Source organism: Rhizobium sp. BK049 (genome assembly GCF_014193135.1).
GTDB lineage: Bacteria > Pseudomonadota > Alphaproteobacteria > Rhizobiales > Rhizobiaceae > Rhizobium.
Genome location: NZ_JACHYV010000015.1, coordinates 55,238 through 111,589 on the forward strand (window position 1 = coordinate 55,238; position 56,352 = coordinate 111,589).

Annotated in this window: 52 protein-coding genes and 1 pseudogene (2 of these 53 only partly in view); 39 read left to right on the plus strand and 14 right to left on the minus strand. The window is 61.5% G+C overall.

What is annotated here, in order from left to right:
* The 3 genes in view from FHT70_RS16875 to ugpC (FHT70_RS16885) are tightly spaced (at most 23 nt apart) and all read left to right on the plus strand, a layout consistent with a single transcriptional unit that may run on beyond the window.
* Positions 1-500, plus strand: partial view of a sugar ABC transporter permease gene (locus FHT70_RS16875; protein WP_183703201.1) — the 3' portion only. The gene continues 439 nt to the left of window position 1, outside the view; the window shows 500 of its 939 coding nt (coding positions 440-939); its start codon lies beyond the left edge, outside the window; its stop codon occupies positions 498-500.
* Positions 493-1,341, plus strand: coding sequence for a carbohydrate ABC transporter permease (locus tag FHT70_RS16880; protein WP_183703203.1), 849 nt, complete (start codon positions 493-495; stop codon positions 1,339-1,341). The genes FHT70_RS16875 and FHT70_RS16880 overlap by 8 nt, the downstream gene beginning before the upstream one ends.
* A 23-nt stretch (positions 1,342-1,364) precedes the next feature.
* Entirely contained in the window at positions 1,365-2,438 is a 1,074-nt protein-coding gene (gene ugpC, locus FHT70_RS16885) for a sn-glycerol-3-phosphate ABC transporter ATP-binding protein UgpC (protein ID WP_183703205.1), read from the plus strand.
* 225 nt (positions 2,439-2,663) lie between these two features.
* Here the strand turns inward: ugpC (FHT70_RS16885) and kdgD are convergent, their stop codons facing one another.
* From kdgD to FHT70_RS16900, 3 genes are all read right to left on the minus strand, one after another.
* Positions 2,664-3,590 carry a 5-dehydro-4-deoxyglucarate dehydratase gene (gene kdgD, locus FHT70_RS16890; RefSeq protein WP_183703207.1) on the minus strand — a complete coding sequence of 309 codons (927 nt, stop codon included), beginning with the start codon at positions 3,588-3,590 and terminating at the stop codon, positions 2,664-2,666.
* Between the two features lie 36 nt (positions 3,591-3,626).
* Positions 3,627-4,601, minus strand: coding sequence for a mannonate dehydratase (locus tag FHT70_RS16895; protein WP_085778121.1), 975 nt, complete (start codon positions 4,599-4,601; stop codon positions 3,627-3,629).
* Between the two features lie 64 nt (positions 4,602-4,665).
* Positions 4,666-5,376 carry a FadR/GntR family transcriptional regulator gene (locus FHT70_RS16900; protein ID WP_183703209.1) on the minus strand — a complete coding sequence of 237 codons (711 nt, stop codon included), beginning with the start codon at positions 5,374-5,376 and terminating at the stop codon, positions 4,666-4,668.
* A gap of 131 nt (positions 5,377-5,507) precedes the next feature.
* Here FHT70_RS16900 and FHT70_RS16905 point away from each other — a divergent pair, with 131 nt between their 5' ends.
* Genes FHT70_RS16905 through FHT70_RS16925 form a run of 5 tightly spaced genes read left to right on the plus strand, consistent with a single transcriptional unit; the run spans position 5,508 to position 10,638 of the window.
* Entirely contained in the window at positions 5,508-7,103 is a 1,596-nt protein-coding gene (locus FHT70_RS16905; protein WP_183703211.1) for an ABC transporter substrate-binding protein, read from the plus strand.
* A 20-nt stretch (positions 7,104-7,123) separates the two neighbouring features.
* Positions 7,124-8,152, plus strand: a complete 1,029-nt coding sequence (locus tag FHT70_RS16910) for an ABC transporter permease (protein ID WP_183703213.1) — start codon at positions 7,124-7,126, stop codon at positions 8,150-8,152.
* An 11-nt stretch (positions 8,153-8,163) separates the two neighbouring features.
* Positions 8,164-9,066: an ABC transporter permease gene (locus FHT70_RS16915; RefSeq protein WP_183703380.1), complete on the plus strand. Its 903-nt coding sequence runs from the start codon at positions 8,164-8,166 to the stop codon at positions 9,064-9,066.
* Positions 9,053-9,898 carry an ABC transporter ATP-binding protein gene (locus FHT70_RS16920; RefSeq protein WP_183703215.1) on the plus strand — a complete coding sequence of 282 codons (846 nt, stop codon included), beginning with the start codon at positions 9,053-9,055 and terminating at the stop codon, positions 9,896-9,898. The genes FHT70_RS16915 and FHT70_RS16920 overlap by 14 nt, the downstream gene beginning before the upstream one ends.
* Positions 9,895-10,638, plus strand: coding sequence for an ABC transporter ATP-binding protein (locus tag FHT70_RS16925; RefSeq protein WP_183703218.1), 744 nt, complete (start codon positions 9,895-9,897; stop codon positions 10,636-10,638). The genes FHT70_RS16920 and FHT70_RS16925 overlap by 4 nt, the downstream gene beginning before the upstream one ends.
* Before the next feature lie 22 nt (positions 10,639-10,660).
* Here the strand turns inward: FHT70_RS16925 and FHT70_RS16930 are convergent.
* Positions 10,661-11,178, minus strand: a pseudogene (locus FHT70_RS16930) (NADPH-dependent FMN reductase).
* Positions 11,179-11,191: 13 nt separating this feature from the next.
* Positions 11,192-12,256 (minus strand): LacI family DNA-binding transcriptional regulator, encoded by a 1,065-nt coding sequence (locus tag FHT70_RS16935; protein ID WP_183703221.1) that lies wholly within the window; start codon positions 12,254-12,256, stop codon positions 11,192-11,194.
* A gap of 183 nt (positions 12,257-12,439) precedes the next feature.
* On the opposite strand from FHT70_RS16935, the gene FHT70_RS16940 reads away from it, so the two are divergent.
* The 5 genes from FHT70_RS16940 to ugpC (FHT70_RS16960) all read left to right on the plus strand — a co-directional run bounded on the left by FHT70_RS16940 (position 12,440) and on the right by ugpC (FHT70_RS16960) (position 19,479).
* Complete coding sequence (locus FHT70_RS16940; RefSeq protein ID WP_183703224.1) at positions 12,440-14,959, plus strand: hypothetical protein; 2,520 nt, start codon at positions 12,440-12,442, stop codon at positions 14,957-14,959.
* A 67-nt stretch (positions 14,960-15,026) separates the two neighbouring features.
* Entirely contained in the window at positions 15,027-16,286 is a 1,260-nt protein-coding gene (locus tag FHT70_RS16945; RefSeq protein ID WP_183703227.1) for an ABC transporter substrate-binding protein, read from the plus strand.
* A gap of 11 nt (positions 16,287-16,297) precedes the next feature.
* On the plus strand, positions 16,298-17,335 hold the full coding sequence (locus FHT70_RS16950) for a sugar ABC transporter permease (protein ID WP_183703230.1): 1,038 nt from the start codon (positions 16,298-16,300) through the stop codon (positions 17,333-17,335).
* Positions 17,332-18,381, plus strand: coding sequence for a carbohydrate ABC transporter permease (locus FHT70_RS16955; protein WP_183703232.1), 1,050 nt, complete (start codon positions 17,332-17,334; stop codon positions 18,379-18,381). The genes FHT70_RS16950 and FHT70_RS16955 overlap by 4 nt, the downstream gene beginning before the upstream one ends.
* An 18-nt stretch (positions 18,382-18,399) precedes the next feature.
* The gene (ugpC, locus tag FHT70_RS16960; protein ID WP_183703235.1) at positions 18,400-19,479 is read left to right on the plus strand and encodes a sn-glycerol-3-phosphate ABC transporter ATP-binding protein UgpC; all 1,080 of its coding nucleotides are present in this window, start codon (positions 18,400-18,402) and stop codon (positions 19,477-19,479) included.
* Positions 19,480-19,536: 57 nt separating this feature from the next.
* Here the strand turns inward: ugpC (FHT70_RS16960) and FHT70_RS16965 are convergent, their stop codons facing one another.
* Positions 19,537-19,719, minus strand: coding sequence for a hypothetical protein (locus FHT70_RS16965; protein WP_004673791.1), 183 nt, complete (start codon positions 19,717-19,719; stop codon positions 19,537-19,539).
* 355 nt (positions 19,720-20,074) lie between these two features.
* Here FHT70_RS16965 and FHT70_RS16970 point away from each other — a divergent pair, with 355 nt between their 5' ends.
* The 6 genes from FHT70_RS16970 to FHT70_RS16995 all read left to right on the plus strand — a co-directional run bounded on the left by FHT70_RS16970 (position 20,075) and on the right by FHT70_RS16995 (position 24,837).
* Positions 20,075-20,284 carry a hypothetical protein gene (locus FHT70_RS16970; RefSeq protein ID WP_085778133.1) on the plus strand — a complete coding sequence of 70 codons (210 nt, stop codon included), beginning with the start codon at positions 20,075-20,077 and terminating at the stop codon, positions 20,282-20,284.
* 9 nt (positions 20,285-20,293) lie between these two features.
* Positions 20,294-20,668 carry a GFA family protein gene (locus tag FHT70_RS16975; protein WP_183703239.1) on the plus strand — a complete coding sequence of 125 codons (375 nt, stop codon included), beginning with the start codon at positions 20,294-20,296 and terminating at the stop codon, positions 20,666-20,668.
* Positions 20,669-20,879: 211 nt separating this feature from the next.
* Positions 20,880-22,172: an efflux RND transporter periplasmic adaptor subunit gene (locus FHT70_RS16980; protein ID WP_183703241.1), complete on the plus strand. Its 1,293-nt coding sequence runs from the start codon at positions 20,880-20,882 to the stop codon at positions 22,170-22,172.
* Positions 22,173-22,184: 12 nt separating this feature from the next.
* Positions 22,185-22,901 (plus strand): ABC transporter ATP-binding protein, encoded by a 717-nt coding sequence (locus FHT70_RS16985; RefSeq protein WP_183703244.1) that lies wholly within the window; start codon positions 22,185-22,187, stop codon positions 22,899-22,901.
* Positions 22,891-24,093: an ABC transporter permease gene (locus FHT70_RS16990; protein ID WP_183703247.1), complete on the plus strand. Its 1,203-nt coding sequence runs from the start codon at positions 22,891-22,893 to the stop codon at positions 24,091-24,093. Before FHT70_RS16985 ends, FHT70_RS16990 begins: the two co-directional genes overlap by 11 nt.
* A gap of 129 nt (positions 24,094-24,222) precedes the next feature.
* Positions 24,223-24,837, plus strand: coding sequence for a GntR family transcriptional regulator (locus tag FHT70_RS16995; protein WP_097601135.1), 615 nt, complete (start codon positions 24,223-24,225; stop codon positions 24,835-24,837).
* Between the two features lie 49 nt (positions 24,838-24,886).
* On the opposite strand, the gene FHT70_RS17000 is transcribed toward FHT70_RS16995, so the two are convergent.
* Complete coding sequence (locus FHT70_RS17000; protein ID WP_064806129.1) at positions 24,887-25,699, minus strand: ferredoxin--NADP reductase; 813 nt, start codon at positions 25,697-25,699, stop codon at positions 24,887-24,889.
* Positions 25,700-26,043: 344 nt separating this feature from the next.
* Here FHT70_RS17000 and pcsA point away from each other — a divergent pair, with 344 nt between their 5' ends.
* The 14 genes from pcsA (at position 26,044) to FHT70_RS17070 (ending at position 42,227) form a co-directional block, all read left to right on the plus strand.
* Positions 26,044-26,772, plus strand: coding sequence for a phosphatidylcholine synthase (gene pcsA, locus FHT70_RS17005; protein ID WP_085778139.1), 729 nt, complete (start codon positions 26,044-26,046; stop codon positions 26,770-26,772).
* A gap of 12 nt (positions 26,773-26,784) precedes the next feature.
* Positions 26,785-27,765, plus strand: coding sequence for a quinone oxidoreductase (locus FHT70_RS17010; RefSeq protein ID WP_183703251.1), 981 nt, complete (start codon positions 26,785-26,787; stop codon positions 27,763-27,765).
* Positions 27,766-27,804: 39 nt separating this feature from the next.
* Entirely contained in the window at positions 27,805-29,373 is a 1,569-nt protein-coding gene (locus tag FHT70_RS17015; protein ID WP_183703255.1) for an ABC transporter ATP-binding protein, read from the plus strand.
* Positions 29,363-30,448 (plus strand): ABC transporter permease, encoded by a 1,086-nt coding sequence (locus FHT70_RS17020; protein ID WP_183703258.1) that lies wholly within the window; start codon positions 29,363-29,365, stop codon positions 30,446-30,448. Before FHT70_RS17015 ends, FHT70_RS17020 begins: the two co-directional genes overlap by 11 nt.
* The gene (locus FHT70_RS17025; RefSeq protein ID WP_183703261.1) at positions 30,445-31,365 is read left to right on the plus strand and encodes an ABC transporter permease; all 921 of its coding nucleotides are present in this window, start codon (positions 30,445-30,447) and stop codon (positions 31,363-31,365) included. Before FHT70_RS17020 ends, FHT70_RS17025 begins: the two co-directional genes overlap by 4 nt.
* A 47-nt stretch (positions 31,366-31,412) precedes the next feature.
* Entirely contained in the window at positions 31,413-32,489 is a 1,077-nt protein-coding gene (locus FHT70_RS17030) for a BMP family ABC transporter substrate-binding protein (RefSeq protein ID WP_183703263.1), read from the plus strand.
* A gap of 143 nt (positions 32,490-32,632) precedes the next feature.
* Positions 32,633-33,595: a galactofuranose ABC transporter, galactofuranose-binding protein YtfQ gene (gene ytfQ, locus FHT70_RS17035; RefSeq protein ID WP_085778145.1), complete on the plus strand. Its 963-nt coding sequence runs from the start codon at positions 32,633-32,635 to the stop codon at positions 33,593-33,595.
* Between the two features lie 119 nt (positions 33,596-33,714).
* A complete protein-coding gene (ytfR, locus tag FHT70_RS17040) occupies positions 33,715-35,238 on the plus strand; it encodes a galactofuranose ABC transporter, ATP-binding protein YtfR (protein WP_085778146.1) in 1,524 nt (507 codons plus the stop codon).
* Complete coding sequence (locus FHT70_RS17045; protein ID WP_085778147.1) at positions 35,235-36,239, plus strand: ABC transporter permease; 1,005 nt, start codon at positions 35,235-35,237, stop codon at positions 36,237-36,239. Before ytfR ends, FHT70_RS17045 begins: the two co-directional genes overlap by 4 nt.
* A gap of 5 nt (positions 36,240-36,244) precedes the next feature.
* On the plus strand, positions 36,245-37,213 hold the full coding sequence (gene yjfF, locus FHT70_RS17050) for a galactofuranose ABC transporter, permease protein YjfF (protein ID WP_085778148.1): 969 nt from the start codon (positions 36,245-36,247) through the stop codon (positions 37,211-37,213).
* Between the two features lie 14 nt (positions 37,214-37,227).
* The gene (locus tag FHT70_RS17055) at positions 37,228-38,004 is read left to right on the plus strand and encodes a FadR/GntR family transcriptional regulator (RefSeq protein WP_097601127.1); all 777 of its coding nucleotides are present in this window, start codon (positions 37,228-37,230) and stop codon (positions 38,002-38,004) included.
* A gap of 83 nt (positions 38,005-38,087) precedes the next feature.
* Positions 38,088-39,449 (plus strand): bifunctional UDP-N-acetylglucosamine diphosphorylase/glucosamine-1-phosphate N-acetyltransferase GlmU, encoded by a 1,362-nt coding sequence (gene glmU / locus FHT70_RS17060; protein WP_183703265.1) that lies wholly within the window; start codon positions 38,088-38,090, stop codon positions 39,447-39,449.
* Positions 39,450-39,558: 109 nt separating this feature from the next.
* The gene (gene glmS, locus FHT70_RS17065) at positions 39,559-41,385 is read left to right on the plus strand and encodes a glutamine--fructose-6-phosphate transaminase (isomerizing) (RefSeq protein ID WP_183703267.1); all 1,827 of its coding nucleotides are present in this window, start codon (positions 39,559-39,561) and stop codon (positions 41,383-41,385) included.
* A gap of 134 nt (positions 41,386-41,519) precedes the next feature.
* Positions 41,520-42,227 carry a DUF502 domain-containing protein gene (locus FHT70_RS17070; RefSeq protein WP_085778152.1) on the plus strand — a complete coding sequence of 236 codons (708 nt, stop codon included), beginning with the start codon at positions 41,520-41,522 and terminating at the stop codon, positions 42,225-42,227.
* A 66-nt stretch (positions 42,228-42,293) separates the two neighbouring features.
* Here the strand turns inward: FHT70_RS17070 and recG are convergent, their stop codons facing one another.
* Positions 42,294-44,399, minus strand: a complete 2,106-nt coding sequence (recG, locus tag FHT70_RS17075; RefSeq protein WP_183703269.1) for an ATP-dependent DNA helicase RecG — start codon at positions 44,397-44,399, stop codon at positions 42,294-42,296.
* 92 nt (positions 44,400-44,491) lie between these two features.
* Between recG and FHT70_RS17080 the strand changes: the two genes are divergently transcribed.
* The 4 genes from FHT70_RS17080 (at position 44,492) to FHT70_RS17095 (ending at position 49,178) form a co-directional block, all read left to right on the plus strand.
* Entirely contained in the window at positions 44,492-44,797 is a 306-nt protein-coding gene (locus FHT70_RS17080) for a succinate dehydrogenase assembly factor 2 (RefSeq protein ID WP_097601123.1), read from the plus strand.
* On the plus strand, positions 44,794-48,300 hold the full coding sequence (gene mfd, locus FHT70_RS17085) for a transcription-repair coupling factor (protein ID WP_183703271.1): 3,507 nt from the start codon (positions 44,794-44,796) through the stop codon (positions 48,298-48,300). The genes FHT70_RS17080 and mfd overlap by 4 nt, the downstream gene beginning before the upstream one ends.
* Positions 48,301-48,312: 12 nt before the next feature.
* Positions 48,313-48,780: an OsmC family protein gene (locus tag FHT70_RS17090; protein WP_183703273.1), complete on the plus strand. Its 468-nt coding sequence runs from the start codon at positions 48,313-48,315 to the stop codon at positions 48,778-48,780.
* A gap of 65 nt (positions 48,781-48,845) precedes the next feature.
* Complete coding sequence (locus FHT70_RS17095; RefSeq protein WP_183703276.1) at positions 48,846-49,178, plus strand: DUF6572 domain-containing protein; 333 nt, start codon at positions 48,846-48,848, stop codon at positions 49,176-49,178.
* 28 nt (positions 49,179-49,206) lie between these two features.
* Here FHT70_RS17095 and FHT70_RS17100 read toward each other — a convergent pair whose 3' ends face one another.
* The 3 genes from FHT70_RS17100 to FHT70_RS17110 are packed head-to-tail and all read right to left on the minus strand — an operon-like array spanning position 49,207 to position 52,304.
* On the minus strand, positions 49,207-49,761 hold the full coding sequence (locus tag FHT70_RS17100; RefSeq protein WP_183703279.1) for a GrpB family protein: 555 nt from the start codon (positions 49,759-49,761) through the stop codon (positions 49,207-49,209).
* 8 nt (positions 49,762-49,769) lie between these two features.
* Positions 49,770-50,441, minus strand: a complete 672-nt coding sequence (locus tag FHT70_RS17105; protein WP_183703282.1) for a DsbA family oxidoreductase — start codon at positions 50,439-50,441, stop codon at positions 49,770-49,772.
* Between the two features lie 60 nt (positions 50,442-50,501).
* Complete coding sequence (locus FHT70_RS17110) at positions 50,502-52,304, minus strand: extracellular solute-binding protein (protein WP_183703286.1); 1,803 nt, start codon at positions 52,302-52,304, stop codon at positions 50,502-50,504.
* Positions 52,305-52,591: 287 nt separating this feature from the next.
* Between FHT70_RS17110 and FHT70_RS17115 the strand changes: the two genes are divergently transcribed.
* On the plus strand, positions 52,592-53,257 hold the full coding sequence (locus FHT70_RS17115) for an invasion associated locus B family protein (protein ID WP_183703289.1): 666 nt from the start codon (positions 52,592-52,594) through the stop codon (positions 53,255-53,257).
* Between the two features lie 320 nt (positions 53,258-53,577).
* Here FHT70_RS17115 and hspQ read toward each other — a convergent pair whose 3' ends face one another.
* From hspQ to FHT70_RS17130, 3 genes are all read right to left on the minus strand, one after another.
* On the minus strand, positions 53,578-53,907 hold the full coding sequence (gene hspQ, locus FHT70_RS17120; protein ID WP_097601118.1) for a heat shock protein HspQ: 330 nt from the start codon (positions 53,905-53,907) through the stop codon (positions 53,578-53,580).
* A 157-nt stretch (positions 53,908-54,064) separates the two neighbouring features.
* Positions 54,065-55,474 carry a type I glutamate--ammonia ligase gene (gene glnA, locus FHT70_RS17125; RefSeq protein ID WP_085778160.1) on the minus strand — a complete coding sequence of 470 codons (1,410 nt, stop codon included), beginning with the start codon at positions 55,472-55,474 and terminating at the stop codon, positions 54,065-54,067.
* A gap of 78 nt (positions 55,475-55,552) precedes the next feature.
* The gene (locus tag FHT70_RS17130) at positions 55,553-55,891 is read right to left on the minus strand and encodes a P-II family nitrogen regulator (protein ID WP_015339877.1); all 339 of its coding nucleotides are present in this window, start codon (positions 55,889-55,891) and stop codon (positions 55,553-55,555) included.
* A gap of 343 nt (positions 55,892-56,234) precedes the next feature.
* On the opposite strand from FHT70_RS17130, the gene FHT70_RS17135 reads away from it, so the two are divergent.
* On the plus strand, positions 56,235-56,352 hold the start of the coding sequence (locus FHT70_RS17135) for an NAD(P)H-hydrate dehydratase (protein ID WP_183703292.1). Its footprint extends 1,355 nt past the window's final position; 118 of the gene's 1,473 nt are visible here — the first part of the coding sequence; the start codon lies at positions 56,235-56,237; its stop codon lies beyond the right edge, outside the window.

Here is a 56,352-nt window from a genome sequence, read left to right on the forward strand (position 1 = left end):
GCTTTGTCTATGATGGCGACTACGGCCTGTTTGCCGCCATTTCCAACTTCTTCGGTTTCGCCAATCCTTACGTGCTCGCCGACAAGGAACTGGCGATCTATGCCATCCTCGGGGTCATCGTCTGGAAATATTTCGGCTTCCACATGATGCTGTTCATCGCCGGCCTGCAATCGGTCGACAAGAGCGTGCTGGAGGCGGCCGAGATCGACGGCGCCACCGGCTGGCAGAAATTCCGCTACGTCACGCTGCCGCTCCTCGGCTCCACCCTGCGCCTTTCAATCTTCTTCGCCGTCGTCGGCTCCCTGCAGCTCTTCGACATGATCATGCCGCTGACTGGCGGCGGGCCGTCGAACTCGACGCAGACGATGGTCACCTTCCTCTATACCTACGGTGTCATGCGCATGCAGGTGGGTCTGGGCAGCGCCGTCGGCGTGGTGCTCTTCATCATCTGCGTGACACTCGCCTTCGGTTACAAAAGGATCTTCATGCGCCATGACTGATATGAGCTCTTCCATCCGCATGAGGACATCCACCCGCATCTATCTCTACGTATCGCTGAGTCTGATCGCGGTGATCGTGCTGGTGCCGCTGCTGACGACGGCGCTCGGCGGCTTCAAGACCCTGGGGGATCTCCGCACCAATCCCTTCGGCCTGCCGACGGAATGGCAATGGGCGAACTACACCGACATCCTCTTCGGCGAGCGCTATTGGCTGCAGATCGGTAATTCGCTCGTCATTGCGGCGCTGACCGTGCTTTTGACGCTGATCGTCTCGTCGATGGCGGCTTTCGCCTTTGCCCATGTCCGCTTCTTCGGCTCGTCCTTCCTCCTCAATTATTTCCTGCTCGGGCTGATGTTTCCGGCCGCCACCGCGATCCTGCCGCTCTTCATCCGCATTCGCGACCTCGGCCTGCTCAATACCTATTGGGGTGTGGTGCTGCCGCAGGTCGCCTTCGGCCTCGGCATGAGCATCCTTCTGTTCAGGAACTATTTCCGCAATCTTCCGGAAGAATTGTTTCAGGCGGCCTTCGTCGACGGCTGCGGTTACCTCAAGTTCTTTTGGCATATCTCGCTGCCGCTTTCCCGGCCGATCGTCGCCACCGTCAGCATCATTTCCTTCGTCGGCAGCTGGAACAGCTACATCCTGCCGCTGATCATGCTGAACTCGGAATCCAAATATCCCTGGCCGCTCGGCATCATGGTCTATCGCGGTGAATTCGGCACGGAATGGCAGCTGGTGCTGGCCTTCATCACCCTCACGATCCTTCCCACGATCATCGTTTTCTTTGTCGCCCAGAGACATATCATCGCCGGATTGACTGCCGGCGCCGTGAAGTCCTGAGCCGAACCGTTGGAGTTGCATCAATGGCATCCGTTGAACTGACAGATGTAAACAAGGCCTACGGCGCCGTCGACGTCATCCACGGCATTTCGCTTCATATCGAGGATGGCGAATTCGTCGCGCTCGTCGGCCCGTCCGGCTGTGGGAAGTCGACGCTGCTGCGAATGATCGCCGGTCTCGAGGAAATCACCGACGGCGAGATTGCCATCGGCGGCAATGTCGTCAACGCCATGACGCCGCGCGAGCGCAACATCGCCATGGTCTTCCAGTCCTATGCGCTTTATCCGCATATGACGGTCGCCGAAAACATGGGTTTCAATCTGAGGCTCGCCGGCGTTGCCAAGCCGGAGATCGAGGCCCGCGTCGCTGAAGCGGCCCGCATGCTCGACCTCGCCAAACTGCTCGACCGCAAGCCGGCGCAGCTTTCCGGCGGCCAGCGCCAGCGCGTCGCTATGGGCCGCGCCATCGTGCGCGATCCGGCCGTCTTCCTGTTCGACGAGCCCTTGTCCAACCTCGATGCGAAACTGCGCGTGCAGATGCGCTCGGAGATCAAGACGCTGCACCAGAAGGTCCGGACGACCTCGATCTATGTCACCCACGACCAGATCGAGGCGATGACGCTCGCCGATCGAATCGTCGTGCTCAATCATGGCAGGGTGGAGCAGGCGGGTACACCGCTCGAACTTTACAAGAAGCCGGCCAATCTTTTCGTCGCCGCCTTCATCGGTTCGCCGGCGATGAATATGCTCGACGGCACGGTGGATGGCGAAGACGGTGAACCGGCTGCTCGTCTCGACGACGGCACTGCGATCCGGATCGCGCCCGACCGCAAGGTCAGGCGCGGCCAGGCCGTCACTATCGGCCTTCGGCCCGAGCATCTCGTTCCCGGCCTGTCGGCCGGCACACCGCTCGCCGGCCGCACGATGCTGGTGGAACCCACGGGCGCCCAGACCCATGTGGTCTTCGATCTTGCTGGACAACAGGTGACGGCGATCGTCGACGGCGAATACCCCGCCCGCTACGGCGCCGTGTTCGAGGCGAGCATCGCCAGCGACCAGGTGCATATTTTCGACCGCGGCACTGGTGTGGCGCTGTAGCGAATCCTCAGCCCAGGAGATCGCCGAAACCGGCCCCTCATCCGGCTGCCGCCACCTTCTCCCCGCACGCGGGGAGAAGGGACAAGCCGTGACCTCTCCGTTCCACGCCACGTCTCGTGTGGCACGTCCCTCGCCCCGCGAGCGGGGAGAGGGTTAGGGTGAGGGGCAGCTATTCCCACGAACCGACAGCCGCCGAGCCACCCCGGCGGCCTATTTCGCGATGTATTATTCCGCCGCGATCCGTTCGACGCCGTTGGCCTCGACGATCTTCTCCAGCATCGCTAGTTCTTCCGGGGTGAGATCCGTCAGCGGCGGGCGAACCGGGCCGGGGTTTTGGCCGAGAACGCGGAGCCCGGCCTTGATGATCGAGACGGCATAGCCCTTCTTGCGGTTGCGCAGGGCGACGAAGGGGAAGAAGAAGCTCTTCAGGATCTCGTTGACGGTCGCCTGATCGCCGATGCGCAGGGCGCCGTAGAAGCGCTGGGCGAGCGCAGGCACGAAGTTGAAGACGGCGGAGGAATAGGTCGTCACGCCGGCGGCGAAATAGGCCTGAGCATAGACCTCGTGGGTCGGCATGCCGCCGACATAGACCAGACGATCGCCAAGCCGTATGGTGATCTCGATCACCTTGTCGACGTCGCCGACGCCGTCCTTGAAGCCGATCAGGTTCGGGCATTCCTCCGTCAGGCGGGCGATGCTATCGGCGGTCAGGATGGCATTGTCGCGGTTATAGACGATGACGCCGATGCCGACCGATTGGCAGACCGCCTTGACATGGGCGATCAGACCGGCCTGCTCGGCAAACATCAGATAGGGCGGCAGAAGCAGCAATCCGTCCGCGCCGGCCTTCTCGGCCGCCTGTGCGATCTCGATGGCGAGCGACGTACCGTACCCGGTTCCCGAGATGATCGGCGTATTGCCGGCCGAGGCCTTGGCGGCTTTGACGACATGCGGGATCTCGCTCGGGTTAAGGGAGAAGAATTCGCCGGTGCCGCCGGCGGCGAAGAGGGCTGCGGCGTCGTAACCGGCGAGCCATTCGACATGACGGCGGTATTTCGCTTCGTCGAACTTGAGTTCATCGTTGAAATGCGTCACCGGAAACGAGAGCAGACCGCTGCCGACGGCCTTCTTCAATTCAATCGGGTTCATCATGACGTCCTATTCCTTAGGTGTTGAAAATCGATGGTGTCAGGCGCTCTCGAGCACTTGCAGAAGTGCCGCGATGTAGCCGTAACAAAAGGCAAACGCGGTGGCGGACGGGTCCTTGCCGCTGACGGTCGGCACATGGTCTGGCATCAGCATGTATTTGTAGCCGACTTCCTTGTAGATCCTCGCCGAGCGGACCATGTCCATATCGCCCTCGTCGGGGAAGGTCTCCATGAACGACAGCTTGCCGCCGCGAATATTGCGGAAATGGACGTTGAAGATCTTGTTGCGCTCTCCGAACCAGCGAATGATGTCGTCGATCTCCTCGCGCGGATTTTCGAGCATCTCGCCGACCGAGCCCTGGCAGAAATTGAGGCCGTGATAGGGGTTTTCGCGCATCTGCACAAATTTCTTCAGCCCTTCCACCGTGCCGAGCACGCGTGTGACGCCGCGATAGCCGGGCGGTGTATAGGGATCGTGCGGATGGCAGGCGAGCCGGACGCGATTGCTCTCGGCGACCGGCACGACGCGTTCGAGGAAATAATCGATCCGTTCCCAGTTTTCGTCTTCGGAGAGCACGCCGGCAAGGCCGGGCGCAGCCTGCTGATCGGTCTTCTCCCAGCGAAAGCTCGCATTCATCGACCCGCCGCGTCCCGGTTCATCCGGCGTGCGGGGAATGCCGATCAGGTTGAGATTGTATTTGACCGCCGGAATGCCGGCCGCGGCGACATCTTCGATCATCTGGCAAACGGCATCGATCTGCCGGTCACGCTCAGGCCCGGCAAGCAGGATGTCGGGATAGGAGGCCTTCTCGATCGGCTGCGAGGGCAGGGGCAGCTGGATCATGTCGAGGATCAGGCCGAAGCTCTCGACCTTGTCGCGATGGCGTTCGATATCGGCAAGCGTCCAGCTGCTCGGCTGTCCCGGCGGGTCGGCACTGATATGCTTCACCCCCAATTGCGCGAAGATCCGATAATCGTCATCGTCGCGCGCTGCCACCTGTGTTCCAAGATACATCAGAGACCTCTCTAAATCCAACAATGTCATATGACATAATATGAATTTTTGAGGGTGTCGAGCCCTATTGCTGTTCGGCCAGCATCCGATAACGCCGTTGGCTCGCCAGCAGATGCGCGCGCATCGCCTGGCGGGCACGGTCGGGGTCCTGATCGGCGATCGCCGACAGGATTTCCACATGCTCGGCATAGACCTTTTGCAGATATTCGCGGTCGTTGGCCTCCGGAAGCGTCGGAAACTGGCCACGGGGGATGGCGCGCGGGCCGAAATGGCGTAGCACGTCGACATAAAAGCGGTTGTTGGTGGCGGCCGCGATCGCCATGTGAAAGGCATAATCGGCCTCGACCGTCTGCTGTCCGCTTTCGATCATTTGCGCCATCCGGCGGTTGGCTTCGCGGATCGCCGCTTCCTGCTCGGCGGTGCGGCGATAGGCGGCAATCGCTGCCGCTTCACCCTCGGTAGCCATGCGGAACTCCAGCAATTCCAGGGTTTCCGGAATGCTTTTGATTTCCACCGGCGTCAGCGACATGACCGAATGAACCTTCGGATCCGCGACGAACACGCCTTTGCCCTGGATCGGCCGGACGAAACCAGCGGCCCTTAAATCCGCAATGGCCTCGCGCACGACGGTGCGGCTGACGCCGAAGGTCGATTCGAGCTGCGGCTCGGTCGGCAGCTGGTCGCCGACGCGCAATTTCCCCGTCTCGATTTGCGCGCGCAATTGATCGATGACCTGCTGCGCCAGTCTTTGCCGGCCCCGGCCAAGTGTCGTCATTCTCGTTTCCCCAGTTCCTTTGCCTCACGTCTTCCGCACGGTCTTGCAAATCAAATCGGACTTCGATAAATCATAATACGACATACGGACGACATAATATGTCCTCTATAGTAATCCAGGGAGGAGTTACAATGAAGCATTTTTCGAAAGGCCTGTTCGTCGGCGCCGTCATCGGCGCGCTGACTATCGCCGCACCACTCTCGCATGCCGCAACGCCGAAGGACCAGCTGGTGATCGGGACATCACTGGCGCAGGTCCTGTCGCTCGATCCGCATCAGGCGACCGAGGGCAAGGCGGTCGAGATCATGTCGAACCTCTACGACCGTCTGGTCAACAGCACACCGGATGGCAAGATCGTGCCGCAGCTGGCTGAAAGCTGGAAGGTGGACGACAAGGGCATCACCTTCACGCTGCGCCAGGCCAATTTCGCCTCCGGCAATCCGGTGACGGGGAAGGACGTCGTCTATTCAATTGGGCGGCTTCTGAAGCTCGACCAGGCTGCCGCCGCGAACCTCAAACGCGTCGGCTACGACAAGACCAATGTCGACAAGCTCGTCACCGCAGTCGACGACAAGACGGTGCGCGTTGATTTTTCCGGCCAGGTGACCGCCGAGATGCTGCTCTACCGACTGACGACCTCGACCACCAGCGTCGTCGACAGCCTCGAAGTCGAGAAGCACGTCGTCGACAACGATTACGGCAATGCTTGGATGCGCACGCATTCGGCTGGTTCCGGCCCATTCACCCTGAACCGCTGGTCTCCGAACGAACTCGTGATCCTCGACGCCAACAAGGATTATGTCACCGGCGCTCCGAAGATGAAGCGCGTCATCGTCCGGCATGTTCCGGAAAGCCAGGTCGAGCGGCTGATGCTCGAACGCGGTGACATCGATATCGCCAGCGCCATGACCGCCGCCGACCTCGCGACCTTCAAGGACAAGCAGGGCTTTACTATCCAGCGCATTCCGACAGGCGGCTTTTACGTGCTGTCGATGAATGCCGGCGACCAGTACCTGTCCAACCCGAAGGTGCGCGAGGCCATTGCCTATGGCATCGACTATAAGGGCATCGAGAAGACGATCATGGGTCCCTACGGGCGGGCGAGAAACGTTCCGGTCCCGGAGAATTTCGAATCTGCGATCCCGAACCCCGACTGGCATCTCGACGTCGAAAAGTCCAAGCAGTTGTTGGCCGAAGCAGGGTTCAAGGACGGCTTCTCGCTGACGCTGAAGACGATAGCGCAGACGCCGCGCATCGACCTTGCCACCGCCATCCAGGCATCGCTTGCCCAGGTCGGCATCAAGATCGACATCCAGCAGGGCAACGGCTCGGAAATCATCGCCGCCCACCGCGCCAGGGATTTCGATCTGCTGATCCCGCAGACCAGCGCCTATATGCCGAATGTGCTCGGCTCGATGGAGCAGTTCTCCTCCAATCCCGACAACTCTAAGGAAGCCAACAATGCCGGCAACTTCGTCTGGCGCTCGGCCTGGGACATCCCGGAGTTGACGGCTCTGACGGCCAAGGCATCGATGGAGCCGGACGCCAAGAAGCGTGGCGAGCTCTATGTCGAGATGCAGAAGATGTTCGTCGAACAGAAGCCAGCGGTGCTGCCGATGTTCGAACGCTTCGAGCCGATTGTCCTGTTGAGCAAGGTGAAAGGATATGTAGGGCATCCGACGCAGCTGACGCGTCTCGAGAACGTGACGAAGTCTGAAGCCCAGTAATACTCCCGAGGCAGCCGATCATGAAGGAACTCTCTGTAGCCGAATTTGGCCGACGCCTGGCGCATCTGCTCGTCAGCCTGTTCATCCTCCTCTGTGTGACCTTCGTGATCGGCCGCGTCCTGCCCACGGATCCCGTCGGCGCGATCGTCGGCGAACTCGCCGATCCCGCCGCCTATGCCGCGATGCGGACGCGTCTGGGTCTCGATCTGCCGATCTATCAGCAGTTCTTCCTTTATCTGAACGGGCTCGCCCATGGTGATTTCGGTACAGCCGTTCTCACCGGCAATCCTGTCTCCTCGGACCTCGCCCAGGCCTTTCCGGCGACGTTCGAACTGGCCACGCTGGCGGTGATCATCTCGACCTTCGTCGGTGTCCCGCTCGGCCTGGTCGCGGCACTGTTTCGCGACAGCGTGATCGACAAGGTCGCCCGCGTGGTCGCCCTCGTCGGTCATTCGATCCCGGTGTTCTGGTTCGGCATCGTCGGCCTCGTCATCTTCTATGCCGGCCTGAACTGGGTCGGCGGGCCAGGCAGGATCGATGTGTTTTACGAAGGTCTCGTCACGCCGCAGACCGGGCTGCTGTTGGTCGACAGCCTCCTGCAGGGCGAGACGGAAATCTTCTGGAATGCCCTCGGCCATATCATCCTTCCGGCCATCATTCTCGCCTATGCCGCGATGGCCTACATCACGCGCATGACCCGCAGCTTCACGCTCGAGCAGTTGAGCCAGGATTACGTCATTGCGGCCCGCGCCAAGGGTGTGAGCCCCTTCGGCACGATCTGGCGCCATGTCCTGCCGAACATCGCCGTGCAGCTGATCACCATCCTGGCCATTTCCTACGGCGGATTGCTCGAGGGCGCCGTCGTGACGGAGATCGTCTTTTCCTGGCCGGGCATCGGCCAATACATGACGAATGCGCTGATGATCGGCGACATGAACGCCATCGTGGCCGGCACCATCATTGTGGGATTCATTTTCATGCTGTTGAACTTCCTCGCCGACGTCGCCTACGCCATATTTGATCCGCGCATGCGGGAGGCGGCGCGATGAGCCCCAGCCCGATGAGCAATGTTATCGGCAGCGAGATCCGGATTCGTCCTCCAAGCGTGCCGAGCCGCATGGCGGCGTCGTTTGCGCGGGCCGGCCGCAAACTGGCTGCCGAGCCGCTTGGCCTTGCCGGTTTCGTCATCCTCGGCCTGCTTTGCCTGATAGCGATCTTCGCGCCGCTATTGGCGCCTTACGACCCGGTCATCCAATCGCTCGGTGACGCCCTGCAGCCCCCGAGCCTGGCGCACCCGGCCGGCACCGACGAGTTCGGCCGCGACATTCTGAGCCGCCTCATTTTCGGCACGCGCATCACCATCCAGACCGTGCTTTCGATCTCTCTCATCGTCGGGCCGATCGGTCTTTTGATCGGGGTGGTCGCCGGCTTCTTCGGCGGACGCGTCGATGCGCTGCTTATGCGCGCCACCGATATCGTTCTCTCCTTCCCGTCGCTGATCCTGGCGCTTGCCTTTGCTGCGGCGCTCGGCGCCGGCCTGACCACCGCGATCATCGCGATCTCGCTCACCGCCTGGCCACCGATCGCCCGGCTGGCGCGCGCCGAGGCCCTGGTCGTCAGAAACGCCGACTATGTCGTTGCCGCCCGTCTCTATGGCGCCTCGCCGATCCGCATTCTTCTCCTTTATATCGCCCCCATGTGCGTTCCCTCGGTCATCGTCCGACTGACCCTCAACATGGCCGGCATCATCCTGACAGCGGCCTCGCTCGGCTTTCTCGGCCTTGGCGCCCAGCCGCCTGCGCCGGAATGGGGAGCGATGATTTCCAACGGCCGCAAGTTCATGCTCGATTACTGGTGGGTCGCGGTCATGCCTGGCATCGCCATCCTGCTGACGAGCCTTGCCTTCAACATCGCCGGAGACGCTCTGCGCGACATTCTGGATCCCCGCCATGCAAGATCGTGATCTCCAGCCCGTTCTTTCCGTCAAGGCGCTGAATGTCCGGTTCGGCCGAGGCGCCGTGCCCGCCGTCTCCAATGTCAGTTTCGACGTCGGCCGCGAACGAGTCGGGATCGTCGGAGAATCCGGTTCTGGCAAATCGACGACAGGGCGGGCGATCATGCACCTTTTGCCGACTGCGGCGATCGTTTCTGCCGAGCGAATGGATCTCGCCGGCAGCCCGCTGTTGGGAAAAAGCGAGCGCCAGATGGGCGCGCTGCGCGGCAAGGATATCGCGCTGATCATGCAGGATCCGCGCTATTCCTTGAATCCGGTGCTGTCGATCGGCAAGCAGGTCGCCGAGGCCGCGCGCCTTCACCTCGGCCTCAGCGGCAAGCCAGCGCAGGATGCCGCCCGCGCCATGCTCGAGCGGGTGCGCATCACCGATCCCGAACGGGTGATGGCGCTTTATCCTCACCAGATCTCGGGCGGCATGGGCCAGCGCGTGATGATCGCCATGATGCTGCTGGCGCGGCCGAAGCTTGTGATCGCCGACGAGCCGACCTCGGCTCTCGATGTCAGCGTGCGAAAGGATGTGCTGTTGCTGCTCGATGAGCTGGTGCGCGAAAACAATTCCGGCCTGCTTCTGATCAGCCACGACATCCGCATGGTCGCAGCCTTCTGCGAGCGCATCATCGTCATGTATGCCGGCCGGATCGTCGAAACGCTGATCAGCCTTGAAGAGGCCCGCCACCCCTATACGCGCGGGCTTATCGCGGCGTTGCCTGATCCGAAAAATCCGGTTCGTCGGCTTGCGGTTCTCGATAGGGCAAAACTCGATCTGGAGACGGCGCAATGATCAATGTCCGCGACCTCGATGTCGTCTTTGCCTCCGGCAAATCAAGCAACCATGTCGTCCGGGGCATCAGTTTTCAGGTGGGCCAGGGCGAGACGCTCGGCATTGTCGGCGAATCCGGCTGCGGCAAATCGACGGTGCTGCGCTGCCTCGCCGGCATGGAGGCCGGTTGGACCGGTCAGATCGAGCTGCGCGGCAGGCCGATCGGCAAGAAGCGCTCCCGCGAGGAACTGACCTCAGCCCAGATGGTGTTTCAGGATCCTTACGGATCCTTGCATCCGCGCCACCGCATCGGCACCGCGCTCGCCGAGCCGCTGCGCGCCATGCGCCATTCCGACATCTGGTCGAAGGTCGAAAGGGCGTTGGTCCAGGTGGGTCTGCCGGCAAGCTTCGCCAATCGGTTTCCGCACGAACTTTCCGGCGGCCAGCGGCAGCGAGTGGCGATCGCCCGGGCGCTGATCCTGTCGCCGCCTATCCTGCTGCTCGACGAGCCGACATCGGCGCTCGACGTCTCCGTCCAGGCCGAAATCCTCAACCTGCTTGCCGACCAGCGCGAGGAGAAGGGACTGACCTATCTGCTCGTCAGTCACGACCTCGCAGTGATCGCCCATATGTGCGACCGGGTGATGATCATGAAGAACGGCGGTTTCGTCGACGAACTCACAAAGGCGGATTTGCAGGCCGGCACGACGCATGATGCCTATGCGCAGGAGCTATTCGAGGCGAGCTTCATGGAGGCTTGACGGGTCGTTGCGCAGGCGAGCCTCAGGCTGGGCCGCAATAGCGTGCGAAGGCCTCGAGGAAAAGACGCATCTCCTCCTGATGCCAGGGCGCGGAAAGATGCTCGGCAATTTCTTGCGGGGAAAGCTTCATCAGATGGAAGCGAAGGAAGAGCTGCCCGTTGAAGCGCTCGCTCAGCGTAGCGAGAACGGTGCGAAGCTGCTGCAGCATCTCATCGCCGCGATGCGACGCGTGCGCAAGCACGATCGGTTTGCCGATCACTTCGTTGCGGGAGACGAGCCAGTCGATGGCGTTCTTCAGCCCGCCGGGGACTGACCTGATATATTCTGGACTCGCCAGGATCAGTCCATCCGCCTCCGCGATGGCATTTGCAAGAGCCGCCACTTCGGAAGGAGGCTCGGGAAGCTCGAGATCGGGCGAGAAGACCGGGAGTTCGCCAACACGATCATAGACCGAGAGCGTATGCGCCGGCCCGGCAGCCGATCGGAGAGCATATAGGTCGAGGCTCTGCGCGCGCTTCCGGATATCGCCAGGAATTTCATGACCGGCCTATCCTCATGCGCTTGGCTTGATGTGATCCGCGGCAGCCGGGTGGCGGACGGCTGCGACGCTGCCTCTTTCGACGACATGGCAGGCAAGCTCGACACGGCGGCGCGGCAGGGCAAGGCCGAGCATCATGTCGCGCAAGAGGTCGAGCGCGGTGGCGCCGAGTTCACGCATCGGGATGTGCACTGTCGACAGCGGCGGATTGAGAAAGGCCGATTGCGGCAGGTCGTCTATGCCCATGACGGAGACATCCTGCGGCACGGCATAACCCATCGCCTGCAATCCGCGCACGGCGCCGTTGGCGAGACTGTCGCCCGCCGTCAGAACGGCGGTGAAGCAAAGGCCCTTGTCGCCGACGAGACGGGTGATCGCCTCGGCGCCGAGTTCCGGCAACCAGTCGTCAACCTCGAGCACCAGGTCGGCATCGGCTGTCAGCCCATGATGCTGCAGCGCGTCGCGCCAGCCCTCCAGGCGCCGCTCGATCGTCCGCCGTCCCGGCCGCAGCATGAACAGGATGCGTTGATGCCCGGCCTCGATCAACCGCTCGGCGGCAATGAAGGCGGCCGATCGGTTGCAGGGCGTCACACTCGAAAGCCGCATATAGGGATCGTCGCTGTTGACGAGTACGACGGGCTTCCCGAGATCGGCGGCGGCCGCCAGCATATCCTCCTCGTCGACGGTCAGAATCAGCATGCCGCCGAAACTTGCATCATTGCGCATCTCGGCGATGACGCGGGTTTCATCGGCCTTGTCGGCGACCGGACGCATCGCCATTTCGATGCCGAGGGCGGACGCGCGCGCGTTCAATCCCTCCAGCACGTGTAGCGTGAACTGATTGCGGACATAATCGATCATCGCCGCGCCGGAGGCGACGAGCATGACCTTCTTGCCGGCGACACTCGCCGGCAGCGCATAACTGACAGCGCTCGCCGTTTGCAGCACCAGCTTGCGGATCTCGGGCCTGACGCCCTTTTCTCCGGCGAGCGCGCGCGACACCGTGCTGATCGAGACGCCGCAGCGTGCGGCGATGTCGTCTAGGCGTGTGCGCCTGCCTTTTTTCTGCTCCGCAGCCATCACATCTCCTCGGTCTCTCTTGAAGTATGCAAAAATCTTTCAGATTGCGCAAACGGAATGGCTATGCACAATTAACGTGTCAGCGACAGGCGGCAGAGCAGGGAGGCTTTGAAGATGCGGTTTGACGGCAGGTCCATGCGTCGGCGTTTTGCCCGGTGCGTCAAGGTTCAAGCGGGCTGAAGCATGGCCGCCGAAGAATCCTATCTCCGCCGCAAGACCGCGAAAAAAAGCCCGATCGTCTACTGGCAGCTCGGCTCGCTCTCGCAGGCGCGCTACGACGTTGCCGACCGGCCGATGCAAGGCAACATGGATCCGTTTTTCTTCGTCACCAAGACGAAGAATTTCATTCCGCATGAATATCCCTGCCGCACCGAATTCAAGGCATGTTTCGCCGGGCGGCGGCCGCAGCTGGCTGCCGAATTCGAGGCCGTCCGCTGGTGGCTTCCCTTTTCATCGCCGCGCGTCGATCTCTCCGGCTTCTGGTTTCGTCCGACGCGCATCGGCTGCTGGGCGCGCACCTTCCTCGATACGCAGTCGGCGGGACCGGCCACGCTGCGCCTGTCGACCTGCGGCGGCGCCATCCTCTTCGTCAACGGTCGCGAGCAGGGTTTTATGGCGCCTTACCAGCGCAATCTGGAAGCTCAGCAGACATTTGAAGTGGAGTTGACGGCTGGGCTCAACGAGGTCCGCATCTATTTCGACGATCTCGCCGAACGCGACACCCGCTTCTATTTCCAGCTGGATTATCTCGATGGGCCGGAGGTCGAAACATCAGTGCCTGTTCCCATCGCCGCCGGTGACGCGGACGGGCTGGAGGCAATCCTCGAAGGCATGCGCTTCGACCGCACCGCCTATCTCGGCGAGGACGTGACCATCCTGTTTCCCGCGCCGCTGCCGGTGGCGCTGAGCTGTCATGTCGAGATCGAAGGCGACTTCATGTCGGTCGAGCGCTTCGATCATGATTTCGCGCTGCAAGCGGGGGCGATGAAGCTGGAACTTGGCACCTCGGCCGATATGCCCGCCGATTTCCGCCATTTTCGCATCACGTTCAAAACAGGCAAACTTTCGCTCGGCCGCACGCTCGGCGTCGAGATCTGCCATCCCCAGCGCCAGGGGCTGGCGCCCGCCGCGCTCGAGGATCGCGTCGCCGAGGCGCTTGCCGAGGTCGCCGCCCATTCCGAGCCGGATACGGTCTGCGCCTTCGCGCGCCTTGCTTTGGGGCAGGGCGGCGAGGAGACCGAGGCGATGATCTCGGCGATGCTGCCTGTTATCGAGGATTGTCATGACTGCGCCGATTTCGTTCTGGTGCCGCTGCTCTTTGCCTATACGCGCTGGAGCGATCTGCTGTCGCAGGATCTGCGGCAGAGGATCGAGCGTGCCGTTCTCAATTACCGCTACTGGATGGACGAGCCCGGCAACGACGTGCAATGGTATTTTTCGGAGAACCACGCGCTGCTCTTCCACACCGCCGCCTATCTCGGCGGCAAGCTGTTCCCCGATGCCGTCTTCATCCGTTCCGGCCGCACCGGCGCGGAGCAGATGAGGGTCGGCGAAGAGCGCGTCCGCGCCTGGCTCGATCATTTCGAGCGCTGGGAAATGGCTGAGTGGAATTCCGTTCCGTATTTCCCGATCGACCTCAAAGGGCTGACGGCGCTTGCTGCCTGCGCCCCGGATGAAGCGATCCGCGCCCGGGCGAGCGCCAGCATCGTCCGCCTGATGGAAATTGTCGCCCGTTCGGCCCATCATGGCATGCTGACCGGCAGCCAGGGCCGCTCCTACGAACACACGCTGCGCCCGGGCCGCTCGGTCGAGCTGTCGGCCATTGCTCGGCTGCTCTGGGGCCGCGGCTGGTACGGCCGTCGCGTCCACGCGCTGCCGCAGCTGGCCGTCTGCATCCGCGATCACGGCCTGCGTTTTCCCGAAGAGCTCGCGGCGATCGCGGCGCACCAGTCCGACGACGCGCAGGAATGGACCTTTTCCCAGGGCGAGAACCGTTTCGCCGCCCTCTATCACTACAAGACGCGCGACACCGCACTCGGCACCATCGCCCATTATCGCCCCGGCGCCTGGGGCTATCAGGAGACCGTGTTGCATTTGCGTTTGGGCGAGCGGCCGGAAGCGCAGATCTGGATCAACCATCCCGGCGAAACCATCCAGTTCGGCTACGGTCGGCCCAGTTTCTGGGGCGGCTGCGGAACGCTGCCGCGCGTCCATCAATATCGTGATCTCGCCATTCTCGATTTCGAAATCCACGACGGCCAGCCGGACTTCACCCATGCCTGGTTCCCGCTCGAAGCCTTCGACGACACCTTTGTCAGCGGCAGGCTGGCGCTTGCCCGTTCCGGCAACGGTCTGGCGATGCTGATCGGCAACGGCGTGCTCGAACCGGTGAAACACGGCCCGACGACGGATGTCGAGCTGCGCCTGGCCGGCCGCGCCGGCCGCTGGATCGTCCGCCTTTCCGATCTCGGGCGCGAAGACGGCCTCGACGGCATGCGGGCGCGCTTCGCCACGCTTACAGCCCGCCGCGAAAACGAGGGTGCACTGATCATCGTCGATCCGGATTATGGTCAGGTTGCCTTCGAAGAGGACGGCACCGTGCGGGCCGAAGGCCGTATTCTCAAGCCGTCAGACTGGTCAGTGCGAGGAGACGCGGTACATCTGGAGATAGCGGGCAGGCAGCAGCGGCGCGCTGCTTCGTAAATGACATGTCCGGACAGGTGGAGGACCTGGCCGGATGCAGAAGTTCATCGGTCAAGAGGAGGAGACTATGACCAGAATGAAATCGATCGCCGCGGCCTTTGCTGCGGTTCTCTTGAGTTCCGTTGCCGCCCATGCCGGCGATGTGCGCATCATGTGGTATTCCGACGGCGGCGAAGGCGAGGTGATCAAGGATCTGCTGGCGCGCTTCTCCAAGGCCAATCCCGATGTCAACGTCATCCTCGATGAAGTCTCCTATGACGTCGTCAAGGAACAGCTGCCGGTACAGCTGGAAGCCGGGAAGGGGCCTGATATCGCCCGCGTCACCAATCTGAAGGCGCAGTCGCAGCACTGGCTCGATCTCCGCCCGCTCCTCACCGATGCGAAATATTGGGACGAGAATTTCGGCGCCCAGGCTGACTGGATGCGTCCCGACGGCTCGAACGCCATCACTGGCTTCATGACCCAGCTGACGCTCACCGGCGGCTTTGTCAACAAGACGCTGTTCGAGCAGGCCGGCGTCGAAATTCCCGGCCCGAAGGCAACCTGGGACGACTGGGCTGCAGCGGCCAAAAAGGTCGCTGATAGTCAGAAGGTCTTCGCCATGGCGATCGACCGCTCCGGCCACCGCGTCACCGGCCCTAACATCTCCTACGGCGCCAACTATATCGCCGCCGACGGCAAGCCGGCACCCATCGACCAGGGCGCCAAGGAATTCCTCAGCCGCTTCGTCAAGTGGAACGAGGACGGCACCGTCAACAAGGACGTCTGGGTCAGTGCTGCCGGCAGCACCTATCGCGCTGCCGCCGACGACTTCATCAATGGCGGTCTCGCTTATTATTATTCCGGCAGCTGGCAGGTTTCGGGCTTCGCGCAGAAGATCGGCGACAGTTTCGATTGGGTCATGGCCGGAAGCCCGTGCGGTACGGTGGCCTGCAGCGGCATGCAAGGCGGCGCCGGTCTGGTCGCCGTCAAATACACCAAGAACCCGAAGGATGTCGCCAAGGTGATGGACTACCTGGCAAGCGCCGACGTGCAGAAGGAATTCGCCGAGCGCAGCCTGTTCATCCCGGCGCATAAGGGCGTAGCCGCCGGCCAGGTGGACTTCAAGACCGACAATCCGCATGTGAAGGCGGCGCTGAAGGCCTTCGTTGAATCGGCCGGCCAGACGGCCCCGGCTGCGCTGAAGCTGCCGGGTTGGAAGTGGTCGGACGCCTATTACAGCGCCATCGTTGCCCGCATCAGCCAGGTGATCGCCGGCGAAATGAAGCTTGACGATGCCTATGCCCGCATCGACGAGGACATCAAGGCCAAGGTCGGCGGCAACTGACGGAAGAGCGGATGGCGGAGAAGACGATTTCTTCCGAAGCAACGGCGAAAGCCGGTCTGCGGCAGGCGCTCCTTGCGCCTGTCAGGCTCGCCATGGGGATGATCGACATCCCGATGCGCGCCTGGCAGAAGCTGACGGGGCTGAACGGCATGGCGGGCGTCTTCCTGGCGCCTAACATGCTGATCTTTTCCGTGTTCGTGCTCCTGCCGCTGGTCATCAACTTCATCTATTCGACGACGAGCGGCGGCGCCATTTTCCTGCCGAACAGGACCTATGTCGGCGCTGAGCAGTACCGCATCCTCTTCGATTGCCGCTCCTATCTCGACCCCTCGACCTGTGCCGCCGACACCTTCTGGGCCGCCGTGCGCAACACCGCCGTCTTCGTCGTCTTCCAGGTCTCGGCAATGCTGGTCGCGGCACTCGCGACGGCGTTGATCCTCAACCGCGAACTTTCCAATCGCGGCTTCTGGCGCGCCGTCTTCTTCTTCCCCGTGCTGCTGTCGCCCGTCGTCGTCGGCCTGATCTGGAAATGGATCCTTCAGCGCGAGGGCCTGTTGAACTATGCGCTGAGTCCTTTCGGCTTCGAACCCTTCTCCTGGCTCAGCGATCGTTTCTGGGCCTTCTTCTTCGCCGTCTTTGTTTCGGTCTGGGCGCATATGGGCTTTTATGCGCTGATCCTGCTCGCCGGCCTGCAGGCGATCCCGAGGGATCTCTATGAGGCAGCGGCAATGGACAAGGCAAGCCCCACCCGCATCTTCCGGCGCATTACCCTGCCGCTCTTGATGCCGAACCTCATTGTCGTCCTGGTTCTGGCGCTGATCCGCGCGGTGCAGATCTTCGACGAGGTTTTCGTGCTCACCGGCGGCGGGCCCGGCACCAGCACCATGTACATCACCCAGTTCATTTACGAGACCGGCTTTGCCAGTTCGCTGCGCAATCCGGGGCTCGCCTCGGCCGCCTCGATCCTGATGGGCATCGTGCTCGTCATCCTGACGCTGGTCCAGCTCGCCGCAAGCAGCCGCAACGAGAAGAAAGGCAAACGTCTATGAGCGCCGTCGCCACCTTCCTGCTTCGCCGCCGCGGCCGTGGCTGGCACTGGACCGACGTGGTCACCTGGATCTGGCTGATCTCGGGCGTCATCCTGATGTTCGGCCCGGCCATCTGGCTGGTCTTCTCCTCGTTCAAGACGCCGGCTGCCCTTGCCGAGTTCCCGCCGTCCGTCCTGCCCTATGTCACGGAGCAGGCCGCGGTTCCGGGCTACGACAAGCCTTTGCCGCTCTATAATGTGACGATGCCGGATGGCAGCACCCGTGTGCTCGCCGAAGTCCGCCGCATCGGCATCATGGGCCAGATGGTCGATCCGAAACAACCGGGCGAAATCGTCAAGGTCAACATCAAGGACCGCACGCCGGTGCGTGAGGTCGAATTCGCGACCAACAACTACACCGAGCCTTTCCAGCGCTTCGACTTCTTCCTGTTCCTGCGCAACTCGGTCTTCGTAACGGTGGTGGCGACGGCCATCACCCTGCTGGTCAATTCGATGGCCGCCTTCGCGCTGTCGAAATACCAGTTCCCCGGCCGCACCGCCGTCATGCTGATGATCCTGGCGACGCTGATGGTTCCGCTCTCGGTCATCGTCGTGCCGCTCTATTCCGTCATTGGCAGCTTGAACCTCTTCGACAGCCTCTGGGGCGTCATCCTGCCGACCGTCGCTACGCCGACGGGCGTCTTCCTGCTCCGCCAATACATGCTGACGATCCCCGATGAACTGATCGACGCCGCGCGCATGGACAAGGCCAGCGAATGGCAGATCTACTGGCGCATCATCCTGCCGTTGTCGGCGCCGGCGCTGGCGGTGCTGGCGATCTTCTCGGTGGTCTGGCGCTGGAACGACTTCCTCTGGCCGCTGATCGTGCTGTCGCGCAAGGAACTCTACACGCTGCAGGTCGGCCTCAACGTCTATGCCGGCGAGCTCAATGTGCAGTGGCACTATATCCTCGCCATGACCGTCGTCTCGATGATCCCGGTTGTGCTGATCTTCGTCTTCCTGCAGCGCTTCATCACGACTGGTATCGCCGGCTCGGGGCTGAAATAATATGAAACAGGAGAGTGCATGACCGGACTCGAGCTCAGGAACATCGTCAAGAATTTCGGCGCCGTCGAGGTCATCCGCGATGTCTCGCTTGAGGTCAATGACGGCGAGTTCGTCGCTTTCGTCGGCCCGTCCGGGTGTGGAAAATCGACGTTGCTGCGCCTGATCGCCGGACTCGACAAGCCCACAGCCGGCAGTATCGCCATCGACGGCAAAGACGTCACCGCGATCGGTGCGGCCGACCGCGGCCTTGCGATGGTCTTCCAGTCCTATGCTCTTTATCCGCATATGAGCGTGCGCGAAAACCTTGCCTTCGGCCTGGAGAACACCAAGGTGGCCAAGGCCGAGATCGAAGCCCGCATCGCTGATGCCGCCCGCATGCTGGAGATCGAGCCGTTTCTGCAGCGGCGTCCGGGCCAGCTCTCCGGCGGCCAGCGTCAGCGCGTCGCGATCGGCCGCGCCATCGTCCGCCGGCCCGATGCCTTCCTGCTCGATGAGCCACTCTCCAATCTTGACGCCGAGCTCCGGGTGAGCATGCGCGCCGAACTCGCCGCGCTCCACGCTCGCCTGAAGGCGACGATGATCTACGTCACCCATGATCAGGTCGAGGCGATGACGCTCGCAAACCGCATCGTCGTGCTGAGAGGCGGCAGGATCGAGCAGGTGGGAACACCCCTGGAACTCTACAACAAACCCGCCAACCGCTTCGTCGCCGGCTTCATCGGCGCGCCGCACATGAATTTCCTGGAAGCCTCAATCGTCGGTCACGAGGGTGGTTTCGCGCAAGTCGAAACCGTCGGCGGCCACCGTCTTTCCGTCATTGCCAGAGAGGTGCGTCCGGCAGGCGAGAGGGTCAGCATCGGCATACGGCCACAACACATCACACTTGCCGATGCAGCCGCCCCAGGCAGGCTGGACACGCGGATCACCCTTGTCGAAGAGCTGGGTTCTGAAACGGTCGTTCACACCGAAGCCGCCGGCAAGAAGCTGATCGCCGTCTTTGCCGGCCAGCAGAAGATGCAATCCGGCGACAGCCTGCCGCTCCATCTCGATCCCGAGGTTCTGCACCTTTTCGGCGAGGACGGCCGGCGTTTGACTTGAAACAAAAAGCCCGCGCCGGAATGGAGGGCGCGGGCCGAGTTTCATGTCATGACAGCTTTAGTGGCTGTTCTTGTGGCTTTGTTGACCAGCCTTTACATGCTGCTCATGGCTGCCGCCGCGGGTTCCGCTGGACTGCGCGTCGCGGCCGCCTGAAGAGGCGCTGCGGGTATTGGAGTCATTCTTGTGACTCTGCTGCCCAGCCTTGACGTGCTGTTCATGGGTTCCACCTTGGTTTGCCATTTGGTTTCTCCTTGGTTTTGAACTGAGGCCACGTCGACCTCGTCTTGACAACCTCGCCCCGGCGCATGCGTTCCGCATTTTAACATTTCGTGATCTCGCCGGAATAAGGATGAGGTAGCGGACCGGGCGGGTAGGGAGCTCGCCTGCCAGTTCGTTGGCCATCGGGAGAAAGCGGAAAAATCCTGATGTTCTCCAGCGGCCCCGCAGCCTCGCTTCGAAAGCCGTCTTTCGGCAAAAAGGATCCAGGAAAATCAGCCGCATCCGCTTCGGTTGATGGCCCTGCCGAGGCCGCTCGAGTCTTTTCAAATAGATGGGCCGCTCTAACTTACAGGGAAGCTGATGAAAGGAGAAAACCATGACCGACGCACCGAAAACGGCGACCCCGGCGCGAAGAGTGTTGCGTGGCCGCCCCTACAGCATGAGCGAATTTGCCAGAAAATACCGGTTGGACGACAAGGAGGCTAAGCGCCTCTATGACAAGTTTGGCCCGTCCGCCACCGAGCTCGATCTGCTGATGGCGGCAAAGCGCCGTCCGCCGGGCCTCCCCACCAAGCTCGACTCCTGACGGCCGTCAATGAGGATCAGAACGGGAAGCTGCCTTTGCGGAGCGGTCGCCTACCGAGTGGAAGGCGAGCCGCTTCGCGTCGGTCTCTGCCACTGCGCTGATTGCCGCAAATCGAGTGGTTCCGCCTTCGTGTTCTTTGCGCTCTGGCCCCGTCCGGCATTTTCCCATAGCGGCGAGATTGCCACATTCGCCGGCCGCAGCTTTTGCCCCGCCTGCGGCAGCAGGCTCTTCTGCCTTCAGGAGGCGACGGTGGAAATCCGCCTCGGCTCTCTCGACGGTCCGCCGACGGATCTTGAGCCGAACCATGAAGTGTGGATCAAGCGGCGCGAAGCCTGGCTGCATCCGCTGCCGGGTACCGGGCAATTTACCGAGGATCCCGATTGACGGTGGGCAATTTCTGCCTGTCAGGAGCGCGAAACGCTGGGGATTTTGGCGCTATAGGCTCCGCGGTACTGAAACTTGAGTTTTATTACCAATATTTCATTTCACCCGTCCGCAATTCCGTGCCAGTTCGGCGGCAACGCTAATTCCCGGTTCATCTGCGGTTTGACTATTTCATTGCAGCCGATGCGGCCACTGACTGATCGAGGATGACATGAACAAAATCGTAAGCGGCGAAGAAACCGGAGCAAAGGCCGGCGGGACGCCCGACCTCGCTGCGGTACTTGCCGCGTCGGCAAGGCAGAACAAGCGGGGCCGCTGGCGCGGGCGTTTGCTGGTTCTGCTGATCATCCTCGTTGCCGCCGCAGCTGCCGCCTATTTCTATGTCGGCCGGGGGCAAAGCGAGGTGAGCTACACGACGCAGCCGGCAAAGCGCGGCGACCTGACGGTGCTTGTCACCGCCACCGGTTCGGTGCAGCCGACCGAGCAAGTTGACATCTCGAGCGAACTTTCCGGCACCGTCCGTGACGTCAACGTCGACTATAACAGCACGATCAAGGCGGGCGACGTGCTGGCGCTGCTCGATACCAACAAGCTCGAGGCGGATGTGAAGAGCTCGCGCGCCAAAGTCAATTCGGCCAAGGCGAATGTCGCCAAGGCCAATGCCGATCTCGAATCGGCGAGCACCTCGCTCGAGCGGCTGAAGAGCCTGGTCAGGAGCAATGTGTCCACACAGCAGAGCCTCGACGACGCCACCTACAAATATGATTCCGCCGTCGCTGCCAAACAGATCAACGAAGCCGAGGTGCTGGCCGCGGAGGCCGATCTGCAGCTTGCCGAGGTCAATCTCGCCAAGGCAAAGATCGTCTCGCCGATCGACGGCGTGATCCTCACCCGTTCCGCCAATCCGGGCGCCACCGTCGCCGCCTCGCTTTCGGCGCCCATTCTCTTCACCATCGCCGGCGATCTGAAGAAGATGGAGCTGCAGGTCGATGTCGACGAGGCCGACGTCGGCAAGATCGCCGTCGGCCAGAAGGCGAAGTTTACCGTTGATGCCTATCCCGACCGGTCCTTCCCCGCCGAGATCGAGCAGATCCGCTTCGCCTCCGAAGTGGTCAACAATGTGGTGACCTATAAGGCGGTCCTCTCGGTCGACAATGCCGACCTGCTGCTGCGCCCCGGCATGACCGCGACCGCCGATATCACCGTCGAGGCCGTCAAGGATACGCTGATGGTGCCGAACGCGGCGCTGCGTTATGCCCCGCCGCAGGCAGAACGGCGCGGCCGCGGTATTCTTGGGATTTTTGGGCCGCCACGCCGGCGCGGCGGCAATTCCGGTGAGGTGTTGACCGGAGCGCAGCGCCGCGTCTGGGTGCTGCGCAACGGTCGCTCCACGCCCGCCGTCATTCAGGTCGGTTCGTCGGACGGCCAGTTCACCCAGGTGGTCTCCGGTGAACTCAAGGAGAATGACGCATTGGTGACCGACGCCACGGTGCGGACGAACTAGGCGGAGAGACGGATGATAAGCCCGCCGCTCATCGAATTCAGGCAGGTCTCGAAAACCTATGGCGAGGGCGAGGCGACGATTCGGGCTCTCGACCGCGTGGATCTTGCGATCGATGCCCATGAATTCGTCGCGATCATGGGCCCCTCCGGCTCCGGCAAGTCGACGGCGATGAACATTCTCGGTTGCCTCGACGTGCCGACATCGGGCGATTACATCTTCCAGGGCATTCCGACCAGCGGCATCGACCGTGGTCAGCTGACGCTGTTGCGCCGCCACATGCTGGGCTTCGTCTTCCAAGGCTTCAACCTTCTGTCGCGCACCTCGGCGGCCGAGAATGTCGAACTGCCGCTGATCTATCGCGGCATGGCGGTGCGCGAGCGGCGGGAACGGGCGCGCGAGGCCTTGGCGTTGGTCGGCCTCTCCGGCCGCGAGCATCACAAGACGCAGGAGCTGTCGGGCGGCCAGCAGCAGCGCGTCGCCATCGCCCGGGCCATCGTCACCGAACCGGCGCTGCTGCTCGCCGACGAGCCGACGGGCAATCTCGACACCAAGACCAGCGTCGAGATCATGGATCTGATGACGCGGCTGAACCGTGAGCAGGGCATCACCATCGTCATGGTCACGCACGAGCCCGATATCGCCGCCTATGCCGAGCGGCTGCTGCGTTTCGTCGACGGCAAGCTGGAGACGGAGGCCGAGCATCGGAGGAGGGCGGATCATGTTCTTTGAGACGCTGAAGCTCGCGCTGCGCGCCATCAGCCGCAACATGCTGCGTTCGTTCCTCACCGTGCTCGGCGTCGTCATCGGCGTTGCCGCCGTCATCGCACTGGTGACGATCGGCAACGGCACGACCGCCCAGGTTTCGACCGAACTGTCGCGGCTCGGCACCAACATGCTGTTCGTCCGTCCCGGCCAGTTCGGTCCCGGCCGGGCGAGCTCCGAGGCCAAACGCTTCAGCGTCAAGGATGTCGCCGCCATCCGCGACCAGATCGGCGGCTTGAGGGCGGTGGCGCCGCTCAACCAGTCGACGGCAACGGTGATTTTTGGCGGTCAGAACCATTCGACCAGCGTCTACGGCACCACCAACGATTATTTCGTCGCGCAGGACTGGAACCTGGCGCTCGGCCGCAATTTCACCCCCGCCGAGGAGCGCGGCCAGTCCCGTTGCATCATCGGCGAGACGGTCCGCTCGCAGCTTTTCGGCGCCGGCGATCCGATCGACCAGCAGATCCGTGTCGGCAAGGTTTCGTGCCCGGTCATCGGGGTGCTCGCCAGGCGCGGCCAGTCCGGCATGGGCACCGATCAGGATGATGTCGTCATCATGCCGGTCAAGGTGTTCCAGCGGCGCATCAGCGGCAACAGCAACGTGCCGCAGATCATCATCTCGGCGCGCGACGGCGTCTCCACGGCCAAGGTGCAGGCCGATGTCGAAAATCTGCTGCGCGAGCGCCGCAAAATCATTCCCGGCCGGCAGGACGATTTCAACGTCAACGACATGACGCAGATCGCCGAGGCGATGACCGGCACGACGACGCTCCTGACCGGCCTGCTCGGCGCCGTCGCCGCGATCAGCCTGCTCGTCGGCGGCATCGGCATCATGAACATCATGCTGGTCTCCGTCACCGAACGAACTCGGGAAATCGGCATTCGCCTGGCGATCGGCGCCCTCGAAAACCAGGTGCTCACTCAGTTCCTGGTCGAGGCGGTGGCGCTCTCGCTCTTCGGCGGCATCACCGGCATCGTGCTCGGCCTGAGCCTCGGTCTGGTGGCGGTCACCCTCCTGAAAGTCCCCTTCGTCTTCAGCCCGATGATGGTCGCCGTCGCCTTCCTCTTCTCCGCCGCGATCGGCATGATCTTCGGCTATTTCCCGGCGAGACGGGCAGCGCAGCTCAACCCCATCGAGGCGTTGCGGCACGAGTGAAGGGCCGACGCGCGGTTCGGTCATAAGGACCTGCGAATTGGGTTTTTACTTCTTGTCTGGCATCCCCTTGTCTTCGAATCTTCGCCGTGCCAGGATGTGATATATCAGGTGGGCTACGGAATTATCGGCATGCTGACGTCACAAAGCCACCTTGCCTATCTCGCGCTCGAGCACCTGATCGTCACGCTGGTGCTGAAACCCGGTGCGCTCGTCACCGAAAAGCAGCTGATCGATATGGCGGGCCACGGACGCACGCCGGTGCGCGAGGCGATTCAGAAACTCGCCTGGCAGGGGCTGATCCTGGTGAAGCCACGTGTCGGATTGCAGGTTGCCGAGATCGCGCCGGAGGATCATGGCAATGTCATGCAGGTGCGCCGCGAGCTGGAGCCGATTGCTGCGGCATTGGTCGCCGAACATGCGGGCGGCGAACAGCGCGATCGCCTCGGCGACTGCGCTCGCGCCATGGAGGAATGCGCCGCCACGGGCGATCTCGCCGGCTTCTTCGCCGCCGACAAGGCTTTCGACGAGATCCTCGAGGATGCCTGTCCCAATCGCTTCATAACGGCCGCGCTCGGCCCGGTGCAGACGCATTCGCGTCGCCTCTGGTATTCCACCGCAAGCCCTGAGGGAATGAACCGCGCCATCGCGCTGCATGTCGGCGTCATTCGGGCCATTCAGCGGGGCAGACCGGATGAGGCGCATGCGGCAATGGCGGCACTGATCGACTATCTCGCCCGCAAATAAAAACGGCCCCGTTTCCGGAGCCGCTTCAAATCTGCTTATCGCAAAAAGGTCACCCGACGAAGGCCCGTTCGATGACGAATTCGGCGGGCTTGCTGTTGGCGCCCTCATTGAGGCCGGCCTTCTCCAGCAGTTCCTTGGTATCCTTCAGCATGGCCGAGGAGCCGCAGATCATGCCGCGGTCGATTGCCGGATCGAGCGGCGGCACGCCGAGATCGGTAAACAGCTTGCCCGACGAGATCAGGTCGGTGATGCGGCCGCGATATTCGAAATCCTCGCGCGTAACAGTCGCATAATGACGGAGCTTGTCGCCAACCACTTCCTTCAGCAGTTCGTCATTCTGGATCTCATGCACGAGGTCGAAACCGTATTTCAGCTCGGCGACATCGCGCGTCGTATGGGTGAGGATGACTTCCTCGAACTTTTCATAGGTCTCGGGATCGCGGATCAGGCTGGCGAAAGGCGCAACGCCGGTTCCCGTCGAAAACATGTAGAGGCGGCGGCCAGGCGTCAGCGCATCGAGCACCAGCGTGCCCGTCGGCTTCTTGCGCATCAGCACCTGGTCGCCGGGTTTGATCGCCTGCAGATGCGAGGTGAGCGGACCGTCCGGCACCTTGATGGAGAAGAATTCAAGTTCTTCGGCCCAGGCGGGGCTGGCGATCGAATAGGCGCGGAAGACCGGCTTGCCCTCGACCATCAGGCCGATCATCGCGAATTCGCCGGAACGGAAACGGAAGCCCTGCGGCCGAGTCATCGTGAAGCGGAAGAGCCGGTCGGTGTAATGCGTCACGCTGAGCACCGTCTCGGCATAGACGCCGGCGGGGATGGACGATGCGAAGTCTTCGGTCTTTGCAGGCGCGTTCATTGCGGTAGAGGATCCCGTTTCGTCGGATGAACTTATCGGATGCGAGGCAGATATTACATATCCGGCCGGAATTAAAGGCATTCCATTCCACGCAGCGCTCATGAAAGGAAATATGCGTGTCCGTGTCAGGATTCAATGGTTGGCGGGGAATGTCATATTTCCCGCTGGCGAAGCCCGCCAAAGGATGCATATTAGAGCGGCGCGCCGCAACTGGATGCTGATTTCGGCAAAAGCGGTGCGACAACAAAGACCTACGCCGTCGAGCCCGATTCAGGAACAGGGTCAGGTGATGATGGCGATAAAACACGCTTGCCAGGGCGAGCGCGACAGGCGGTCGGGGGGTTATGAAGATTTTCAATTACAAGCGTGTTCCTTACGCGGAAATGCGCGCCTTTTCCGTTCATATCCTGACGGCTTCCGGCTCCTTCCTCGCCTTCCTCGGCGTGGTCGCCGCCGCCGAGCACCGCTTCATCGACATGTTCTGGTGGCTGGGTCTGGCTCTACTGGTCGATGGCATCGATGGGCCGATTGCCCGCAAGGTGCGTGTCAAGGAGGTGCTGCCGAACTGGTCGGGCGATACGCTCGACAATATCATCGATTACGTTACCTATGTGCTCCTGCCGGCCTTCGCGCTCTACCAGAGCGGCATGATCGGCGAGCCCTGGTCCTTCGCCGCCGCCGGCATGATCGTCGTCTCCAGTGCCATCTATTACGCAGACATGGGCATGAAGACCGACGAGTATTTCTTCTCCGGCTTTCCCGTCGTCTGGAACATGATCGTCTTCACCCTGTTCGTCATCGATGCCAGCGCGACGACCGCGCTTGCCGTCGTCACGATTTCGGTGGTGCTGACCTTCCTGCCGATCAATTTCCTCCATCCGGTCAGAGTGAAAAGACTGCGCCCGCTCAATCTCGGCGTCTTCCTGCTATGGTCGGCGCTCGGCGTCTATTCGCTGCTGATGCATTTCGAAACGCCGCAATGGGCGCTCGTTCTCTTCATTGTGACCGGGCTCTATCTTTACGTCATCGGCGCGGTGCTGCAATTCTTCCCCGCCCTTGGACGCGAAGCTTGAAGGACAGCCAAGATGACGAAAACGCAGGCGGTTTCATTTTCGAAGACGGGCGGACCTGATGTCTTCGACTTTGTCGAAGTCGATCTTCCCCAGCCTGCGGCAGGCGAGGTGCAGATCCGGCAGGCGGCGATCGGCCTCAACTTCATCGATGTCTACTTCCGCAACGGCTCCTATAAGGTACCGCACCTTCCCTTTGTCACCGGCAAGGAGGGCGCCGGCACCGTCACGGCAGTGGGCCCCGATGTTACCGATTTCAGACCGGGCGACCGGGTCGCCTATGCCAGCGCCGACGGCGCCTATAGCGCCGAGCGCAATATTGAGGCACGCCATCTGGTGCATGTGCCTGACGGCATCGAGCTCGAAACGGCAGCGGCGATGATGCTGAAGGGCATGACCGCCGAATATCTCCTGAACCGCACCTTCAAGGTCGGCCCTCAGACCGTCCTTCTGTTCCACGCCGCAGCCGGCGGAGTCGGTCTGATCGCGGGCCAGTGGGCGAAGGCGCTCGGCGCCACGGTCATCGGCACGGCTGGATCCAAGGAGAAGGTCGAGCTGGCACTCGCCCACGGCTACGACCATGTGATCAACTACAAGAGCGAAGACTTCGTCGGCCGCGTCCGCGAGATAACGGGCGGCAAGGGTGTCGATGTCGTCTATGATTCGATCGGTCGCGATACTTTTCCACAGTCGCTCGATTGCCTGAAGACGCGCGGCCTTTTTGCCTCCTTCGGCCAATCTTCCGGGCCGATCGAGAATTTCACCCTCGCCATGCTGGCTCAGAAAGGGTCGCTCTTTGCGACGCGCCCGACGCTCTTCACCTATATCGCCACGCGTCAGGAATTGGACGATAGTGCAAAGGCGCTATTTGATGTTGTGCAAAGCAACAAAGTGCGTATCAATGTCAACCAAACCTATCCGCTGCGTGAGGTTGGGCAGGCTCACGCGGATCTGGAAGCAAGAAAAACGACAGGAACGACGCTGCTGATTCCATGAGATCCGAACGGACCGGTTGGCAGAAGAAATGAGGGGAACGTGTCTGCATTGAATGTGCCGGATTCCGGTGCGTTGTTATCCGTCCAGAAGCTGACGAAGTTCTTCGGTGGCTTTGCCGCCTGCAATGACATCGATCTCGACATAGCGCCGGGCGAGATTCATGCGCTTCTCGGCGAAAATGGCGCAGGCAAGTCCACCTTGGTCAAGATGCTGTTCGGTGTTCTCGAGCCGACGCACGGGCAGATCTTTTGGGAAGGCAGTCCCGTCGTCATCGCCTCGCCGGGAGAAGCCCGCAAGCACGGCATCGGCATGGTCTTTCAGCATTTCTCGCTGTTCGAGGCTCTGACGGTGGCCGAAAACATCGCGCTGTCGCTCGATGATGCCATTCCGATCGATCGGATCGCCGAGGAGGCGAGGGCGCTGTCGGTCACTTACGGCCTGCCGCTCGATCCGCATGCCCATGTCGCCGATCTTTCCGTCGGCGAGCGCCAGCGCATCGAGATCGTCCGGGCGCTGCTGCAGAACCCGAAGCTGATCATTCTCGACGAGCCGACCTCGGTGCTGACGCCGCAGGAGGCCGACAGGCTGTTCGAGACGCTGTTCAAGTTGCGCGCCGAGGGGCGCTCGGTTCTCTATATCAGCCACCGTCTGGAGGAGGTGCAGCGCATCTGCGATCGCGCCACCGTGCTGCGCCATGGCCGGGTGACCGGCGCCTGCGATCCCAGGCAGGAAACGCCGGCCTCGCTCGCCCGCATGATGGTCGGCAGCGAGGTGGCGACGGTCACCCATCCCGAGCGTAGCGACAGGGGCGAGGTGCAGCTTGCCGTTTCGAACCTGTCGGTTTCCCCGCGCACGCCCTTTGCCATGCCGCTGCGCGACGTCTCCATGACGGTGCGTGCGGGCGAAATCCTCGCAATTGCCGGGGTCGCTGGCAACGGCCAGAGCGAGTTGTTCGACGCGCTGTCGGGCGAGTATCCGGTTGCCTCAGCCGAAGCGATCATCATCCGCAAGAATCCGGTTGGCACTCAGGGCATTACCGCGCGTCGCCTGCTTGGCGCCGGTTTCGTGCCGGAGGAGCGGCACGGGCACGCTGCCGTTTCCGCGATGAAGCTGTCCGACAATCTGGTGCTGGCCCGCAGCCAGTCGGATCGCAAGGCCTTTCTGGGCGCGCTTGGCATCATCCGGCAGGGCGCGGTCAGGTCTGCGGCGCGGCGCATTTCCGAAGCGATGGACGTCCGCAAGAGCGGTGACGATCCCGCCGCCGGCTCGCTCTCCGGCGGCAATCTGCAGAAATTCATCGTCGGCCGCGAGCTCGACCGCCAGCCGGCCGTCCTCGTCGTCAACCAGCCGACCTGGGGCGTCGATGCGGGGGCGGCAAGCCGCATCCGCCAGGCGCTCGTCGATCTTGCAAAAGCCGGCTCCGCCGTTGTCGTCATCAGCCAGGACCTCGACGAAATCTTCGAAGTGGCAACCGATATCGCCGTCATCTCCGAGGGGCGCCTTTCCCGGCCCTATCCGGCCGGCGAACTGACCCGCGAAAAGATCGGCCTGCTGATGGGCGGCCTGCATGAAGGCAGTTCGGCCGCGGAGACTGCCCATGCGCATTGAACTGGAAAAACGTCCCGACGTCTCGAAGCTCTTTGCTTTCGTCTCGCCGCTCCTGGCGCTTGCCCTGACGCTTGCCTTCGGCGCCATGATGTTCGCGATGCTCGGCAAAGACCCCGTCGAGGCGCTCGATGCATTCTTTGTCGAGCCGCTGCTCGAGGTCTGGTCGCTGCACGAACTGGCGATCAAGGCAGCGCCGCTGATCCTGATCGCCGTAGGCCTTGCCGTCAGCTATCGCTCCAACAACTGGAATATCGGCGCCGAGGGGCAGTTCACTATCGGCGCCATCACCGGTTCCTACCTGCCGATCGTCTTCTACGACTGGCACTCGCCTCTCGTCCTGCCGTTGATGCTGCTGCTCGGCGCGCTCGGCGGCGCGCTTTTTGCCGCCATTCCGGCGCTGTTGAAGGCGCATTTCAACACGAATGAGATCCTGACGTCGCTGATGCTGGTCTATGTCGCCCAGCTTTTCCTCGACTGGCTGGTCCGGGGCGCCTGGCGCGATCCGAAGGGATTCAACTTTCCTGTTTCGCGCGATTTCGCGCCGGAGGCGGTGCTGCCGGCGATCTGGGAAGAATCGGGCCGCGCTCATTGGGCCTTCATCTTCGCCATCATCGCGGCGATCGGCGTCTGGTTCATGCTGCGCTTTACGCTCAAAGGTTTCGAGGTCGTCGTCCTCGGCCAATCGGAAAGGGCAGGGCGTTTCGCCGGCTTCTCCGCGAAGAAGATGATCTGGTTCAGTTTTCTCTTCTCAGGCGCGCTTGCCGGCCTTGCCGGCATCAGCGAGGTCTCCGGGTCCATCGGCCATCTTCAGCCGGCGATCTCACCAGGCTATGGCTTCACCGCCATTATCGTCGCCTTCCTCGGCCGCCTCAACCCGCTCGGCATTGTCGCATCGGGTCTGGTGCTGGCGCTGACCTACCTCGGCGGCGAGGCCGCACAGCTTTCGATCGGCATTTCCGACAAGGTCACCCGTGTTTTCCAGGGGCTGCTGCTCTTTTTCGTGCTCTCCTGCGATACGCTGATCTATTACAAAATCCGCATTATCTGGTCGCGGGTCAGGGGCGGGGCGGCATGAGCATATTCGAAGCCATTCTGCTGACTGTTATCACCGCCTCGACGCCGCTCGTCATTGCGGCCCTCGGCGAACTCGTGACGGAGCGCGCCGGCGTTCTCAATCTCGGCGTCGAAGGCATGATGATCATCGGCGCCGTCGGCGCCTTTGCCGCCGCCCAGCTTAGCGGATCGGCCTATATCGGCATTGTCGGCGGCATCGTCAGCGGCGGGCTGTTTTCACTGCTCTTCGCCTTCCTGACGCTGACGCTCGTTACCAATCAGGTGGCGACAGGTCTTGCCCTGACGATCCTCGGCCTTGGTGCTTCCGGCATGTTCGGGGAAGCCTTCGTCGGCGCGCCCGGTATCCGGCTTTTGCCGATTGAAATCCCGGTGCTCTCGGCCATTCCTTATGTCGGAACCGTCCTCTTCAAGCAGGATCTGATCTTCTACCTGTCGATCCTGCTCGTTGTCGGCGTCAACTGGTTCCTGTTCAGGAGCCGCACCGGCCTGAAGTTGCGCGCCATCGGCGATAATCACGCCTCCGCGCATGCGCTCGGCATCGACGTGATCCGCACGCGTTATCTCGCCGTGATGTTCGGCGGCGCGTGTGCCGGCCTTGCAGGGGCGCAGCTGTCGCTGATCTATACGCCGCAATGGACCGAGAACATGTCGGCAGGGCGGGGCTGGATCGCGCTGGCGCTTGTCGTCTTCTCCTCATGGCGGCCTTGGCGGCTGCTGGCTGGCGGCTATCTCTTCGGGGCGGTGACGATCCTGCAATTGCACGCGCAGGCCTTCGGCATCGGCATTCCGTCACAGTTCCTGTCGATGCTGCCCTACGCGGCGACAGTTGTCGTCCTCATCATCATCTCGCATAATCGGCGCACGACGTTGATCAATACGCCGGCCTCGCTTGGCAAGGCCTTCGTGCCTGACCGGTGAGCAAAACAAAAAGACGGGTTTCGAACTTCCAACCAACAGGGATCAAAATGAAAAAACTTGCACTTGCTCTCGCAGCGACAGCTGCCCTCGTCCTGAGCGTCGGTTCGGCCGCCGAGGCTGCCGACAAGACCAAGGTCTGCTTCGTCTACGTCGGCACCCGCACCGACGGCGGCTGGACTCAGGCCCATGAAAACGGCCGTCTGCAGGTCGAGAAGGAATTCGCCGACAAGGTCGAAACATCTTACCTCGAAAGCGTTCCGGAAGGTCCGGATGCTGAACGCGCCATAGAGCGCATGGCCCGCTCCGGCTGCTCGCTGATCTTCACCACATCCTTCGGCTACATGGACGCGACTGTCGCCGTCGCCAAGAAGTTCCCGAAAGTGAAATTCGAGCATGCGACCGGCTTCAAGACCGCAGATAATGTCGCGACCTACAATTCGCGCTTCTATGAAGGCCGCTATATCGCCGGAATTATCGCCGGCAAGCTGTCGAAAACCGGCACGGCAGGCTATATCGCCTCGTTCCCCATCCCCGAAGTGGTGATGGGCATCAACGCCTTCGAAACCGGCGCCAAGTCGGTCAATCCCAACTTCAAGATGAAGGTGATCTGGGTCAATACCTGGTTCGACCCTGGCAAGGAAGCCGATGCCGCCAAGGCGCTGCTCGACCAGGGCGTCGACATTCTCACCCAACACACGGACACGACCGCTCCGATGCAGGTAGCCGAGCAACGCGGCGTAAAGGCCTTCGGTCAGGCGTCCGACATGATCAAGGCTGGCCCGAACGTACAGCTCACCGCGATCATCGACACCTGGGGCAACTATTACGTCAAGCGCGTCAAGGCGCTTCTCGACGGCACCTGGAAGTCGGAGCAGAGCTGGGATGGCCTCAAGGACGGCATCCTGACAATGGCGCCCTACACGAACATGCCAGATGACGTGAAGAAGCTCGCCGAGGAAACCGAAGCCAAGATCAAGTCGGGCGAATTGCATCCCTTCACCGGCCCGATTAACAAGCAGGATGGCACGCCATGGCTGAAGGCTGGCGAGAAGGCCGATGACGGCACGTTGCTCGGCATGAACTTCTATGTCGAAGGCGTGGACGACAAACTGCCGGCGCAATAATTCCCCCGGCTTTCTGCAACTTCCAAGGGCGTCCTGGCGGGCGCCCTTTTTTCTGCTGGAACGCTAAAAAAAGTGATTGCCAAAAGTAATACTATATGATTTTTTGACGCTGCGCCGCGAAGGAGCGGCATTGGGAGGATATCATGAAATTGAAGACTGCACTTTTGAGTGCCACGGTTCTGGCTGCTTGCATGTTCGGTTCGGCTTCGGCTGGCGGCTTGACGGTCGGCTTCTCGCAGATCGGCTCGGAATCGGGCTGGCGTGCGGCTGAAACCACTGTCACCAAAGAACAGGCCAAGAAGCGCGGCATCGATCTGAAGTTTGCCGACGCGCAGCAGAAGCAGGAAAATCAGATCAAGGCATTGCGCTCGTTCATTGCTCAGGGCGTTGATGCCATTCTGATCGCTCCGGTTGTTGAAACCGGCTGGGACGACGTTCTGAAGGAAGCCAAGGAAGCCAAGATCCCGGTCATCCTTCTCGATCGCACCATCAAGGCTCCGGACGATCTGTACCTGACGGCCGTGACCTCGGACCTCGTTCATGAAGGCAAGGTCGCAGGCGACTTCCTGGTGAAGACCGTTGGCGATAAGAAGTGCAATGTCGTCGAACTGCAGGGCACCACCGGTTCCTCGCCGGCGATCGCCCGCAAGAAGGGCTTCGAAGAAGCTCTTGCCGGCCACGATAACCTCAAGATCGTCCGCAGCCAGACCGGTGACTTCACCCGCACCAAGGGCAAGGAAGTCATGGAAAGCTTCCTGAAGGCCGAAAATGGCGGCAAGGACATCTGCGCGCTCTATGCCCACAACGACGACATGGCCGTCGGCGCCATCCAGGCGATCAAGGAAGCCGGCCTGAAGCCCGGCAAGGATATCCTTGTCGTCTCTATCGACGCCGTGCCGGATATTTTCAAGGCGATGTCGGAAGGCGAGTCCAACGCCACCGTCGAGCTGACGCCGAACATGGCTGGTCCTGCCTTCGACGCGCTCGAAGCCTATCTGAAGGACAAGAAGGCTCCGCCGAAGTGGATCCAGACCGAGTCCAAGCTCTACACGCCGGCCGACAATCCGATGAAGGTCTACGAAGAGAAGAAGGGTCAGGGCTACTGATTTGAACCTGCAACCGCACTGGCCCACAATGGGCCGGTGCGGAACTGCCGGTGCCGGATCGGGCGGCAGCCCGGTCTTGGCGCGGGCGCACGGCGCAATATCAGGACACAGCAGCCCTCATGGTTCACAATAACGAGAATATTCTCGCAGCCTCGGCTATATCCAAGTTTTTTCCCGGCGCCGTCGCCCTTGATAAGGTTGATTTCACGTTGCGCCGCGGGGAGGTTCATGCGCTTCTCGGCGAGAACGGCGCCGGAAAATCGACGCTGATCAAGTGCATCACCGGCGCCTATCATCGCGACGGCGGCAGCCTGATGCTCGACGGCCAGGAAATCAATCCGGCCAATACGCTCGCTGCCCAGAAACTCGGTATCGGGACCGTTTATCAGGAGGTCAACCTCCTCGCCAATCTAAGCGTCGCTGAAAACCTCTTTCTCGGACGCCAGCCGAGGCGTTTCGGCATGACCGACGTGCGTGCGATGAACCGCAAGGCGCGCGAACTGCTCGCCGGTTACGGCATCGATATTGACGTCACCGCCGAACTTGCCCGTTTCTCCGTCGCCGTCCAGCAGGTCGTCGCCATCGCCCGTGCCGTCGATCTCTCCGGCAAGGTGCTGATATTGGACGAGCCGACGGCAAGCCTGGACAACCAAGAAGTGGCGCTGCTCTTTCGCATCATTGAGGACCTGAAGAAGCGTGGCCTCGGCATTGTCTTCATCACCCATTTCCTCGAGCAGGTCTATGCGATCAGCGATCGCATCACCGTGCTGCGCAACGGCAAGCTCGTCGGCACCCGCGACGCCGCCGAGTTGCCGCGCCAGGGTCTGATCGCCATGATGCTCGGCCGCGAGCTTGCCCAGGCCGAAGAGGCGGTCGGGGAACGCAGCATCGCGGCGGGTGAGGTCCGGTACCGCTTTTCCGGCTACGGCAAACGCGGCAAGGTCAAGCCCTTCGATCTCGATGTGCGCGCCGGCGAGGTGGTCGGCGTGGCAGGGCTGCTTGGTTCCGGGCGCACCGAAACCGCCGAGCTGCTCTTCGGCGTCGAACATGCCGATAGCGGCAGTGCGACGATCGACGGCCAGCCCGTCACCCTTTCCAGCCCGCGCGCCGCAATCGAAAAAGGTTTCGGCTTCTGCCCGGAAGACCGCAAGACCGATGGCATCGTCGGCGACCTTTCGATCAGGGAAAATATCGCACTGGCGCTGCAGGCTCGCCGCGGCTGGACCCGGCCGCTGTCGCGCGCCGAGCAGAACGCGCTCGCCGACCGCTATATCAAAGCGCTCGATATCCGCACAACCGACCGTGAAAAACCGATCCGGCTGCTCTCCGGCGGTAATCAGCAGAAGGCGATCCTCGCCCGCTGGCTGGCAACCAATCCCAAGTTTCTCATCCTCGACGAGCCAACCCGCGGCATCGATGTCGGCGCCCATGCGGAGATCATCCGGCTCATCGAACAGCTCTGCGCCGAAGGCATGTCATTGATTGTAATTTCCTCGGAACTTGAAGAGCTTGTCGCCTATAGTTCACGTGTCATCGTACTTCGCGACAGGCAGCATATCGCCGAATTGACGGGCGAGCGCATCACCGCAGCCGGTATCGTCGATGCCATCGCCGCCGCCGAGCACAAGAAGGAGGATGCATGAAATCCTCTCGCAATGGGCTGGCCTATCGCCTGGCGCCACAACTGATCGCACTCGTAGTCATTCTTCTGTTGAATTTCATAACGTCGCCGCAGTTTTTTAATGTCGTTGTTCAAAATGGACGCCTCTATGGCAGCCTGATCGACGTGCTCAATCGCGGCGCGCCGGTGGCCCTGTTGGCGATCGGCATGACGCTGGTGATTGCTACCAAGGGCATCGACCTGTCGGTCGGCGCGGTCATCGCCATCTGCGGCGCCGTTGCAGCTTCGTCGATTGTGTCTGGAAATTCAGTGACCTACACGATTTTGCTGACATTGGCGATCGGGCTTGCCTGCGGCGTCTGGAACGGTTTTCTGGTGGCGATCCTCAACATCCAGCCGATCATTGCCACATTGGTGCTGATGGTCGCCGGCCGCGGCATTGCCCAGCTCATCACCGAGGGCGCGATCCTGACGTTCAACGATGACGGCCTGATCTTCTTCGGCAGCGGCTCCATGGCGCTCCTGCCGATGCCCGTTGTCATCTGGCTGCTCGTCGGTCTTCTCGTCATCCTGCTCGTTCGCCGCACGGCGCTCGGCATGCTGCTCGAGGCTGTCGGCATCAACCGCCGCGCCAGCACGCTTTCCGGCATTCAAACACCGGTGTTGCTGATGGCGGTCTATATGCTGAGCGGGCTTTGCGCCTCGATCGCGGGTATCATCGTCGCGGCCGACATCAAGGGCGCCGACGCCAACAATGCAGGTCTCTGGCTGGAGCTTGATGCCATCCTCGCTGTCGTCGTCGGCGGCAACTCGCTGCTCGGCGGAAGATTCAGCATTGTCGGCTCGCTGATCGGCGCAATGATCATCCAGGCGGTCAACACCGGCATCCTGTCCTCCGGATTTCCGCCGGAGTTCAACCTGATCATCAAGGCGGTCATTATCATTGTGATCCTCGTCATTCAGTCTCCGGCGGTGCAATCGCTCGCCATCTTCGCCAGCCGCCGGCAGGGCGGAAGGGAGTAGCCGAAATGAACTCCAAATATCTGCCGCTGCTTGCGACCATCGTCATCTTCGTGCTCGCTTATGCCGGCTGCACGCTGCAATACCCGAACATGCTGTCGACGCGCGTCATCGGCAATCTTCTGACCGACAATGCCTTCCTCGGCATTGCCGCCGTCGGTATGACCTTCGTCATCATCTCCGGCGGCATCGATCTGTCGATCGGTTCGGTCATCGCCTTCACCGGCGTGTTCCTCGCGGTGATCCTGCAGAACACCTCGATCCATCCGCTGCTTGCCTTTGCGCTGGTCCTCGTCATCACCACCGCCTTCGGCGCCATCATGGGCGCCATCATCCACTATCTCGAAATGCCGGCCTTCATCGTCACGCTTGCCGGCATGTTCCTGGCGCGCGGTATCGCCTTCGTGCTCTCGATCGACAGTATTCCGATCAACCACGACTATTATTCCACGCTGACGAGCCTCTATTGGCGGCTGCCCGGCGGTGGCCGGCTGACGCTGATCGGCGCAGTCATGCTTCTGGTCTTTGCCGCCGGCATCTTCATCGCCCACCGCACCCGCTTCGGCACCAACGTCTATGCACTCGGCGGCGGGCCGCAGACGGCGCGGTTGATGGGCGTGCCGGTCGGCCGCACGACGATCCAAATCTACGCACTGTCGGGTTTTCTCGCTGGTCTATCCGGAATCGTTTTTTCGCTGTACACCTCTGCAGGATATTCTCTTGCGGCAGTCGGCGTCGAACTTGACGCCATCGCTGCGGTGGTCATTGGGGGGACGCTGCTGACCGGAGGAGCGGGCTTCGTGGCGGGAACCTTGATCGGGATTCTGATCCAGGGACTCATTCAGACCTACATCACCTTCGACGGCACGCTGTCGAGCTGGTGGACGAAGATTCTGATTGGCCTGCTGCTATTTGCATTTATTCTGATGCAGAAGGCGATCCTGTTCCTTTCCAGCCTGAACAAGAGGTATGCCTGAGGGGGGCGGGTCCTTTGCGCAACAAATTCATCGAGGCACGCAAGACAGGGCGCCGAACCCGGACGAGCCATGCACAGGTGGTCGACGAGCTCGGTAAGGCAATCGTCGCCGGCACCTATCCGGTCGGCTCGATCCTGCCCGGCGATACCGAACTGGCTCAACGCTTCAAGGTGTCGCGCACCGTCTTGCGTGAAACGATGAAGACGCTCGCAGCCAAGGGCATGGTTGTCGCCAAGGCGCGGGTTGGCACGCGCGTGACCGAGAAAACCCTCTGGAACATGTTCGACAGCGAAATCATCGCCTGGCACTTCGATAATGGCGTGACGGAAGAATTCCTGCTGCATCTTTACGATATCCGCCTTGCCGTCGAACCCTTCGCCGCAGGTCTCGTCGCCGAGCGCGCCAGCACCGAGGAAATCGAGACGCTTCGCGAACTGGCGCAGGAAATGGCGGCCAGCGGGCATACGGCCGACAGCCTGGCGCTCGCCGACCTGCGCTTTCACCTGGCGATAGCCGAAGCCTCGCACAATCCTTTCATGCGCACCCTCGGCAGCCTCATCGAAGCGGCCCTTGTCGGCATGTTCCGCATCAGCACGCCGCCCTCCGAAAACGGGTTCGCCAATATCGCCGATACCCACATGCGCATCGTCGATGCCATCGTTTCGGGCGACAGTGCCGCGGCTCGGCGTGCGATGGAGGTCGTGATCGTGGATGGCCGCGATCACGTTCACGAGGCCTTCGCGGCCCACGGCTCTCCTGTTGTCCTGGGGCCGATTTCACCCGCAATCTAACCCTGAAATGGATTTCCGATTTCAGGAATTATGCAGTATGAGGCAGAAAAGCCGCCTCATCACGCGGATTCGCGGAGCAGATCATGGAACGTACTTGTCTTGCCGTCATCCTTGCCGCCGGTGACAGCACGCGGATGAAATCTTCGAAATCGAAAGTGCTGCACCCGGTCGCCGGCCGTCCGATGATCGCCCATGTGGTCGAGGCGGTCGCCTCCGCCGGCATTTCCTCCGTCGCCCTCGTCGTCGGCCGCAATGCCGAGGAGGTGGCAAAGGCCGCAAGCATAGACGGTGTCGGCATCGAAGCCTGTCTGCAGAAGGAACGCCTCGGCACTGGCCATGCGGTGCTGGCGGCGCGCGAGGCCATCGCCAGAGGCTATGACGACATCCTCGTTACCTATGGCGACGTGCCGCTCCAGACCGACGGGCCGCTCAAGGCCGCCCGCCAGGGACTCGCCGACGGCAGCGACATCGTCGTCATCGGTTTTCATACGGACCGGCCGACCGGCTATGGCCGCCTGCTCGTCAAGGACGGCGAACTCATCGCCATCCGCGAGGAGAAGGACGCGACCGACGCCGAGCGGGCTGTGACCTGGTGCAACAGCGGATTGATGGCGATCAACGGCCGCAAGGCGCTCGATCTTCTCTCGCGCATCGGCAATGCCAATGCCAAGGGCGAATTCTATCTGACCGATCTCGTCGAGATTGCCCGTTCGCTCGGTGGCCGCGTCACCGCTGTCGACGCTCCTGAAATCGAGATGACCGGCTGCAACAACCGCGCCGAACTCGCCGTCATCGAACGCTTTTGGCAGGAGCGTCGCCGCCGCGAGATGATGCTCGCAGGCGTTACGATGATCGCGCCGGAAACGGTGTTCCTCTCCTACGACACCGTCATCGCCCAAGACGCGCTGATTGAGCCGAACGTGGTCTTTGGACCCGGTGCCGTGATCGACAGCGGCGCCATCATCCACTCCTTCTCGCATATCGAGGGCGCCCATGTCAGCGAAGGCGCGACCGTCGGCCCCTTTGCGCGGCTGAGGCCGGGTGCCGATCTCGCCAACGGTTCGAAGGTCGGCAATTTCTGCGAGGTCAAGAACGGCCGGATTGGCGAGGGCGCCAAGGTCAACCATCTGACTTATATCGGCGATGCTGTCGTCGGTGCCGGCAGCAATATCGGTGCGGGCACGATCACCTGCAATTATGACGGGGTCAACAAGAGCGAAACGGTGATCGGGCAAAACGCCTTCATCGGATCCAATTCCTCGCTGGTCGCGCCGGTGACGATCGGTGACGGCGCCTATATCGCCTCCGGCAGCGTCATCACCGCCAACGTGCCGGCCGATGCGCTGGCGCTCGGACGCGCCCGCCAGGAGATCAAGCCCGGCCGCGCGACGCTGTTGCGCGAGCGTGCGCTCGCCATAAAGGCGGCGAAGAAGCCCAAGGTTTAAGCCCGCTTTGCGTAACCGGCGGAAATTCAAAGTGACCGCGGTACCGATTGAGAAATAAGCGAAAATCTTTAGGACTGGCCTCAATATTGAAGCCTTATGGGGATATTGCATGTGCGGAATTGTGGGGATCGTCGGAACTCAGCCTGTCGCCGGGCGCCTGGTCGATGCGCTGAAGCGCCTGGAATATCGCGGTTATGATTCTGCCGGTGTCGCCACCATCCACGAGGGCGTGATGGATCGCCGCCGCGCCGAGGGCAAGCTCTTCAATCTGGAAAAGCGCCTCGACGCCGAACCCTTGCTTGGTGCGGTCGGTATTGCCCATACGCGCTGGGCAACACACGGCGTACCCAACGAGACCAATGCCCATCCGCATTTCGTTGAAGGCGTGGCCGTCGTTCATAACGGCATCATCGAAAATTTCTCCGAGCTTCGCGATGAACTGACCGAAGACGGCGCGGTCTTCGACACTCAGACCGATACCGAAGTCGTTGCCCATCTGATGGCGAAATATCTGCGCGAGGGGCTCGAGCCGCGCGCCGCCATGTTGAAGATGCTGAACCGGGTGACCGGCGCCTATGCGCTGGCCGTCATGCTCAAGGCCGATCCCGGCACGATCATGGCCGCCCGCTCAGGCCCGCCGCTTGCCGTCGGCTACGGCCGTGGCGAGATGTTCCTGGGGTCGGATGCGATTGCGCTTTCGCCCTTCACCAACGAGATCACCTATCTGGCCGACGGCGATTGCGCCCTCATCACGCGCGACGGCGTCGCCGTGCTCGATTTTGCCGGAAAGCCGGTCAAACGAGCCCGCCAGATCTCGCAGGCGACCGCCTATGTCGTCGACAAGGGCAATCACCGCCATTTCATGGAAAAGGAAATCTACGAGCAGCCGGAGGTGATCTCCCACGCGCTCAGCCACTATGTGGATTTCGCCGAGAACACGATCGGCGCCAATGCCGCCGCGATCGATTTCAAGGCGGCAAGCAGCCTTGCGATTTCGGCCTGCGGCACCGCCTACCTCGCAGGCCTTGTCGGCAAATACTGGTTCGAGCGTTATGCCCGCCTGCCTGTTGAGATCGACGTCGCCTCCGAATTCCGCTACCGCGAAATGCCGCTCTCGCCATCGCAGGCCGCACTCTTCATCTCCCAGTCGGGCGAGACCGCCGATACGCTGGCATCGCTGCGTTATTGCCGCGACAACGGCTTGAAGATCGGCGCTGTCGTCAATGTGCGCGAATCGACGATTGCCCGCGAATCCGACGCCGTCTTCCCGATCATGGCCGGTCCCGAAATCGGCGTCGCCTCGACCAAGGCCTTCACCTGCCAGCTCGCCGTGCTGGCGTCGCTGGCGATCGGCGCCGGCAAGGCGCGCGGCACGGTGAGTGCTGAGGAGGAGAGGGCGCTGGTGCGCCATCTCGCCGAGATGCCGCGCATCATGAGCAGGGTGCTGAATCTTATCCAGCCGCAGATGGAAAGCCTGTCGCGCGAACTGTCGAAATGCAGGGACGTGCTCTATCTCGGCCGCGGCACCAGCTTCCCGCTCGCCATGGAAGGCGCGCTGAAGCTCAAGGAAATTTCCTATATCCACGCCGAAGGCTATGCCGCCGGTGAGTTGAAGCACGGGCCGATCGCGCTGATCGACGAGAACATGCCGGTTATCGTCATTGCACCCTACGACCGCTTCTTCGAGAAGACCGTCTCCAATATGCAGGAGGTCGCTGCCCGCGGCGGCCGCATCATTTTCATCACCGACGAGGCGGGTGCGGCGGCCTCGAAACTGCCGACCATGGCAACGATTACCCTGCCTGTCGTCGACGAAATCATCGCGCCTATGATCTTTTCGCTGCCGATCCAGCTGCTCGCCTATCACACTGCCGTTTTCATGGGCACCGACGTCGATCAGCCGCGCAACCTGGCGAAATCAGTAACAGTGGAATAAGCCTGCAAGGCCGCTGTCTTCGCTGCGAAACATATTGTGCGCACCCTCGAATTCTGGCAATTTTGGTGTGCGGACAAGGGGGAAAGGCCGGCGTTCCGGCCTGTCCACGACTGAGATGGAGCTCATCAGGAGAGATGACCGACAACACCCCCAGAATGCCGGTCGCGACCCGGCTGAGGAATAATTTTCTCGCAGGCCTGATCATCTGCGCGCCGATCGCGATTACCATCTGGCTGACCTGGACCTTCATCCACTGGTCGGACAGCTGGGTCAGGCCCTATATTCCGGCGCGCTGGAATCCGGAAAGCTATCTCAATTTCGCCATTCCCGGTTTCGGCCTGCTGACGGCCGTCGTGCTGATCACCGTTGTCGGTTTTCTCGGCAAGAACCTGATCGGCCAGAGCATCGTCGGTTTCGGCGAATCGGTCGTCCAGCGCATGCCGCTGGTGCGCACGATCTATAGAAGCGTGAAGCAGATTTTCGAAACGGTGCTGAAGGAGCAGTCGAACTCTTTCAAGAAAGTCGGCCTCATCGAATATCCCAGTCCCGGCCTCTGGGCGCTGGTTTTCGTGGCCACCGATGCCAAGGGCGAGATCGCTTCGAAGTTCAACGCCATGGGCCAGGATATGGTCGCGGTCTTCCTGCCGCCGACTCCGGTGCCGACCGCCGGTTTCCTCGTCTTCGTGCCGCGCGAGAAGATCGTGTTGCTCGATATGTCGCCGGAAGACGCGGCTAAATTCCTGATCTCAGGCGGGCTCGTGGCTCCTGAAATCCCTCAGTCCGAGCCGAAGCCGAAGCATTTGCCGCGGCCGAAGCCGGTGGCGGTTTCCAAGGCTGATTGATGCATGTCGCCCAAAAGTGTTTAGCGGTTTTGCGATAACGCCATGCATGGCGCGTAGTGGCGCGCTTCATCCTGCTCTCAGAAACCGGATCGCCTCATCTCGGCGGAAGAGATAGAGCAGGGTGCGGATCGCCTGTCCTCTTTCGCTGGTCAGTTCCGGATCGCGCTCAATGAGGTAGGCCGCATCCTTACGAGCAATTTCAAGCAGATCGGCATGCGCCTCGAGGCTGGCAATGCGAAAACCCGGTGTGCCGGATTGCCTTGTGCCGAGCAATTCGCCTTCGCCGCGCAGCTTCAGATCCTCTTCGGCGATGCGAAAACCGTCCTCCGTCTCCCGCATGATCGAAAGCCGGGAATGGCCGGTTTCGCCGAGCGGCCCCTTATAGAGCAGGATGCAGGTCGAAGCCTCATCGCCGCGCCCGACGCGGCCGCGCAGCTGATGCAGTTGCGCCATGCCGAAGCGTTCGGCATGTTCGATCACCATGATCGTCGCATCGGGCACGTCGACGCCGACCTCGACGACGGTGGTGGCGACGAGAAGGCGGGTCTCGCCGTTCTTGAAGGCCATCATCGCCGCATCCTTCTCCGCGCCGCTCATACGACCGTGGATGAGGCCGATATCGGGACCGAGCGCGGAGACGAGCGTCGCATGCCGCTCCTCCGCCGACATCAGGTCTAGTTCTTCGGACTCCTCGACCAGCGGGCAGATCCAGTAGGCCTTCTTGCCTTCAGCGATCGCCCCCCGCAACCGCCCGACGATTTCGCCTGTTCGTTCCATCGGCACGGTGATTGTCTGGATCGGCTTGCGGCCGGCCGGCTTCTCGGTGAGTTTGGAAACGTCCATGTCGCCGAAGGCAGCCAGCACAAGCGTGCGAGGGATAGGCGTCGCGGTCATGACAAGCATATGCGGCGAGATGCCCTTCGCCGTCAGCCGCAGGCGCTGGTGAACGCCGAAACGGTGCTGCTCGTCGACGACGGCGAGCATCAGGTTTGCGTAACTGACGCTCTCCTGAAATAGCGCATGCGTGCCGATGATGATCTGCGCTGCGCCGGAGCCGATGCGTTCCAGGATGTCTTCGCGTTCGCGCCCTTTGGTGCGCCCGGTCAGCACTTCGATGCCGAGGCCGGCGGAGGCGGCGAATTTCGAGATGGTCGCGTGGTGCTGCCGCGCCAGGATTTCGGTCGGCGCCATCAGCACGGCCTGGCCGCCGGCCTCGATCACCGCCGCCATCGCCATCAGCGCCACCAGCGTCTTGCCGGAGCCGACATCGCCCTGCAGCAGCCGCAGCATCCGCTCCTGACCGGCCATGTCCTTCAGGATCTCGGCGATCGCATCGTTCTGGCTTGACGTGAGCGAGAAGGGCAGCGCCTTCACGATCTTACTGCTGACCGCACCGGTGGCATGCACCGGCTGGCCCGCCACTTTGCGCAGCCTCTGGCGCACCAAGCTGAGCGACAGTTGGCCGGCCAGAAATTCGTCATAGGCAAGCCGCCTTCGGGCAGGGGCCTGTGGATCGACATCTGCGGGATCGCGCGGCTCGTGCAGCATATGAAAGCTGTCACGGATCGACGGCAGACCCTGCTTCTGCGTCAGCGTCAGGTCGATCCATTCCGGCATCTCCGGAAAGCGCGGCAGGGCGGCGTCGACAATCTTGCGCAGCGTTTTCGGCGAAAGCCCCGCCGTCAGCGGATAGATCGGCTCGACGAGCGGCAGGCTTTCGGCCTCCTCCGCTTTGACGATATAGTCGGGATGCACCATCGAGGCGCGGCCGTTGAACCAGTCGATCTTGCCGCTGACCGTCACCTCCGCATCGATGGGCAGCTGCTTTTCCAGCCATGCCGCCTGGCCGCGGAAGAAGACCAGCGTCAGCTCGCCGGTCTCGTCGTGCAGGAAGACCCGATAGGGGACATTGCTTTTGCCGCGCGGCGGCACCTGATGCCGATCGACACGTGCGGTGATGGTGACGATCGCGCCCTGCGGCGCCCGGGCGATCCCCGGCTGATTGCGCCGGTCGATCAGCGAGAAGGGTGCATGAAACAAAAGGTCGATGACCCGGCAATCCTCCGGCGTCTCGCGTCCGAGCAGCTTGACCAGCAGTTCGGCGATCTTCGGGCCGACGCCCGGAAGGCCCGAAACAGGAGAAAACAGCGGATCGAGAATGGCGGGGCGCATGCGGCCAAAATGCGATGAACAATGCCGCCTTGGCAAGGCTGACAAGCCGCTTTCGAGGGTCTATAGAGGCGCATCAACAGGAAGGTAATGCCATGACAGGTGTCACGCTCACGAGTGCCGGTCTCGACCCGCGCCGCCGCCGGATCCTTTTCCGCTGCTGGCACCGCGGCATCCGCGAGATGGATCTGGTTTTCGGCCAGTTCGCCGAAGCCGAGCTCGCGACGCTGTCGGAAGCCGAGCTCGACGAGTTCGAAACGATTATGGCCGAAGAGGACAATGATCTGGTCCGCTGGATTATGGGAACCTGGCCAGTTCCCGAGCGTTTCCAGACTCCGATGTTTGCCAGGCTTGCCGCCTACAAGCCCGATTTCGACAAGCCCCTCAGGACGCCGGAATGATCCCTGGTTTTGATGCGAAGAAGCTTGCGGCCATTGCCGAGCCGCTGACGATCGGTAATGTGCCCGCCGGCCTCGAACCGCTGCTGCTCGCCGAGCTTGCCCGAGCGGGAGAGCCGGTGGCCTATGTCATGTCGGACGGCCATCGTATGGCCGATCTGGAACAGATGCTCGGCTTCGTCGCCCCCGACATTCCGGTTCTCACCCTGCCGGCGTGGGACTGTCTGCCCTATGACCGCGTCTCGCCGAGCGCCGATACCTCGGCGCGCCGGCTTGCCGCACTCGGCGGCCTCATCGCCCATCGCAAGAAGCCGCATGCCGCGATCGTGCTCGTCACCGCCAACGCCATGCTGCAGAAGGTGGCGCCGCATGATGTCATCGAAAGCCTGAGTTTTTCGGCCCGTCCAGGCAACCAGCTGCGCATGGATGATCTCGCCGGGCGCCTGGAGCGCAACGGCTTCGACCGCGTCGCGACCGTTCGCGAAGTTGGCGAATATGCCGTGCGCGGCGGCATTCTCGATGTCTTCGTGCCCGGTTCGGAAGAGCCGGTCCGCCTCGATTTCTTCGGTGATACGCTGGAGAGTATCCGCAGCTTCGATCCCGCCAGCCAGCGCACCACCGGCCAGGTGCGCTCCCTCGATCTCAACCCGATGAGCGAGGTGACGCTGACGCCGGATACGATCGGCCGCTTCCGCAAGAACTACCTCTCCGCTTTCGGCGCGACGACGCGCGACGATGCGCTTTATCTCGCCGTTTCCGAAGGCCGACGCTATCCCGGCATGGAGCACTGGCTGCCGCTCTTCTACGAGAAGCTCGATACCGTCTTCGATTATCTCAGCGGCTTCCGCATCGTCACTGACCACACGGTGCGCGAAGCAGCCGAGGAACGCTCCAAGCTTGTCCTCGACTATTACGACGCCCGCCTCAATTCCGGCCAGCCGGCCAAAGGCCAGATGGCCCAGGGCACGCCCTACAAGCCGGTGACGCCAGGCCAGCTTTATCTCGACAGCAAACTCTTCGCCAAAACCCTAGACGCACTCGGCGCGATCCGCATCAGCCCGTTCAACGAGGTCGAGGGTGAGGCAAGGCGGGTCGTCAATGTCGACGCCCGCCAGGGCCAGCGCTGGGCTCGCTCGAATGCCGAAGGCGGAGGGGATGCCGAACGCATCAACATCTTCGACGTCGTCGTCAAGCATGTCGCTGACCGCCGCGCCGCCGGCGCGAAGGTGCTCATTACCGCCTGGACAGAAGGTTCGCTGGAGCGCCTGCTGCAGGTTCTGAACGAGCACGGCCTGGAAAAGGTCAAGCCTGTCGAGGCGCTGAAGGATATACGCTCGCTGGAGAAAGGCGAGGCCGCTGCCGCGGTGCTCAATCTCGAATCCGGCTTCGAGGCGGGCGATCTCGTCGTCATCGGCGAGCAGGATATTCTCGGCGACCGCATGGTGCGCCGTTCCAAGCGCCGCAAGCGTGCCGCCGATTTCATTTCGGAGGTCGCCGGCCTCGACGAAGGCTCGATCGTCGTTCATGCCGAACATGGCATCGGCCGTTTCATCGGGCTGAAGACCATCGAGGCGGCGGGCGCCCCGCATGCATGCCTCGAACTGCAATATGCCGACGAGGCCAAACTCTTCCTGCCGGTGGAAAACATCGATCTTCTCTCGCGCTACGGCGGCGAGGGCACCGATGCCCAACTCGACAAGCTCGGCGGTGGCGCATGGCAGATGCGCAAGGCCAAGCTCAAGCGGCGCCTGCTCGACATGGCCGATGCGCTGATCCGCATCGCCGCCGAGCGCCTTACGCGCCATGCGCCGATGCTGACGGCGCCGGACGGCCTTTACGACGAATTCGCCGCCCGCTTCCCCTATGACGAGACCGAGGACCAGGACAACGCCATCGACGCGGTGCGTTCCGACCTCGGCGCCGGCCGGCCGATGGACCGGCTCGTCTGCGGCGATGTCGGTTTCGGCAAGACCGAAGTGGCCTTGCGCGCCGCTTTCGTTGCGGCGATGAACGGCGTCCAGGTCGCGGTCGTCGTGCCGACGACCTTGCTCGCCCGCCAGCATTTCAAGACCTTCTCCGAGCGTTTCCGCGGCCTGCCGGTTCGCGTCCAGCAGGCCTCTCGCCTTGTCGGATCGAAGGAGCTGGCGCTGACCAAGAAGGAAGTGGCGGACGGCAAGACTGACATCGTCGTCGGCACGCATGCGCTGCTCGGCGCCGGCATCAAATTCGCCAATCTCGGCCTGCTGATCATCGACGAGGAGCAGCATTTCGGCGTCAAGCACAAGGAGCGGCTGAAGGAACTGAAGAGCGACGTGCATGTGCTGACGCTGTCGGCGACGCCGATCCCGCGCACGCTGCAGCTCGCCATGACTGGCGTGCGCGAACTGTCGCTGATCACCACGCCACCGGTCGATCGCATGGCGGTGCGCACCTTCATCTCGCCCTTCGACAGCCTAGTTATTCGCGAGACGCTGATGCGCGAGCACTATCGCGGCGGCCAGAGCTTCTATGTCTGCCCGAGGCTTGCCGATCTGGCGGATGTGCACGCCTTCCTGCAGTCCGACGTGCCGGAGCTGAAGGTCGCCGTCGCTCATGGCCAGATGCCGGCCGGCGAACTGGAAGACATCATGAACGCCTTCTATGAAGGCCGTTACGACGTGCTGCTGTCGACCACCATCGTCGAATCCGGCCTCGACGTGCCGACGGCCAATACGCTGATCGTCCATCGCGCCGATATGTTCGGCCTTGCCCAGCTCTATCAGCTGCGCGGTCGCGTCGGCCGTTCGAAGGTGCGCGCTTTCGCGCTCTTTACCCTGCCGGTCAACAAGGTGCTGACGGCGACGGCCGAGCGCCGGCTGAAGGTGCTGCAGTCACTGGATACGCTCGGCGCCGGCTTTCAGCTCGCAAGCCACGACCTCGATATTCGCGGCGCAGGCAACCTGCTCGGCGAGGAGCAGTCAGGTCACATCAAGGAGGTCGGTTTCGAACTTTATCAGCAGATGCTGGAAGAGGCTGTCGCCGAGGTCAAGGGTGCCGACGAAATCCACGATACCGGCTGGTCGCCGCAAATTTCGGTCGGCACCACCGTGATGATCCCCGAGAATTACGTGCCGGACCTGCATCTGCGTATGGCGCTCTACCGTCGATTGGGCGAGATTACCGAACTCAAGGAAATCGACGGATTCGGCGCCGAGATGATCGACCGCTTCGGGCCGATGCCGATCGAAGTCCAGCATCTCCTGAAGATCGTCTACATCAAGTCGCTCTGCCGCACCGCAAATGTCGAAAAACTCGACGCCGGCCCGAAGGGTGTGGTCGTGCAGTTCCGCAACAAGGAATTTCCGAACCCGGCAAATCTCGTCGCCTATATCGGCAAGCAGGGTACGATGGCGAAGATTCGCCCCGATCACAGCCTGTTTCTGACCCGCGACCTGCCGACGCCTGAGAAGCGCTTGCAGGGCGCGGCAGTCATCATGACGCAACTGGCCGAGATGGCCAAGCAATAGAGGGAGACGGCTATGGCGACACATGCCGCGAGGATTGCCTGGCAGCGCAACGGCGAGATCTTCACCGACAACCGCTACAGCCGCGTCCATCGCTGGACCTTCGACGGCGGCATCGAGGTGAGGGCGTCCTCATCCTCGCATGTGGTTCCGTTGCCCTATTCCGCCGAGGATGCGGTCGATCCGGAGGAGGCTTTCGTCGCCTCGCTCTCCAGCTGCCACATGCTCTGGTTCCTGTCGATTGCTGCCAAGCAAGGCTTTTGCGTCGACAGCTACACCGATGCCGCCGAGGGCGTCATGGAGAAGAACAGCGAAGGCCGTCTTGCCATGACCGTGGTGACGCTAAGGCCGCATGTCGTCTTCAGCGGCGAAAAGCAGCCTTCGCTCGGCGAGCTCGACGCCCTGCATCATCGCGCCCACCACGAATGTTTCATCGCCAATTCGGTGAAAACCGAGGTGCGCTGCGTTCCGGTTTTGGACTGAGCGGCGCCAAACTGGAAGCCCCGGAGTTTCACACTAGGATCAGTTTAGCCTGTTGCGTAATCAGAATGTCTCTAGATCAAACGAACGTAGTTGATGCCATCGGTGTAGATGACGCGACAGGCGAGCTGGTGCTGACTATCACGGATCACCTTGAGTGGACGGTAAGAGTTGATGAGCACCTTCTGTTGCTGCAAGAAAAGCTCAAGAGCTATCTGCGCTTTGTTGAGAGCGGAGAGATGTTGGAGGTATACCCTGACGCCAAAGGCCGGGCAGTGCTGATAGACGTCGTATGCAAATATCCACCTAGCCAGCTGGCCTTAGGCTTCTACAACCAAGTTGCAAAGATCGTTGACGGGGCAGGAATAAAGCTTCAACACCGCTTGTTTAGTGCAGATTAGCTACTTAGCGACGAATACGTCAACCATGCTAGTCCCCTGGCGGTTCTGACCAGCCGATCAGCTTTGCCCAGTCATTGGCGCCGTCCATGATGATGTCGAACACCGGATCCTTGATGTCGTAGTAGAAATCGACGTCGTCTGGAAACCTTTGGCGCCGCTGCTTGATCAGGGCGTAGGCGCCTGCCGCTATCGGATGGGCGCGCAGGAAGTCGCGGCAAAGAAGAGAATATCGCTGATTGAAACGGCCTTTCTCGCGGATGTGCAGATTCGCCGGACGCCCCTTGCTGCGATAGAAGGCCTTGCGCAGGTCGTCTTCCGGCAAATCAAGTCCCGGAGGGCAGTGATCAATGAGGATCGGCCTGCGCTCGAAGCCCGCCTCTTCAAATGCGTCGGCGTCGACGTCAGCGAGATCGTTCACCGTCAGCTGAATATCGACGATATTTTTGGCGGGAAGCCCGGGAACTGCGGTCGAGCCGATGTGATGCAGGTATGCCCCGGCGGGTGCTGCTCCAATGATGGCGGATTTGAGGATCGCAAAATCCTCGACCCAGCTCTGCCGCGGCTCTTCGATCTCGATTCGCATCGATGGGCTCAGTTCAGCCCCGATCGCGCCTCGGCCTTTGCCCTTGCGATGTCGCGCAATGCGTTCGCCAGCACGTCAGGCGTCTGCGCGCCGCTCACGGCATATTGCTGGTCGAAGATGAAGAACGGCACGCCGTTGACGCCCATCTCCTGTGCCGCCTTGATTTCGGCGACGATCAGATCGCTATCGGCATTGGACGCAAGCAGCGAGGCGATGACCGACCGGTCGAGGCCGGCCTTCTCGGCGATGTCGAGCAGCACCGCATGGTCGCCGACATTGCGGCCTTCCTCGAAATTCGCCTTGAACAGGGCGGTGACGACCTTGTCCTGCTTCTCGCGGCCTTCGATCATCGCCCAGTGGATCAGCCGGTGGGCGTCGAGCGTGTTCGGGCCGATCTTGATCGCCGCGAAATCGAAGGCGATGCCGACCTCGCGACCGTAGTCGGTCAGCATCTTGTGCGCCTGCGCCACGCGCTCCTCGCCCCCGAGCTTCTCAGCCAGCGCCTTCTTCTGGTCGACGCCTTCCTTCGGGTAGTCCGGATTGAGCCTATATGGCCGCCAGTTGATGTCGACGCCGATCTCGTCCTGCACTTCGGCGATGGCGAGTTCCAGCCGTGCCTTGCCGAGATAGCACCAGGGGCAGACGACATCCGAGACGACGTCGATGGTGATGCGCTCCATGATGATGTTCCTTCTGTGTGTCTCCGGAAGAGACATTGGGCCGAAGTATTTCGGCCGCTTCTATTGGGCGCTTGTATCCCACCAGACCGGCAGCTGGTAGCCGTAAAGCGGTACCGCGTCGGGATGGCCGATGCGCTGGCTGCGGGCAACCCACTGCTGGTCCATATGATACAGCGGCAGCACGTAATGGCTGGATAGCAGCAACCGATCGTAAGAGCGCACGGCGGCAGTGAAATCCTCTTTCGAGCGTGCTCGCAATACGTGATCAATCAGCGTGTCGAGATCGGGATCATTGGCGCCGGCAAAGCTATCCTTGCCCTCTTGAGTGCGCGCTGCCGAAGACCAGCGGCCGAGTTGCTCGGTTCCAGGCGACAGCGACGAAGTATAGGACTTGATGATCATGTCGTAATCGAAGCTGTTCGTCCGGCTCTGATACTGCGAATCATCGACTGTGCGAATCGAAGCCGCAATGCCGATCGTCTGCAGCGAACGCTGATAGGCGACGGCAAGCTTCTCCTGGTCGGCATTCTGCGTCATGATCTCGAACGCGAGTTGGTGGCCGGAGGCGTCGACCATCTTGCCGCCCTGGATCGTATAGCCGCCCTGTTTCAACAATCCGACCGCCTGCTTCAGCACGTTGCGGTCACGGCCGGAGCCGTCGGTAACCGGCAGTTTATAGGTCCCGTTCAGAATCTCCGGCGCGATCTTGTCCTTGATCGGTCCCAGCAGAGCCAGCTCAGCTGAACTGGCGGGAACACCGAAGCTCGAAAGCTCGGAATTCTGCCAGAAACTCTGGGTGCGCTTGTAGGCGCCGGAATAGAGGTTCTTGTTCGCCCATTCGAAATCGAACACCAGCGACAGGCCTTCGCGCACCTTTGGATCGGCAAAGATCGGCCGGCGCGTGTTGAACACGAAACCGAGCATGCCGCTTGGCAGTTTCGGCGTGAACACGTCCTTGATGACGGCCCCAGAGGTGGCCGCCGGGAAATTGTAAGCGTTAGCCCAATGGCCGGGATTGCCATCGGGATAGAGGTCGACGTCCCCCTTCTTGAAGGCCTCGAACAGCGTTGTATCCTGCAGAAAATATTGAACGGTTATCTGGTCGTAATTGTCGGTCCCCACCTTCGCCGGAATATCCTTGCCCCAGTAGGTTGGATCGCGCTCATATGTGATACTCTCGCCGGGTTTCACCGTCTTCACCTTATAGGGACCGGAACCGACCGGCGGCGTCAGCGACGTACGGTCGAAGCTTTCCGGATCGATCGCATGTTTCGGCAATACCGGGAAAAGGCCGAAAATCAGCGGCGTCTCGCGGTCAGCTTTCTCATTGAAAGTGAAGCGCACGCTGTGTTCGCCAACCTTCTCCATCTTGGCGACGACTTTTAAGCGTTCTGAATAGGGCACGCGTCCCTTGTCACGCATCAGCTCGAAGGAGAACATGACGTCCTCCGGTGTCACCGGCTGACCATCGGACCATTTCGCCTTCGGATTGAGGTTGAACTGGATGAAGCTTCTGTCGTCGTCCCATTCGACGGTTTCGGCAAGCAGGCCGTAAAGCGTGAATGGTTCATCCCGGGAGCGCTGCATCAGCGATTCGTAGACGAGGTTTCCATATTCCGGATCCCACATCCCGCGCGCTGTCGTGCGCATGCTCTTCAGGATGAACGGGTTGAGGTTGTCGAAAGTGCCGACGACGCCATAGGTGATCTTGCCGCCTTTTTTCACGTCGGGATTGACGTAGGGAAAGTGCTTATAGTCAGCCGGCAAGGCCGGCCCGCCATGCATTGCTATGCCGTGCAGCGGCTCAGCGGCGACGGTGCCGCACAGCAACGAGAGGACGAGAGGGATGGCGATCCGGAGCATTCGGCGATCCTTGAATTCCGCGAAAACGGGCATGATTCATGCCGGAGATTAGCATGGGGTCGACCAATTCCAACACGCAGGGGGCATTTCTTTCCGCGGCACATGAAATTGCGTCGCAAATCGCCAAAGAAATGCTGGATATCTTGAACGCTGCGATGTAACAGGTGAACCCGAAGTTTTGGGGTCATGCATTTGCCTTATTTTTCCATGAGGTGGAGTGCCGAACGACCCGATGGTTGGGGCGGCACGTCGCTGCTCTGAACGGATATCAGGAGACGGAATTCGTTATGATGTTCAAGTCTGAAAAGAAAATGCGGGCAGCACTGTCCGTTCTGGCAGTGATGTTCGGCGCCGCTTCGGCTCCGGTCTCCTCCTTCGCACAGGATGCGGCGGCACAGCCTCCGGCCGATGCTCCGGCACAGGCCGCTGGCGCACCGAAGCTTGGCTGGTACAAGACCTGCAGCAAGCAGGAAGACAACGACATCTGTGTTGTCCAGAACCTGATCCTCGCCAATGGCGGCCAGCTCGTCACGGCTGTCGGCCTGATTTCGGTCACTGGCAAGATCAACCGCAAGCTCCTGCAGGTCTCGGTTCCCACGGCACGCCTCATTCCTCCGGGCATCAGCATGCAAATCGATGGCGGCAAGGGCCAGAAGCTCGACTACGCCGTCTGCCTGCCGGACAAGTGCACTGCCGAAATTCCGCTGACCGACGCGATGATCGCCAGCCTCAAGAAGGGCAGCGATGTGATCTTCACCTCGATCAACTTCCGCCGCGCGCCGAATCCGATCAAGATTTCGCTCGAAGGCTTCACCGGCGCTTATGACGGTGAACCGGTTTCCGAATCGAAGCTCGCCGAAAGCCAGCGCAGCCTGCAGGAAGGCATGCAGAAGAAGGCTGAAGAAGCCCGCAAAAAGCTGGAAGACGCCCAAAAGGCTGCCAAGGCTCAGTAATCTAGCCGACAGGCTTGAACAAAAACCCGGCGTCGTGCCGGGTTTTTTGTTGGTAATCTCTGCGCTCTACGCGGATAGCCTCACCCTAACCCTCTCCCGTAAGACGGGGAGAGGGGACGTGCCATGCGAGAGTTTGCGGGGGGCGAGGGCTGCGGCATATTCCCTTCTCACCGCGAGCGGGGGTCCGCTGGACGGGTCGAGACGAGTGGCTCGACCCAGGTCGGTGTCGGCAGGCTGATAAGGGGCATCCCCACCGTAAGCCAAAAGAAAGGCCTCGCCGGGAGATGCGAGGCCTCGTTGATGTCGTCGGTCATCCGCTCCTAGTGGGCGAAGCTCATCTTGGGTTTGAACTGCCCCGACGGGGCCTGATCGAAAATCTGGTAGATCTGAGGGTTGCGAAGCGGCGTGCCGCTTTCGTCATTCACCAGGTTCTGCTCGGAGACATAAGCGACATATTCGCTTTCGTCATTTTCGGCGAGCAGGTGGTAGAACGGCTGGTCCTTGCTCGGCCGCACCTCGGCCGGAATGGAATTCCACCATTCCTCCGTGTTCGCGAATTCCGGATCAACGTCGAAGATCACGCCGCGAAACGGAAATACCTTATGCCGGACCACTTCGCCGATATTGAACTTTGCTAGTCTTTCTTTCATGGTACGACTTCCTTTCATCACCAAATTTGGTGATTGGTGCGGTGCAAATCAAGATTTGCACCAGCGCGTCACATGAACGTCATATCCTCCTTCTGGCGTTCATGACCCGGGGAGGTGAAAGCCCCGGCGAACCGGGACTTTCCGTCATTGCGGCCGATCAGGCCGAATAATACATGTCGTACTCGACCGGATGCGGCGTCATTTCGAAGCGCATCACCTCTGCCATCTTAAGTTCGATGAAGGCATCGATCTGGTCGTCGTCGAAGACGCCGCCTGCTGTCAGGAACTTGCGGTCCTTGTCGAGGCTTTCGAGCGCTTCGCGCAGGCTGCCGCAGACGGTCGGGATCTTTTTCAGCTCCTTCGGCGGCAGATCGTAGAGATCCTTGTCCATGGCCTTGCCCGGATGGATCTTGTTCTTGATGCCGTCGAGGCCGGCCATCAGCATGGCGGCAAAGGCGAGATAGGGGTTAGCAGTCGGATCCGGGAAGCGGACTTCGACGCGCTTGGCCTTCGGGTTGGAGCCGAACGGAATGCGGCAGGACGCCGAGCGGTTGCGGGCCGAATAGGCGAGCAGAACTGGGGCTTCATAACCTGGGACGAGACGCTTGTAGGAGTTCGTCGACGGATTGGTGAAGGCGTTGATCGCCTTGGCGTGTTTGATAATGCCGCCAATGTAGAACAGGCAGGTCTCCGAGAGGCCCGCATATTCGTCGCCGGCAAAAGTCGGCTTGCCGCCCTTCCAGATCGACTGGTGCACGTGCATGCCCGAGCCGTTGTCGCCGAAGATCGGCTTCGGCATGAACGTCGCCGTCTTGCCGTAGGCGTTGGCCACCTGGTGCACGACATATTTGTAAATCTGCATCTTGTCGGCGTTGCGCACCAGCGTATCGAACTTGATGCCGAGTTCGTGCTGGGCGGCGGCGACTTCATGGTGATGCTTTTCGACCACCACGCCCATCTCGGAGAGCACCGTCAGCATTTCCGAACGCATGTCCTGGGCGCTATCTACAGGCGGAACCGGGAAATAGCCGCCCTTGACGCGCGGGCGGTGACCGAGGTTGCCGGTTTCATAGTCGGTGTCATCGTTCGACGGCAGTTCCGTCGAATCGAGCTTGAAGCCGGTATTGTAGGGATCGGCCTTGTACTTGACATCGTCGAAGACGAAGAATTCGGCTTCCGGGCCGACAAACACCGTGTCGCCGATGCCGGATGCCTTGAGATAGGCTTCGGCCTTCTTGGCGGTGCCGCGCGGATCGCGGTTATAGGCTTCGCCGGAAACCGGATCGAGAATATCGCAGACGATAACCATGGTCGACTGAGCGAAGAACGGGTCCATATGCACCGTTTCAGTGTCGGGCATCAGCACCATGTCGGATTCGTTGATGGCCTTCCAGCCGCCGATCGAAGAGCCGTCGAACATCACGCCGTCAGCGAACATGTCCTCGTCGACGCTGGCAACGTCCATCGTGACGTGCTGCAGCTTGCCCTTCGGGTCGGTGAAGCGCAGATCGACGAACTTGACGTCGTTTTCCTGGATCTGCTTCAGAATTTCGCTTGCGGTCGCCATTAAATACCTTCCTCCAATTTGTGATAACAATAGGTGGGCGCGGTGACGCTATCGGACTTTGCGCGCTTGGCAAAGTGGTCAGATGGCATCGATGCCGGTCTCGCCGGTACGGATGCGGATAACCTCTTCGACGTTGGAGACGAAGATCTTGCCGTCGCCGATGCGGCCGGTCTGAGCCGCCTTGCGGATGGCCTCGATGACCGCCTCCGCGTTCTCGTCCGCCAGCACCACCTCGACTTTCACCTTCGGCAGGAAGTCGACGACGTATTCGGCGCCGCGGTAGAGTTCCGTGTGGCCCTTCTGACGACCGAAGCCCTTGGCTTCCGTGACTGTAATACCCTGCAGGCCGACTTCCTGAAGGGCTTCCTTCACTTCGTCCAGCTTGAAGGGCTTAATGATCGCTTCGATCTTTTTCATGAGAAAATGTCTCTCCGCTTCTCCTGTTATCGCAGGGATGTTCCCGCTCGCGGACATGATGCAGATATCGTGCCAGTTTGAAATCCGTCTTATTGAAAAAAGACGTCAATTTTGTCGAAACCGGCGCGTCTGTGGGTGATTTTATGTCGATTTGGTGACCAGAGAGGTGGAAAAACATCGCCATCGAAGAAAAATTGGCCGAAAACCGAAAAAGTCAGGTTTTCCGTCGACTGCAAAAGCAGGTTGCGAGTCGATTAAAATATAAGCAAATGCACAAATTGAGCCCCATTGCGCGTCTCTTCAGACGGTTGTTTTTTGTGCGTTTTTTTAATTGAATAGGCTCATGAGCAAACATCTCTCAGAGCTTCTGGTGACGCCTGCCGAAATGAGCGCCATCGATGCGGCCGCGGCTGCTTCCGGAATCGATTCCTTCGGCCTGATGGAAAGGGCGGGGGCCGCTG

What these genes read in the sequence shown, in the direction of transcription:
- FHT70_RS16880 (WP_183703203.1), top strand. Translation starts at nt 493, where the DNA reads ATGACTGATATGAGCTCTTCCATCCGCATGAGGACATCCACCCGCATC.
- ugpC (WP_183703205.1), top strand. Translation starts at nt 1,365, where the DNA reads ATGGCATCCGTTGAACTGACAGATGTAAACAAGGCCTACGGCGCCGTC.
- kdgD (WP_183703207.1), bottom strand. Translation starts at nt 3,590, where the DNA reads ATGATGAACCCGATTGAATTGAAGAAGGCCGTCGGCAGCGGTCTGCTC.
- FHT70_RS16895 (WP_085778121.1), bottom strand. Translation starts at nt 4,601, where the DNA reads ATGTATCTTGGAACACAGGTGGCAGCGCGCGACGATGACGATTATCGG.
- FHT70_RS16900 (WP_183703209.1), bottom strand. Translation starts at nt 5,376, where the DNA reads ATGACGACACTTGGCCGGGGCCGGCAAAGACTGGCGCAGCAGGTCATC.
- FHT70_RS16905 (WP_183703211.1), top strand. Translation starts at nt 5,508, where the DNA reads ATGAAGCATTTTTCGAAAGGCCTGTTCGTCGGCGCCGTCATCGGCGCG.
- FHT70_RS16910 (WP_183703213.1), top strand. Translation starts at nt 7,124, where the DNA reads ATGAAGGAACTCTCTGTAGCCGAATTTGGCCGACGCCTGGCGCATCTG.
- FHT70_RS16915 (WP_183703380.1), top strand. Translation starts at nt 8,164, where the DNA reads ATGAGCAATGTTATCGGCAGCGAGATCCGGATTCGTCCTCCAAGCGTG.
- FHT70_RS16920 (WP_183703215.1), top strand. Translation starts at nt 9,053, where the DNA reads ATGCAAGATCGTGATCTCCAGCCCGTTCTTTCCGTCAAGGCGCTGAAT.
- FHT70_RS16925 (WP_183703218.1), top strand. Translation starts at nt 9,895, where the DNA reads ATGATCAATGTCCGCGACCTCGATGTCGTCTTTGCCTCCGGCAAATCA.
- FHT70_RS16935 (WP_183703221.1), bottom strand. Translation starts at nt 12,256, where the DNA reads ATGGCTGCGGAGCAGAAAAAAGGCAGGCGCACACGCCTAGACGACATC.
- FHT70_RS16940 (WP_183703224.1), top strand. Translation starts at nt 12,440, where the DNA reads ATGGCCGCCGAAGAATCCTATCTCCGCCGCAAGACCGCGAAAAAAAGC.
- FHT70_RS16945 (WP_183703227.1), top strand. Translation starts at nt 15,027, where the DNA reads ATGACCAGAATGAAATCGATCGCCGCGGCCTTTGCTGCGGTTCTCTTG.
- FHT70_RS16950 (WP_183703230.1), top strand. Translation starts at nt 16,298, where the DNA reads ATGGCGGAGAAGACGATTTCTTCCGAAGCAACGGCGAAAGCCGGTCTG.
- FHT70_RS16955 (WP_183703232.1), top strand. Translation starts at nt 17,332, where the DNA reads ATGAGCGCCGTCGCCACCTTCCTGCTTCGCCGCCGCGGCCGTGGCTGG.
- ugpC (WP_183703235.1), top strand. Translation starts at nt 18,400, where the DNA reads ATGACCGGACTCGAGCTCAGGAACATCGTCAAGAATTTCGGCGCCGTC.
- FHT70_RS16965 (WP_004673791.1), bottom strand. Translation starts at nt 19,719, where the DNA reads ATGGCAAACCAAGGTGGAACCCATGAACAGCACGTCAAGGCTGGGCAG.
- FHT70_RS16970 (WP_085778133.1), top strand. Translation starts at nt 20,075, where the DNA reads ATGACCGACGCACCGAAAACGGCGACCCCGGCGCGAAGAGTGTTGCGT.
- FHT70_RS16975 (WP_183703239.1), top strand. Translation starts at nt 20,294, where the DNA reads ATGAGGATCAGAACGGGAAGCTGCCTTTGCGGAGCGGTCGCCTACCGA.
- FHT70_RS16980 (WP_183703241.1), top strand. Translation starts at nt 20,880, where the DNA reads ATGAACAAAATCGTAAGCGGCGAAGAAACCGGAGCAAAGGCCGGCGGG.
- FHT70_RS16985 (WP_183703244.1), top strand. Translation starts at nt 22,185, where the DNA reads ATGATAAGCCCGCCGCTCATCGAATTCAGGCAGGTCTCGAAAACCTAT.
- FHT70_RS16990 (WP_183703247.1), top strand. Translation starts at nt 22,891, where the DNA reads ATGTTCTTTGAGACGCTGAAGCTCGCGCTGCGCGCCATCAGCCGCAAC.
- FHT70_RS16995 (WP_097601135.1), top strand. Translation starts at nt 24,223, where the DNA reads ATGCTGACGTCACAAAGCCACCTTGCCTATCTCGCGCTCGAGCACCTG.
- FHT70_RS17000 (WP_064806129.1), bottom strand. Translation starts at nt 25,699, where the DNA reads ATGAACGCGCCTGCAAAGACCGAAGACTTCGCATCGTCCATCCCCGCC.
- pcsA (WP_085778139.1), top strand. Translation starts at nt 26,044, where the DNA reads ATGAAGATTTTCAATTACAAGCGTGTTCCTTACGCGGAAATGCGCGCC.
- FHT70_RS17010 (WP_183703251.1), top strand. Translation starts at nt 26,785, where the DNA reads ATGACGAAAACGCAGGCGGTTTCATTTTCGAAGACGGGCGGACCTGAT.
- FHT70_RS17020 (WP_183703258.1), top strand. Translation starts at nt 29,363, where the DNA reads ATGCGCATTGAACTGGAAAAACGTCCCGACGTCTCGAAGCTCTTTGCT.
- FHT70_RS17025 (WP_183703261.1), top strand. Translation starts at nt 30,445, where the DNA reads ATGAGCATATTCGAAGCCATTCTGCTGACTGTTATCACCGCCTCGACG.
- FHT70_RS17030 (WP_183703263.1), top strand. Translation starts at nt 31,413, where the DNA reads ATGAAAAAACTTGCACTTGCTCTCGCAGCGACAGCTGCCCTCGTCCTG.
- ytfQ (WP_085778145.1), top strand. Translation starts at nt 32,633, where the DNA reads ATGAAATTGAAGACTGCACTTTTGAGTGCCACGGTTCTGGCTGCTTGC.
- ytfR (WP_085778146.1), top strand. Translation starts at nt 33,715, where the DNA reads ATGGTTCACAATAACGAGAATATTCTCGCAGCCTCGGCTATATCCAAG.
- FHT70_RS17045 (WP_085778147.1), top strand. Translation starts at nt 35,235, where the DNA reads ATGAAATCCTCTCGCAATGGGCTGGCCTATCGCCTGGCGCCACAACTG.
- yjfF (WP_085778148.1), top strand. Translation starts at nt 36,245, where the DNA reads ATGAACTCCAAATATCTGCCGCTGCTTGCGACCATCGTCATCTTCGTG.
- glmU (WP_183703265.1), top strand. Translation starts at nt 38,088, where the DNA reads ATGGAACGTACTTGTCTTGCCGTCATCCTTGCCGCCGGTGACAGCACG.
- glmS (WP_183703267.1), top strand. Translation starts at nt 39,559, where the DNA reads ATGTGCGGAATTGTGGGGATCGTCGGAACTCAGCCTGTCGCCGGGCGC.
- FHT70_RS17070 (WP_085778152.1), top strand. Translation starts at nt 41,520, where the DNA reads ATGACCGACAACACCCCCAGAATGCCGGTCGCGACCCGGCTGAGGAAT.
- recG (WP_183703269.1), bottom strand. Translation starts at nt 44,399, where the DNA reads ATGCGCCCCGCCATTCTCGATCCGCTGTTTTCTCCTGTTTCGGGCCTT.
- FHT70_RS17080 (WP_097601123.1), top strand. Translation starts at nt 44,492, where the DNA reads ATGACAGGTGTCACGCTCACGAGTGCCGGTCTCGACCCGCGCCGCCGC.
- mfd (WP_183703271.1), top strand. Translation starts at nt 44,794, where the DNA reads ATGATCCCTGGTTTTGATGCGAAGAAGCTTGCGGCCATTGCCGAGCCG.
- FHT70_RS17090 (WP_183703273.1), top strand. Translation starts at nt 48,313, where the DNA reads ATGGCGACACATGCCGCGAGGATTGCCTGGCAGCGCAACGGCGAGATC.
- FHT70_RS17095 (WP_183703276.1), top strand. Translation starts at nt 48,846, where the DNA reads ATGTCTCTAGATCAAACGAACGTAGTTGATGCCATCGGTGTAGATGAC.
- FHT70_RS17100 (WP_183703279.1), bottom strand. Translation starts at nt 49,761, where the DNA reads ATGCGAATCGAGATCGAAGAGCCGCGGCAGAGCTGGGTCGAGGATTTT.
- FHT70_RS17105 (WP_183703282.1), bottom strand. Translation starts at nt 50,441, where the DNA reads ATGGAGCGCATCACCATCGACGTCGTCTCGGATGTCGTCTGCCCCTGG.
- FHT70_RS17110 (WP_183703286.1), bottom strand. Translation starts at nt 52,304, where the DNA reads ATGCTCCGGATCGCCATCCCTCTCGTCCTCTCGTTGCTGTGCGGCACC.
- FHT70_RS17115 (WP_183703289.1), top strand. Translation starts at nt 52,592, where the DNA reads ATGATGTTCAAGTCTGAAAAGAAAATGCGGGCAGCACTGTCCGTTCTG.
- hspQ (WP_097601118.1), bottom strand. Translation starts at nt 53,907, where the DNA reads ATGAAAGAAAGACTAGCAAAGTTCAATATCGGCGAAGTGGTCCGGCAT.
- glnA (WP_085778160.1), bottom strand. Translation starts at nt 55,474, where the DNA reads ATGGCGACCGCAAGCGAAATTCTGAAGCAGATCCAGGAAAACGACGTC.
- FHT70_RS17130 (WP_015339877.1), bottom strand. Translation starts at nt 55,891, where the DNA reads ATGAAAAAGATCGAAGCGATCATTAAGCCCTTCAAGCTGGACGAAGTG.